34 protein-coding genes are annotated in these 45,962 nt (G+C 41.2%); 9 read left to right on the forward strand and 25 right to left on the reverse strand.

Translation table 11 applies throughout. The features are described 5' to 3' along the window. From QZZ43_RS07210 to QZZ43_RS07220, 3 genes are all read right to left on the reverse strand, one after another. Nucleotides 1-2,123, reverse strand: a 2,123-nt coding sequence (locus QZZ43_RS07210; RefSeq protein ID WP_291857476.1) for a regulator, incomplete at its 3' end; no start/stop codon positions are given. 123 nt (nt 2,124-2,246) lie between these two features. Continuing rightward, nucleotides 2,247-4,223: an OmpA family protein gene (locus QZZ43_RS07215; protein ID WP_291857478.1), complete on the reverse strand. Its 1,977-nt coding sequence runs from the start codon at nt 4,221-4,223 to the stop codon at nt 2,247-2,249. 210 nt (nt 4,224-4,433) lie between these two features. Further along, nucleotides 4,434-5,186 (reverse strand): 1-acyl-sn-glycerol-3-phosphate acyltransferase, encoded by a 753-nt coding sequence (locus QZZ43_RS07220; protein WP_291857480.1) that lies wholly within the window; start codon nt 5,184-5,186, stop codon nt 4,434-4,436. Between the two features lie 382 nt (nt 5,187-5,568). Between QZZ43_RS07220 and rplS the strand changes: the two genes are divergently transcribed. Continuing rightward, nucleotides 5,569-5,916 (forward strand): 50S ribosomal protein L19, encoded by a 348-nt coding sequence (gene rplS, locus QZZ43_RS07225; protein ID WP_291857482.1) that lies wholly within the window; start codon nt 5,569-5,571, stop codon nt 5,914-5,916. 150 nt (nt 5,917-6,066) lie between these two features. On the opposite strand, the gene QZZ43_RS07230 is transcribed toward rplS, so the two are convergent. The 3 genes from QZZ43_RS07230 to QZZ43_RS07240 form a co-directional block, all read right to left on the reverse strand. Next, nucleotides 6,067-6,975 carry an SMP-30/gluconolactonase/LRE family protein gene (locus QZZ43_RS07230; protein WP_291857483.1) on the reverse strand — a complete coding sequence of 303 codons (909 nt, stop codon included), beginning with the start codon at nt 6,973-6,975 and terminating at the stop codon, nt 6,067-6,069. Between the two features lie 421 nt (nt 6,976-7,396). After that, nucleotides 7,397-8,005, reverse strand: coding sequence for a YigZ family protein (locus tag QZZ43_RS07235; protein WP_291857485.1), 609 nt, complete (start codon nt 8,003-8,005; stop codon nt 7,397-7,399). Between the two features lie 316 nt (nt 8,006-8,321). Then, a complete protein-coding gene (locus QZZ43_RS07240) occupies nt 8,322-8,936 on the reverse strand; it encodes an NAD(P)H-dependent oxidoreductase (protein ID WP_291857487.1) in 615 nt (204 codons plus the stop codon). A gap of 635 nt (nt 8,937-9,571) precedes the next feature. Between QZZ43_RS07240 and QZZ43_RS07245 the strand changes: the two genes are divergently transcribed. Together QZZ43_RS07245 and QZZ43_RS07250 are read left to right on the forward strand one after the other, a co-directional pair. Next, nucleotides 9,572-12,511 (forward strand): DEAD/DEAH box helicase, encoded by a 2,940-nt coding sequence (locus tag QZZ43_RS07245; RefSeq protein WP_291857489.1) that lies wholly within the window; start codon nt 9,572-9,574, stop codon nt 12,509-12,511. 202 nt (nt 12,512-12,713) lie between these two features. Further along, a complete protein-coding gene (locus QZZ43_RS07250; RefSeq protein ID WP_291857491.1) occupies nt 12,714-13,424 on the forward strand; it encodes a head GIN domain-containing protein in 711 nt (236 codons plus the stop codon). Between the two features lie 105 nt (nt 13,425-13,529). Here QZZ43_RS07250 and QZZ43_RS07255 read toward each other — a convergent pair whose 3' ends face one another. The 4 genes from QZZ43_RS07255 to QZZ43_RS07270 form a co-directional block, all read right to left on the reverse strand. Continuing rightward, nucleotides 13,530-14,405: a bifunctional 5,10-methylenetetrahydrofolate dehydrogenase/5,10-methenyltetrahydrofolate cyclohydrolase gene (locus QZZ43_RS07255; RefSeq protein ID WP_291857492.1), complete on the reverse strand. Its 876-nt coding sequence runs from the start codon at nt 14,403-14,405 to the stop codon at nt 13,530-13,532. A gap of 64 nt (nt 14,406-14,469) precedes the next feature. Beyond that, entirely contained in the window at nt 14,470-15,801 is a 1,332-nt protein-coding gene (gene ffh, locus QZZ43_RS07260) for a signal recognition particle protein (RefSeq protein WP_291857493.1), read from the reverse strand. A 168-nt stretch (nt 15,802-15,969) separates the two neighbouring features. Beyond that, nucleotides 15,970-16,422, reverse strand: a complete 453-nt coding sequence (tnpA, locus tag QZZ43_RS07265; protein ID WP_291857497.1) for an IS200/IS605 family transposase — start codon at nt 16,420-16,422, stop codon at nt 15,970-15,972. Between the two features lie 322 nt (nt 16,423-16,744). Continuing rightward, complete coding sequence (locus QZZ43_RS07270) at nt 16,745-17,752, reverse strand: Gfo/Idh/MocA family oxidoreductase (RefSeq protein WP_291857499.1); 1,008 nt, start codon at nt 17,750-17,752, stop codon at nt 16,745-16,747. 323 nt (nt 17,753-18,075) lie between these two features. Between QZZ43_RS07270 and QZZ43_RS07275 the strand changes: the two genes are divergently transcribed. Continuing rightward, nucleotides 18,076-19,071: a metallophosphoesterase gene (locus QZZ43_RS07275; protein WP_291857501.1), complete on the forward strand. Its 996-nt coding sequence runs from the start codon at nt 18,076-18,078 to the stop codon at nt 19,069-19,071. A 43-nt stretch (nt 19,072-19,114) separates the two neighbouring features. Here the strand turns inward: QZZ43_RS07275 and QZZ43_RS07280 are convergent, their stop codons facing one another. Beyond that, entirely contained in the window at nt 19,115-21,493 is a 2,379-nt protein-coding gene (locus QZZ43_RS07280; RefSeq protein WP_291857503.1) for a type IA DNA topoisomerase, read from the reverse strand. A gap of 1,830 nt (nt 21,494-23,323) precedes the next feature. Here QZZ43_RS07280 and QZZ43_RS07285 point away from each other — a divergent pair. After that, nucleotides 23,324-24,853, forward strand: a complete 1,530-nt coding sequence (locus tag QZZ43_RS07285; protein WP_291857504.1) for a SulP family inorganic anion transporter — start codon at nt 23,324-23,326, stop codon at nt 24,851-24,853. 211 nt (nt 24,854-25,064) lie between these two features. Here the strand turns inward: QZZ43_RS07285 and QZZ43_RS07290 are convergent, their stop codons facing one another. After that, on the reverse strand, nt 25,065-26,681 hold the full coding sequence (locus QZZ43_RS07290) for an ABC-F family ATP-binding cassette domain-containing protein (RefSeq protein WP_291857506.1): 1,617 nt from the start codon (nt 26,679-26,681) through the stop codon (nt 25,065-25,067). Nucleotides 26,682-27,466: 785 nt separating this feature from the next. Between QZZ43_RS07290 and QZZ43_RS07295 the strand changes: the two genes are divergently transcribed. After that, nucleotides 27,467-28,327: a patatin family protein gene (locus QZZ43_RS07295; RefSeq protein WP_291857508.1), complete on the forward strand. Its 861-nt coding sequence runs from the start codon at nt 27,467-27,469 to the stop codon at nt 28,325-28,327. Nucleotides 28,328-28,373: 46 nt separating this feature from the next. Here the strand turns inward: QZZ43_RS07295 and QZZ43_RS07300 are convergent, their stop codons facing one another. The 3 genes from QZZ43_RS07300 to dcp all read right to left on the reverse strand — a co-directional run bounded on the left by QZZ43_RS07300 (nt 28,374) and on the right by dcp (nt 32,185). Continuing rightward, nucleotides 28,374-29,366: an alpha/beta hydrolase gene (locus QZZ43_RS07300; protein ID WP_291857510.1), complete on the reverse strand. Its 993-nt coding sequence runs from the start codon at nt 29,364-29,366 to the stop codon at nt 28,374-28,376. An 8-nt stretch (nt 29,367-29,374) separates the two neighbouring features. Beyond that, a complete protein-coding gene (locus QZZ43_RS07305; RefSeq protein WP_291857512.1) occupies nt 29,375-29,836 on the reverse strand; it encodes a magnesium-dependent phosphatase-1 in 462 nt (153 codons plus the stop codon). A gap of 228 nt (nt 29,837-30,064) precedes the next feature. Further along, on the reverse strand, nt 30,065-32,185 hold the full coding sequence (gene dcp, locus QZZ43_RS07310) for a peptidyl-dipeptidase Dcp (protein WP_291857514.1): 2,121 nt from the start codon (nt 32,183-32,185) through the stop codon (nt 30,065-30,067). Nucleotides 32,186-32,374: 189 nt separating this feature from the next. On the opposite strand from dcp, the gene QZZ43_RS07315 reads away from it, so the two are divergent. Then, nucleotides 32,375-33,427, forward strand: coding sequence for an FAD-binding oxidoreductase (locus tag QZZ43_RS07315; RefSeq protein ID WP_291857515.1), 1,053 nt, complete (start codon nt 32,375-32,377; stop codon nt 33,425-33,427). Between the two features lie 52 nt (nt 33,428-33,479). On the opposite strand, the gene QZZ43_RS07320 is transcribed toward QZZ43_RS07315, so the two are convergent. The 7 genes from QZZ43_RS07320 to QZZ43_RS07350 all read right to left on the reverse strand — a co-directional run bounded on the left by QZZ43_RS07320 (nt 33,480) and on the right by QZZ43_RS07350 (nt 38,324). After that, entirely contained in the window at nt 33,480-33,845 is a 366-nt protein-coding gene (locus QZZ43_RS07320; RefSeq protein WP_291857517.1) for a type II toxin-antitoxin system HicB family antitoxin, read from the reverse strand. Continuing rightward, complete coding sequence (locus QZZ43_RS07325) at nt 33,842-34,045, reverse strand: type II toxin-antitoxin system HicA family toxin (protein WP_291857536.1); 204 nt, start codon at nt 34,043-34,045, stop codon at nt 33,842-33,844. Before QZZ43_RS07325 ends, QZZ43_RS07320 begins: the two co-directional genes overlap by 4 nt. Before the next feature lie 277 nt (nt 34,046-34,322). Then, entirely contained in the window at nt 34,323-34,757 is a 435-nt protein-coding gene (locus tag QZZ43_RS07330) for a transposase (protein WP_291857519.1), read from the reverse strand. A 291-nt stretch (nt 34,758-35,048) separates the two neighbouring features. Further along, on the reverse strand, nt 35,049-36,134 hold the full coding sequence (locus QZZ43_RS07335) for a PQQ-binding-like beta-propeller repeat protein (protein ID WP_291857521.1): 1,086 nt from the start codon (nt 36,132-36,134) through the stop codon (nt 35,049-35,051). Then, nucleotides 36,124-36,606 (reverse strand): hypothetical protein, encoded by a 483-nt coding sequence (locus QZZ43_RS07340; protein WP_291857523.1) that lies wholly within the window; start codon nt 36,604-36,606, stop codon nt 36,124-36,126. Before QZZ43_RS07340 ends, QZZ43_RS07335 begins: the two co-directional genes overlap by 11 nt. Before the next feature lie 45 nt (nt 36,607-36,651). Beyond that, nucleotides 36,652-38,088 (reverse strand): hypothetical protein, encoded by a 1,437-nt coding sequence (locus QZZ43_RS07345; protein ID WP_291857525.1) that lies wholly within the window; start codon nt 38,086-38,088, stop codon nt 36,652-36,654. Nucleotides 38,089-38,189: 101 nt separating this feature from the next. Then, entirely contained in the window at nt 38,190-38,324 is a 135-nt protein-coding gene (locus tag QZZ43_RS07350; protein ID WP_291857527.1) for a hypothetical protein, read from the reverse strand. Between the two features lie 211 nt (nt 38,325-38,535). On the opposite strand from QZZ43_RS07350, the gene QZZ43_RS07355 reads away from it, so the two are divergent. Continuing rightward, the gene (locus QZZ43_RS07355) at nt 38,536-38,685 is read left to right on the forward strand and encodes a hypothetical protein (RefSeq protein ID WP_291857528.1); all 150 of its coding nucleotides are present in this window, start codon (nt 38,536-38,538) and stop codon (nt 38,683-38,685) included. Nucleotides 38,686-38,929: 244 nt separating this feature from the next. Here QZZ43_RS07355 and QZZ43_RS07360 read toward each other — a convergent pair whose 3' ends face one another. From QZZ43_RS07360 to QZZ43_RS07370, 3 genes are all read right to left on the reverse strand, one after another. Next, nucleotides 38,930-40,240 carry a TolC family protein gene (locus QZZ43_RS07360; protein ID WP_291857529.1) on the reverse strand — a complete coding sequence of 437 codons (1,311 nt, stop codon included), beginning with the start codon at nt 40,238-40,240 and terminating at the stop codon, nt 38,930-38,932. A gap of 235 nt (nt 40,241-40,475) precedes the next feature. Then, the gene (locus QZZ43_RS07365) at nt 40,476-43,643 is read right to left on the reverse strand and encodes an efflux RND transporter permease subunit (RefSeq protein ID WP_291857530.1); all 3,168 of its coding nucleotides are present in this window, start codon (nt 43,641-43,643) and stop codon (nt 40,476-40,478) included. A gap of 8 nt (nt 43,644-43,651) precedes the next feature. Beyond that, nucleotides 43,652-44,767, reverse strand: coding sequence for an HlyD family efflux transporter periplasmic adaptor subunit (locus QZZ43_RS07370; protein ID WP_291857532.1), 1,116 nt, complete (start codon nt 44,765-44,767; stop codon nt 43,652-43,654). A gap of 851 nt (nt 44,768-45,618) precedes the next feature. Here QZZ43_RS07370 and QZZ43_RS07375 point away from each other — a divergent pair. Beyond that, on the forward strand, nt 45,619-45,962 hold a 344-nt coding region (locus tag QZZ43_RS07375), incomplete at its 3' end, for an EamA family transporter (protein ID WP_291857534.1).

Below are 45,962 nucleotides of genomic sequence, written 5' to 3' on the forward strand. Positions count from 1 at the left end.
TCTGACCAACGGTTTTCAAAATCTTCCAGAATGGTTGAATATTCAACCTCGCCACTTCCAAACCAGGTAGCTGAATAAAAAACTTCAAAAGCATTGTTCTGATAATGAAACACAGGTACCTCCTGTTGATTATCGGACAAACTGTTTGAAAAGAAAGCCTGTTCCGGTTTTATCCGACTACGAAACCCCCGGATATGCACTTCAAATGGCTGATAATAATTTACATCACTATTGGCAGAATACTGCCCGAACCCATCTTCAATCCCAAAGAATACAATCTCCTCATTGAGAACGTACACTGATTCAAAACCATTTACCAGTTTGTTGTTCAAAGGAACCATCGGATTATCAATTTTCCGGTAAGTTCCATCCTCCTGAAAACGAAGAACCCCAACGCCGTTGTTTACAAAAAACCAGACATTTCCAAACCTATCCTGTTGTAATCGTACAGGATAAACTCCTTCGTTAAAGAAATTTTCAAGTTCATCTCTCACGAAAGAATCTTTTTGCGCCGGATCCAAGGTGTACAAACCATGATCAGCGGCCATTACTATCCGACCATCTATTTTGGACATACTAAAACCTTCAACGTTGTCTATCCCCTCAAAATCGTCTGATGCTTTCACCTCTGTTACACGCGTATAAGAATCATTAAACTGAAGCCGGTAAAACCCTTTTAACCCGTGAACAACCCACAAATTTCCGCTGTCATCCCATTCAATAAACCTTGAAGACTCCGGAAATCCGGTAATTCGCTGTTCGTATTCCCATTTCCCGTTTCCACTTTTTCTCAGAAGCAGGAGTCCGCCATAAGAGCCAACCATTAAGAGGTTCTCCCTCTCCGGTACGTTTCTAAATATCCAGGCTCCGTTAACAGAACCGGGAGTAATAAGGGAAGCTTCCTCACCCTCCACACGGAAAATTCCAAGGTTATGCCCTGCCAGAACTTCATTGGTGGTTTCATCTTTAAAAATTGACCAAACCTGTCCGTTGGTTCCCTTTACCATGTGAAAATCATCACGCATTTTCAGTGGGCTGGAAAACTGTTTATCCGGAATCGTATATAAAGCCTGATTGGTACCAAAATAAAAACGATCTTCCTTTTTATTCATACAGTATCCGGTCCCCAAATCGAAATATCCTTCAATAAAACTTACAGCGGAATTGTAATTGATCCGTGCAATTCCATTGTCCAATGCCGCCCAAATGTTTTTCTGACGATCCACAAAAAGATCCAGCACAGTATTATTGTTAAGCCCTTTATCCTTTCCTGCAATCATCTTAATGCTTCCTTCTGTGTCGGTAATTACCACGCCCGACTGGATAGTACCAAAGGCCAGATCGTCTCCCACCTTCTCAGCACAAAATATGTTGGCATCTTTCAGGTACTGACTGGCCGGAACATTCCACTTTCCAATTCCATTTACATCCCACCGATAAAGACCATCATCCATAGTTCCAATCACCATCACATCCTTCGATAGTGCCATAATTCCACCAATAATTTTACCACTAAAAACCTCTCCTCCGGGCACTTTATACAAAGAACCATTTCTTAACTCCATTAAGCCTTCACCATCATCATGAATCAGTAATGTTTCATTGACAAGAAAAGCCTCAGAAATGCGTGACCGGGCCATAACAATCTCCACAGACTCACCCGGACTATAAACACACAAGGCATTATGAGACTGAAAAATAAGTTGATTATTCAGATGAAAAATATTCCAGAAATCGCCCAGCTTTTCTACATTATAGGCATCAGTAAGCGAATAATAGGAGAATCCCCCCGCTGAATCATTCTCATAATAACCGAACTCATCTGTTGCCCCCAGAAATATTTTATCCTCAAAAACAAAAACAGAACGAATCGGATTGTTATTCAAATTGTCGTGGTGCTCAAGCAATCTCCATTGCGCTCCATCATACTCAATAATCCCGTTATTATTGGCAAAATAGAGCAACCCGTTGTCGGCCTGAGAAATGTTCCAGTTCTGAGTGGCACCTTCGTATTGACGACGGTTAAAATACTCTATTTCAGATATTCCATATTCCACAGGATTGGCGAATAAAACTGAAGAAAAAGAGATAATCCAAAGAAGTAGAAATATTCTGTATTTCATCCGTATAAAATTTGTTTATTAAGGTCGGATGGAACTCGCGATTTTTTTATACATGCCCTTTTGTGGCAGGTCTGAGAAATCAAAGCCCCATACTTGTTTCATAAGTTCGGTACTTGATGCTGATTAAAGAATCCGCATTTCTGTTCTGCGGTTCAGAGCTCTTCCTTTTTCAGTTTCATTTGTATCTAAAGGCTTGGAGAAACCATATCCCCGGTATTCGAGCCGGCTTTTATCAATCCCTTGACCTACCAGATAATCATAAACCGAACGAGCTCTGTTTTCTGATAAATTAAGATTGTATTCCTCACTTCCTATGTTATCGGTATGGCCCTCAAGCATAATGCGAACCTGGGAATTGTCGCTGAGAAATTCCACAACTTCCCGCAGTTCAACTTTTGAACGAGGGTCCAAACTATAAGAGTCGGTATCAAAAAATACATTTTCCAGCCGAACTGTCGCTCCCTCACGAATGGGTTTCAGACCAATATCCAGATAATAAGGCTTGTCTACCGTATGATCGCCGACAAGATTAAAGTTCCCCGAATAGAAGAGGTACCCGGGATGGTCGGCTTTAAAAGCATATTCTCCTCCTGAGGGTAATGAAACAAGAAATTCACCGGTAAAACTGCTGCCGCGAGAGGTAATTATGGTCTCTCCGGTTTCGAGACTTTTAAGGTCAAACTCAGCAGCCAGAACTTTTCCGGTTTCCGCGTCAAAAACTTTCCCTTTTACATAAAGAACCGGTTCGGGACGCAGTTCCTCAGGAAGCCCAAAACTGTAAATATCCTTTGCCCCGACAGTAGTTTCCTGTCCATCGGTAGAAAAATAAGCCTTATCACCCCGTGCAGTCACTATCAATCCAATTTCATCTTTGGCAGTATTTATCGGATATCCCAGATTAAGGGGTTCACTCCAGACCCCGGCACTGTCTTTTCTACTCAAAAACAAGTCCATCCCCCCCATTCCTAAATGCCCGTTGGAGGAAAAATACAAAGTTTTTCCGTCGTGATGCAGAAAGGGAGAATTCTCATCGCCGGGAGTATTCACAACCACTCCCAGGTTTTGTAAGTCGCCGAAATAAGGAATACCATCGTCACTGATGCCTGCAAGCGTAACTTTCCAGATATCCTTTCCACCTTCTCCGCCCCCACGGCTACTAATGAAGAACAGTGTACGCCCATCGGCCGAAAAATGTGGCTGACTTTCCCAAAAAGGAGTATTCACAGGCGCACCTATATTTACCGGAGCACTCCACCCATAATCAGTTTTTGCCGAAAAATAAATGTCACAACTTCCCTTGGAATCGCTACGGCCACAACCGGTAAAAAACATCCAGTTTCCGTCGGCCGAAAGGGTTTGAGCCCCTTCATTGCTTTCGGTATTCAAATGGCCCATCAGTAAATGTCGTTCCATCCAATTTCCGGCAGTGTCGGCATGCGACATATAAAAATCTTCCTGAAAAAAGACAGAATTCCGGGGCAACTCATCCCCTTTTTCACGATAAAGCTGGATGTCTCTGGGACGCAGCACGGTTATTACCATCGTCTGTTCATCGGCAGTTATGCTGGGCCAGTATTCATGCAACTCACTATTTACGCCTTCACCGGCACTCACCAGTTCAATGTCGTGGGGATTTTCCACCGCCTCTTTTACGAAGGTAACCTTTTCAACCATCTCATTGGCCCGTTTCACGGCATTCTCGTTGTCGCTGAGAGCCAGATAACTTTTGAAAAGTTGAAGAGAGGCTTCGTATTTTTTGGCGTTGTAAGCCGCCATTCCGGCATTGTAAAATGTTGGAACAAAAAACGTTGAGTCCACTTTCAACGCCCGGTTCAATATAGCCAGCTCTTTATTCCATTGCCTTTGTGAGTGATAAAGATCGCCCAGCAAAAGCATGGCTTCGATAAATTCGGGTTCACGATCCAGTGCTTTAAACAATAATTCTTCAGCTTCCGCAATATTTCCTGAAGCATAGGCATTCCGTCCCTCTTCATAGAACTTTACCGTGCGCTTATTATTCACACTGTAAAGACTTTGTGAAGAAGAATATCCTACTCCAAGAAGTAGAAATAAACAATATAACAAAAGAGATTTCTTCATTTTCTTAAGAATTTTTCAGAAAATAAACATGTGTCCGGTCTAAATACATCTTTATTACACGCTCAAACATACTTGAATTTAGTCCACTTCCAAGATATAAAAAAAACACTATTATCCGGATAAATATTGAGATTGTTCACTGCGTTTGCAATAACGGGAAATTACCGGATTTCCAAGGGTGATGGAATAATACTCTGAAAAATAATTATTCTACCTGGTAAATTCAATTTTGTTGCCACTTTCAATAATTCCTTTTGTAATGTTCATCAGAGTCACAGGATTATCAACATAATCGCAGGTTGTTAAGGGAGGATGGATCACCAGCGCAGCTTTTCCGGGAACAATGTTCAGAAAACCCCGTCGTTTTATCTGCCATGAATTAACAATGGTAACCGGTAGAATGGGAAGTTCCAGTTCAATTGCCAACTTAAATGCACCACGCTTAAATGGAAGCATTTCCTGAGTTCCGCTTCGAGTGCCCTCGGGAAACATTAACACCGAAGAGCCACCTGTCAGTTTTCGCTTAGCTTCTTCCAGTGAAAGAACAGACGCCCGCGGCGAAGACCGATCGATAAAAATGTGTCCTACCTTTTCGCTTGCATAGCCTATAAATGGCAATTTTCGAAGCTCTTTTTTCATAACCCACTTAAAATCGATTCCCAAATGAGCATAAAGCAAGAATATATCAAAGCCGGTTTGATGGTTCGCCACAATAACATACGACTGGTTGGGAACAACATTTTCGCGTCCATAAACTTTTGTCCTGACAGGTGTAATCCAACAAGCAATCCTGGCCCACAACATTCCCCAGAAACTACCTGCAATAGGTGAAAGTATTATTGAAAACAAAGCCGCAAGAATTGCATTAACAATAGAATTGACCAGCATCAATGGCAAATACACCGGCCACTTATATAGTTGATACAACCAAAGCCAAAAGGTAAAAGGTTTTTTCTTTGACATTAAAATCTTCTTATTAGTCACAATAGTCCGTTAAACTTTTGTAATCACTTAATGCTTAATTGTTTATGAATTGCTAGGTATTTGTCCCAACAATCAGTTTATCAATGTTATAAGATTCATCTTGAATCTTATATCAAAAAATCTAACGATCTATTAATTCAATCACACACAAAAATAGAATAATTAGCCGCAATCTTGCCTGACAGACGACAAAATCACCGAAAATGCATAAGAAACAGAACGATTCGGGAAATAAGGTGGTTAACCTATTCCATAATTGAAACAAAAACACTACTTTTGCACCCGTTCGTGTAATCTCTTACTGAACATAGAGGAGTCAGGTAATATTGCACGCAATGTTAAATCTTCAAAAGACAATACAATGGATTTGATGAAAGTTGCTGAAGAGGCATTTAAGTCAGGAAGTGAAATGCCCGAATTCAGTGCAGGAGACACAATCTCGGTTCACTACAAAATTAAAGAGGGAAATAAAGAACGTGTTCAGATTTTCCGTGGAACAGTGATTCAGATTAAAGGTACTGGTATCAATAAGCGTTTTACCGTACGTAAAATCTCCAACAACGTTGGTATTGAGCGTATTTTCCCGATGAACTCACCGTTTATCGACCAAATTGACTTAAACCGTAGAGGTAAAGTTCGTCGTAAGAGAATTTACTACTTGCGTCAGCTTACCGGTAAGAAAGCCCGTATTAAAGAGAAAAGAGTTTAATTCCTTTTTAGGAATGCAAAAATTTAAAACGCTGCCTGTTTTTTCAGGCAGCGTTTTTTTTATCAAGGAACACGATTATCATGTATTTTATCAAAGAGGTCTCAAAATTGTCCTTAAACATCACTCCAAAAGATGAGAATTGATAAATTTCTAATACCATAATTCTATCAGCGAAGAAGAGCGCCCTGGAAACTCAGTCCGGAAAGCCTCAATCGCCCCGCGATCGGCTACGGTGACATATACCATTTTCCCATCAGTTCCGCCGAAAGCCACATTTGAAGGTTTATCTCCCTTCAAAACCACCTCATGTAGCAGTTTCCCATCGGGAGACAAAATTGCGATGGTCCCTTTGCCAATTCTGGAAATATAAAGATTTCCCTTAATATCACAGCGCATTCCGTCCATACCGAAATCTTCAAACTTTTTAAACAATTGCTTATTGGCGATGGTGCCATCTTCCAGTATATCGTAAATCCAAACATTTCCTTGATTTGATTCATTGACATAAAGCCGATTTTCATCAGGCGAAACCTCTATCCCATTTGTCGTTCCCATGTCTGTCTCAAGCAAAGTAAACTTTCCCTGTTGATCAATCATCCAAACCTTTCCGGTATTATTTTCCCAGTCGGGATCACTCACATAAATCATTCCGGCAGAGGTAATAGCCAGGTCATTGGGCTGACTCATACTGTCATTATGGGCCATCACACGAATCGTTTTATCCGGAATATTGATTTGCAGAATGTTATGGTTCGTATAGTCGGCAATAAGTAAACGGTCATGTTTCCAAAGCCGGATGCCATTTCCCACGCTTCCCTCGGGCAGGTTGACAAATAATTCATGTGTACCATCCGGTTTTACCAGGCCTATTGTTCCTTTATGTTTGTAGTTGACTGCATAAAGAACACCATCAGCATCAACAGCAGGGCCTTCCGCCCAGGGCAAAAAAACCGAGTCGGGAGTAATGTCAAAACTTTCATAATTGGTCTTTTGACCAGTTACATTGATATAAAAGCCCATAACCAAAGAGGCGAGTAAAGCATATCCAATTTTTCTCATGGCATTAGTTTTTTTTTCTTTCTTTCTAATAGATCGTTAGATTTCTAGAAATTAGCTATTAGATAAATCTTATAACATTGATTTACTGAACTTTAACACAAAGACCACTCCTGCATAAAGAATTGATTCACTGGCTATTGAAAAAAGTTAACGCAACAATGCAAAGTTTTTATTATGAGCGAGTTGTGGTTTATTTTTCTGATTTTGTAATGGATTAATTATCAACTTTTTGTAAAAGTTTAACAGAGTATTGTTCTTTAGTAGTAATCAATTTAAAAAACGACTTACCACACAACTAAAAAGAACATATAAACATCACAATTAAAACAGATTACAACTTGAGTTAGAAAAAAAGACAAGGCTCTAAAACACCCCAACTGATTACAAAGGAAACACCTGAAGACCTCACCATTGAGGCCATTCACTCTTCTGAATTTACCATTTCAATACCATAGGTTTGCCGAAAACGGCTCACCAGATCGTGGTATTTCGATTCTCTAACGGAAAGTGTCAAACGGCAATCTGCCTCAAAAACCTGTTCACTCATTGTCAGCCCCTCTTCATCAACGACACGCATCACAGGATTCATCATGTCGTAAGCAAAACGAATGGTAAACGACTTGTCGATGGTATATTCAACCATTTCAGCATTATCCAGTGCATCAGCAGTTGCAGCTTTGTAAGCCTGAACCAGTCCGCCGGTTCCCAGCTTAATACCTCCAAAATAGCGCACCACCACCACAAGCACATTGGTCAGTTCGTGTGAGTGAATCTGTCCCAGAATGGGTTTGCCAGCCGTGCCGGAGGGTTCGCCATCATCGTTCATTCTAAATGTCATGCCATCCACACCCAACTCCCATGCATAACAATGATGACGGGCATCATGAAACTTCTTTTTCAAAGATTCCACATATTCATTGATTTCGTCTTCGGTTTGGACAGGCCAGGCAAACGCTATAAATTTGCTGCCTTTTTCTTTGAAGAGTCCTTCTACCGGATATTTTATGGTCTGATAACTGTCTTTTAGCATTAAAAATTATCCATTTAACAAATAAGCCGGAATTATTTATGTAAAAATAGCAAAATCCCTCTTCATTTATCAAACAGCCCTAAAAATTAAAACCCCGGCCAAGTTTTCACTCACGACCGGGGCCATTTGAATATTTTATTTGGGTTTATTCATATTGATAGATCATTAGATTTTGAAACCAAAGATTTAAGATAAACCCTAAAGTATTAATAATCTGTCAGTTATTACAAACACGCTGTGATGCTTAAGTTGTTTATTATCAATCTATTGCAAGACTTCGACGGACGTCATATTAACACAGGCTGAAAAATCCTGGTTATTTGGCTACAATATCCACGACTTCCTCATCAAGCATCACCGTTTTGTAAAATCCCAGTGCCTCTTCGATGTACTTTTCCTTCATTTCTGGCGAAGATTCGGATATACGTGGATAGAACAAATGTCCGGCCACTTCGACACCAACAAATCCAAAAACTTCCTGACCGTGGATCTGACGGAAAGCTTTCAAAATCCCTTTGTTTTCATACTCTTCAACCGAATTACCCATGGAAGTATGTAAAAAGGCTTTTTTGCCTTTCAAAAGCCCTTCTGCACCGTTTGGGGTTACTTTAAATGCAAACCCGTTGGTTAAAACACGGTCGAAATAACCTTTCAGAACGGCAGGGAAACTCCCCCACCACAGTGGATAAACCAGAGAAATAATGTCCGCTTCACCCAGAAGTTTCTGCTCCTTTGCAATATCGGCAGGCGTTTCGCCATTCTTTATCTGGGCTAAATCGGCTGATGACAATACAGGATTAAAGTCCAAATCGTATAAATTCCTTACAACGACCTTTACATCGTTGTGTTCGCTGTCCTTTTTCAGGGCATCCACCAGGGAGTTACTAAAACTTCCCTGATTGGGATGAGCACTGATTATTAAATGTTGCATAAGCTTGTCTTCCTTTTATATTCTAAACACCCTGCAAAAGTAATTGTTTGTTTTTAATTAGAACAATTCTAAATAATAAAGTTTCTGAAAAATTATTTAAAGAGAAGTATAAGGTGTATCAGACATTTTGAAACAGCCGAAAATACAGAGGATAATCACTATTCTCAACAGCAAAAAAGAAAACAGAATGAGAGAAATGTTTGGCTTGATTGCCTCCATTGTTTTAAGGAGAAATTCTTCGCAAGCTACCAATGACACTTTGCGGAATGTGACTCTTCCAGGAGTTTTGTTGTGTGGTAAAGCGACAGAACGGAACAACGACCCGCCTCTTTGTCTCTAACGGCGAATCGGAATTCGCCGCACCTAATCTGTTCCTGAATAGCCAGGTTGTCCTGCAGCCACTTTTTTTATCCAATAAAAATTACAAAAGATTAAAAATGTACAGTTTAGGCATTTTCAGTTTGTTCTTTGGGTATGTTAGTGACTGGAATCCCTTCTACTGATTAAATTACTTTTATTGTAAAAGAACCATCATGACCATTAAATTCTGAAGACTTTTTAATTTCCCCTCTCCTCTTTTCACTTCTTTTGCTAATTTTGTTGGTTTTGAAACCCGTAAAAGCACTTTAGAAAAAATGGATTCATTCATTGTAGTTTTTACCAATCGATTAAATATCGGCCTGGCTGCTACTGCTTATCATGCTGTTTTTCACAAAAACAGTCCCATTGAGTTGTTGGAGCATGTCACACCCGAACATATTGAAAAACATCCTGAAAATTACAGTGAGACAGAAAAACGGATGGTAATACTCTTGCATACCATCTCTGACAAAGAGCTGTTTAAAAAATTCAGTCGCGAAAATAGTTTACGTGATTTTAAGAACAACATACCGCCCAAACTGTTAAATGAGCGAATCCGCCCTTATATCGAAAATAAAATGTACCAGCTGGTGCAAATGCTATCCCAATCGAAAGTGGAGGCGTATTACAAGCAATCGGGCTACAGCAACCTGTATGCCACCGACAAGTTGAAAATTCCATCCACCTTCTGCAAACCGATTTTCCGGGTCGATATTGAAGGCGATGAGATGCATTACAGTCTAAAATTCAAACAGGGAGCAGAACTTTTCACTTTTCACAACAAAGAAGTGGAAATCATCTGTAATGACCCGGCCGTTTTAAAAACCGGGCAACGCATCTACTTCTTTAATAATTTTGACAGTGGCAAACTGAAGCCCTTCAAAGAAAAGGAGTACATCCACCTCAAAGGCGAAAGGGTAATCAATACCTACATGGAAAAATTCATCAGCAATGTGGTGGAACTTTTCGATGTTCGGGGCTCAGGTTTCGAGATACAAAATATTGAAGATAGCCCTACCACAGAACTTCATTTGGAGAAAAACCTCGCCCTTCAGCCCGTGCTAAGATTCAAATTTACCTATGGGCACCGCTCGGTATCGCCCAACCGAAAGACCAGTGTTTTTGTGGATTTCCTCAAGGAAAAGGGACTATACACTTTTAGACGATTTCCCAGAGATTATGAAACCGAAAACCGGGTGTTTGCATTGCTTGAAGAAAGGGGCCTCACCCCCACTGAAGATCTGTCTTTTATCCACCCTGACGACAAGGACAACAGCTCCCCCTCAGGCCCTGAGAATCTGATTGACTGGATAAGGGAAAACAAAAAACTACTAGACAGCCATCAAATTAAGCCGGTACTCAAGTTTGACGAAAATGAATTCAACATTGCTCCTGTAAAAGTTCATTTTGAAACCGGAACCGACGAAATGGATTGGTTCGACATCAAAAGCATCATTGAAGTACCACCTTTCAGAATTCCGTTTGTAAAGTTCCGGAAAAACATCCTTAACGGTGACCAACGTTACAAATTGCCAGATGGAAGCATCTTCATCATACCCAAATCGTGGTTTGCCAAATACACCGACTTGTTCAACTTCGGGCAGGCAAACGGAGACGACATTAAACTTCCCAAAACCTATTATCACTTGCTTGAGGAGCTCAAGGGAGAAGAAATTGAAGGAATCTCAACTCCAGAACTACCTCAGATGTCAGAGTATGAGGCCATTTCGCTTCCCAATGGACTAAATGCTAAACTCCGCCCTTATCAGATTGAAGGTTTTCACTGGATGGAATTTCTTAAAAAGAACAACTTTGGAGGCATCCTTGCCGACGACATGGGACTGGGAAAGACACTTCAGACTATCACTCTGCTGCTTCACACCTACAAATCTCAAAAGTCAGAAATACAGGAACCTTCGGGTGAACAATTATCCCTTTTTGGGTCACACATCGAGGGCTTCAACCGTTCAGGTCTGCCCCCATCCTTAGTAGTAATGCCCACTTCACTGGTGCACAATTGGGATAATGAAATAAAAAAATTTGCCCCCTCACTGAAAGCATATATCTATACCGGTAGCAACCGTGCCCGCTCGAAAGAGCTGTGGAAAATATTGCGGCATTACCACGTAGTCATCACCACTTATGGAATTCTACGCAATGATGTGGAATATTTTACGCAGATGCCCTGGGAATACCTGATACTGGATGAAAGTCAAAACATCAAAAACCCGGCTTCGAAAGGTTATGAGGCAGTAAGCCAGATAAAAGCAGCCCATTACCTTGCCCTCACGGGTACCCCTATCGAAAACAGTCTTACCGACCTGTGGGCACAGATGAATATTATGAACCACGGCATTCTTAAATCGCTCGGTTTTTTCAAGAAATTTTACGAAACGCCCATTTCCAAAAACGGAGATGAAGAGAAAGAGGCCCATCTGCAGAAAATCATCAATCCTTTTCTACTTCGCCGCACCAAGGAAATGGTGGCCAAGGAGCTGCCACCAATTATGGAACAGGTGTTGTATTGCGATATGTCGCCCGAGCAAAAAGAAATTTACGACAGGGAAAAATCAGGAATCCGCAACAATATGCTGGAAACTTTTCAGAATATGCGTCAGAATGAACAGGCCATTATGGCACTTCAGGCCCTCACCAAGTTGCGACAGTTGGCCAATCATCCGGCTATGACGGATCCCAATTTCAAAGGAAGCTCAGGGAAGTTCGACCAAATAATGGAATCGCTGGAAAGCATCATCTCGGAGCATCACCACGTACTGGTTTTCAGTTCTTTTGTAAAAGACCTGGAATTGCTGGAAACAGAACTGCGAAAAAGAAAGATTGCCTTCGAAAAACTGATTGGTTCCACCCAAAACCGGGATAAAGTAATTGACCGGTTTAATAAAGACGATAAGGTAAAAGTGTTTCTCATCTCGCTTAAAGCAGGAGGCGTGGGACTCAATTTGACCAAAGCCGACTATGTATTTATGCTGAACCCCTGGTGGAATCCGGCAGCAGAAGCTCAGGCCATCAACCGTGCGCACCGGATCGGTCAAACACGTAATGTATTTGTTTACCGATTCATCTCCACCGATACCATTGAAGAAAAAATTGCCCTTTTGCAGGAGAAGAAAAACAAACTGGCCGCGGCATTCGTTAATACTACGAATCCATTGAGTCAAATGAGTGCAGAAGAGATTAAGGAGTTGTTTAGTTAACCTTGGCAATAGATGCCCAATAGTGGAATATTCTCGTTTTTTAAACTGTCATGATGCTTCGGGATGAAAGCCGTTTTCATATCAGAACCTGAAAAGCATACATTTTTTTACATACCCTGCTAAATCGTAGTTCGGCACTGTTTTTGATTCGATTAATTATTCATTTAAACGAAACATTATTCAATTATAAAACTTTTTGACCATGAAGCAGTTATTAATTTTCCTGATGATAATATTTACTTCCATGAGTGTTCTAGCTCAGGAAGAAGAAACAGTACAGGTCGAAGAGGCCGAAATTATTAAGGAAACCCGTACAATCAGGGATTTCAACAAGCTAAAAGTGAGCAAAGGAATTAATGTAACGCTCATTAAAGGAGATGAACCATCGGCTGAAATCAACATCGTAAATGCTCCCTTATCGGATGTCATCATCGAGAACGACCAAAATGAACTCATCATAAAAATGAGGACACGCATATATCAGGATGTATCCGTGCAGGTGTATGTTACTTATCGCGATATACGGGAAATAACGCTGGGTTCAGGGTCTTCAATCGATAACCATGAGGTACTGCAGGGAAAAGTACTTGTTCTCAATGCAGGGCTGGACAGTGTGATAGACCTGAAACTGGATGTCACCTCAGTTGACGCTGAAGTTTCAGCAGCGCGCATTACCCTTGAGGGATACGCAAAAACACTGGAAGCAAGAGCCACGACAGGCGGTAAATTTCAGGGACAAAATTTTGAGGTAGAGAAAGCTTATGTTACAGCCAACACCGGAGGCATTATTACGGTGAAAGCCCTGGAATTGTTGGACGCCAAGGCAGGAACCGGTGGTACCATTGAATATTTGGGTGACCCGAAGAAATTGAATACCAAAGAAACTTTTGGAGGAGAAGTGGTGAAGATTTAATTTCTTTTTTAAGCGATTTGAAAATCGCCCAACACATAAAAAACCGGATGTTCTTAAAAAGAGCATCCGGTTTTTGAAATATTAAGGAGGATTCTTAAATCGGATTTACATTTGGTTTTTTGCCGCTTTGAGTGTATTGATCAACAAAGAAGCCCGGGTCATGGGACCTACACCGCCAGGTACAGGTGTAATGAAACTACATTTAGGAGAAACCTCATCAAACACCACATCTCCGGTAAGTTTGAAACCCGATTTTGTTTTGTCTGAAGGAAGGCGAGTGGTTCCCACATCAATAACCACCGCTCCGTCTTTAACCATTTCGGCCGTGACGAAGTTTGGACTTCCCAGTGCGGCAATCAAAATATCGGCCTTTTGGCAGATTTCCTTAAGATTTTTGGTACGACTATGACAAACGGTCACGGTAGCATTTCCAGGATTGCTCTTCAACGACAACAAAATGCTCATAGGGCGCCCAACAATGTTACTGCGGCCCAACACCACCACATTCTTTCCGGATGTTTCGATATTATAGCGTTTGATAAGTTCCATGATGCCCTGAGGGGTGGCCGACACAAAAGCCGGTAATCCCATGGCCATCTTTCCTACATTTTGTGGATGAAAACCATCAACATCTTTTGCCGGGTCAATGGCGAGTGTAACTTTCTCTTCGGAAATGTGCTTTGGAAGTGGCAACTGAACAATAAAACCATCCACTTCAGGATCGTTATTCAGGTCGTTAACACATTTGAGCAACTCCTCTTCTTCAACGTCATCTTCGTAGCGAATTAGTGATGATTTAAACCCCACCTCTTCACAATCCTTAATTTTGTAGGCGACATAGCTTTCACTTCCACCATCGTGGCCAACCAGTACGGCGACCAAATGAGGAACCCGTAGGCCCCCGTTTTTCATCATTTCCACCTCTTCAGCAATCTCATCTTTAATGCTGCGGGCGGTTGCTTTTCCGTCGAGTAGTTGCATAGTGTCTGGTTTTAGAACAAAAAAAGAGAAGTCGCACTGTGCGGCTTCTCTTTCTTAAAATATCTTATTTCCCCATGGGGAGATTACTCATCATTCTCGAAAGATTTTTACCCTGCGTCATCATGCGCATGGCTTTTCGTGTGTCTTCGAATTGCTTCATCAGCCGGTTGACTTCCTGAATGGAAGTGCCGCTACCTGCTGCAATCCTTTTGCGGCGACTACCATTAATCAAAGTTGGTTCCTGACGCTCCAGGGGAGTCATCGATGAAATGATGGCTTCAACACCCTTGAATGCGTCATCGTCAATGTCCACATTCTTGAGCATTTTGCCCATCCCCGGAATCATGCCAGCCAAATCCTTCAGATTACCCATCTTCTTTATTTGCTTAATCTGACTCAGGAAATCATCAAAATTGAATTGATTTTTGGCAATTTTTTTCTGAAGCCTTTGAGCTTCTTCAGAATCGTACTGTTCCTGTGCCTTCTCAACCAGCGAAACGATATCACCCATACCCAGGATACGGTCGGCCATCCGTGAAGGATGGAATACATCCAAAGCATCCATCTTCTCGCCCATACCCACAAATTTGATGGGTTTATCGACTACGCTACGGATAGAAATAGCAGCACCACCACGGGTATCACCGTCCAATTTGGTGAGCACTACCCCATCGAAGTCCAGGCGATCGTTGAACTCTTTGGCGGTATTCACAGCATCCTGACCAGTCATGGAATCCACCACAAACAATGTTTCATGGGGATTAACCGCTTTCTTAATGGCAGAGATTTCATTCATCATCTCCTCATCAATAGCCAATCGACCGGCGGTATCAATAATAACCACATCATGACCTTTAGCTTTGGCCTCTTTGATACCATCCTTTGCCAGTTGTACCGGATTGGTGTTGCCCTCTTCGGTATAAACAGGCACACCAATTTGCTCTCCCAGCACCTGAAGCTGATTTATCGCAGCAGGACGATAAACGTCACCTGCCACAAGTAAAGGATGCAAACCGCGTTTGGTTTTAATCAGGTTAGCCAGTTTTCCGGTAAAAGTCGTTTTACCAGAGCCCTGCAAACCTGAAATCAAGATAACGGCGGGATTTCCTTTCAGCTCGATATCTGTAGAAGCACCTCCCATGAGCTCTGCCAGCTCATCGTGGACAATTTTCACCATCATCTGCTGTGGCTTAACGGCAGTGAGCACGTTCTGCCCCATTGCCTTATCCTTGACAGTTTCGGTAAAAGATTTTGCTGTTTTGAAGTTCACATCGGCATCCAGCAACGCACGACGAATATCTTTAAGGGTCTCGGCCACATTAATTTCTGTGATCGTACCCTGACCTTTCAATATTTTAAACGACCGTTCCAGTCTTTCCGATAGATTCTCAAACATCCTTCTTCAGGTTTTAATTTTGCTGCAAAAGTATAAAAATATATGGGATTTTGGAATAATAAATATTAAAGATTGGTTGATATGGGGGTGGTAAATTCTTTCTATCGAAAACGGCAGTGATGACAAAATGCCTTAACCTGAAACGGCGGATCGGAATCCGCCTCACCTCTAATCCCAAACATACTTCCCATCATACTGAATATCGTAATTTTTCATAAACAACCGATATTCATCTTTAAAAGTCATTTTCTTATGACGTTCATCCTGACGTTCAATATAGCTTTTAACTACATCCAATTCTTTGGGATTCACAGAAAAAATACCATATCCATTTTGCCACGAAAAATTAGAATACTTTGCATCAATGGTTTTAACCCACCGGGAAGATTGCTTTTTTAGCTCCTCTGCCAATTTCATTTGCGTAACTTTCCTGGATAATAGACACAAAACATGAATATGGTCGTAATATCCGCCGATTTTTATGGGATAACATTCTAAACCTTTACAAATGCCCCCAATATATTCGAAAACACGAGGCCTTATTTCAGGGTCAAAAAATGGATAACGTTTCTTGGTACTATAACACAAATGAACATAAACTTTAGATAGAGACTGATGCATAAGATTTAAGTTAAGGTTAATTCAATCAAATCATTACCAAAATATATAACGAAAGAAAAAACGGAATGTTGCGATTTTTGCTTTCGCCCCTACAGGGCTTGGGATTAATGGCCATTTATCATTCACAGGACGGTGCCCTGTGCTGATTCGTTCGCCCCTACAGGCTGCATCTTTTAAGGACCCCAAACTTCTTTCCTTCACCACAGGCCAAAGGCCTGAGAGCAATAACATCGGGCAACGCCCTATGATATTAAATGAATGATGTACCAGAGAGCCCTGAAGGGGCGGAAGTGTAATCTATTTTATTAATTACCTCATGAAACTAAAAATTTTGGATCGGAATCCGCCGCACCTTATAAACTATCTTTTCCATCACCAGATTGGTGCGGGCGGCAGTGATACCCGTACTAACGCATTCTGTATCTCCACGAATGGCATCTACCACATTTTGAATCAAATTGTATTGGATATTCTCGGGGTTGATGTATGGAAATTCAATAAAATCCCGCTCTTTAAAGAGCAAAATGGGCTCATGTCCATAGGTTGAGAACTCTATGCGCCCTTTGGTACCAATGATTTCGATGACATCGCGTTGAGAGGAATTATCACTCACAAAACTCCAGGTGCCGCTGCCCAAGACACCGTTTTCGAATTCCATCTGGGCCACCACGGTGTCCTCCGCTTTGTAAAGGGAACCAAAATTCTTAGCAATTCCGGAAACCTTTTTTACCGGACCAAACAGAAAATCCAGAAAATCGAGCTGATGAGAAGCAAGGTCGTAAAAAATGCCACCTCCGGCTAAGTCGGGTTGCACCCGCCAAACAGGGTTTTCTTTGTCAGTTTCGGCAGGTAGCGGAGAGCGAATAAGCATGATATTAACCAATAAAGGACGCCCGATGGTTTCATCATCAAGAAGGGTCTTAACCTTTTTAAACCCGGGCAGTGTACGACGATAATAGGCCACAAAGAGTGGCACCCCGGTCTCTTTACTCACAGCATTCATCTCCTCACATTGCTGAAAAGTGGCTGCCATAGGTTTCTCCACATAAACAGGTTTACCGGCTTTCATTGCTTTGATGGCATACATGGAATGGCTGGAAGGTGGGGTGGCCACATACACCGCATCAACCTCTTCATCGTTAATCAGATCATCGGCATTGCTGTACCATTTGGGCACATTATGTCGATGGGCATAGTCTTTGGCCATTTCAGCATCGCGTCGCATAACTGCAACTAACTTTGAACCCTCAACCTTATTGAATGCAGGGCCGCTTTTAAATTCTGTTACATTTCCGCAACCTATTATGCCCCATTTGATTAATTTCTTCATATAATTGGAATAAAATTTTCAATCTGTTTTATTCATAAATCTTTGTTATGAGGTGTTCAAATATCAAGAAATACAATTAACCGCAAAAAAAATGTTCAGAGAATATTAAATTATTTTCCTGTCAATTTCATTTACGACAGTTGTATTTTGCAGATAGTTAGACATCGTAATAGATTATTTATTAAACAAAGTTCGACAAAGCCAATAATGCAGGTTAAGTTGATGTTATTGTCAAAAGAAATAACCACCGTTATTTGTTCAAAATCCATCACTTTTCTTTTAAAAACCATCGAACAAAAAAGAGAAGGTTTTATATTTGTCCTATGTTATCAAAGTTTTTAGAAATCACAAAAGCCTCCGTCTCATCAAAAGAAGTACAGACCTCTTTTACAGAAGGATACGACATCATCGGTGATGTTCACGGTTACGCCGGTGAATTGATTATTCTGCTAAAGCAACTGGGCTACAGGGAGATTAACGGAGTTTATATCCACAACAATCGCAAAGCAGTTTTTGTGGGCGATTTTACGTGTCGCGGACCGGAAACCCGGCGTACTGTATCCGTCGTCCGGAAAATGGTGGAAAACGAAACCGGATATGCGGTAATAGGGAATCATGAACTCAATGTTATTGGCCATTTCACCAAAAATATTGAAGGAAAAACATTCAAACCGGCAACCGGCTCGAATAAAAAAATTATGGACCGCATAAAGGAAGAGTATATTTACGAAAAAGACCAACTCAAAGACGATTTAAAATGGATTCGCAGATTACCGTTTTTCCTTGATTTTGATACTTTCAGGGTAACTCACGCCTACTGGTCGCAAGCCAACAGAGATATAATTGAGAGTCACATTACCAAAAACAAGCTCACAAAGAAGCTTTTGCAAATGATATTTGACCACGACACCCCATTTGCAGAGGCGGTTCGGCAAACCACACGGGGTATTGAAATCAATCTTCCCCACGATCTTATTATTAAAGATGACCGAAACATACGCCGCACCAATTTCCGTATTCGCTGGTGGCAGGACCCGAAAGGTAAAACATTTAAGGAGATCAGCTACGGCAACAAGTTTACTCTTCCCACTTATACGGTGCCGCCGGAAATACTTTTTCCATTTGAAGTGTATTCAGAAAAAGCCCCTCCCGTTTTTGTTGGCCATTATTGTATGTCTCCCGACCGAATGATTCCCGTGCGCAATGTTTGTTGCGTGGATAATTGTGCGGCCAGTGGTGGACAATTGGCTGCTTACCGATGGCAAAATGGTGAAGAGTTGAAAATTACAGGATTTGTGTTTCAGGGAAAGAAAGGGTAGATTTTTTAGTCAGATTCGGGGGATCGGAACTCACCGAACCTAATCACTCCAAAACCACTTGATAATTTTCATCCCAGGTAAGCCGACCCTGTTTCTCGGATCCATCAGATGTTTTAAAACCTTTTAGCACATTTGTTTTTCCGTTAAGAACAAGATCGCCTGCCTGTTTATCCGTCAGTTTCTTCTCCATAATTACAAATGGAATGATGACACGGCACCCCTCATGGTAGCGGTTACACCCCCACGCATTTTTACCTTTAATAATAACCCCGTTGCTACATTTGGGACATTTCCAGGTCGGTGTTTCGTCTTTCTCGAGGCGAAGTTGGTAATTATCGTCGAGTGAAAGGGTGCCATCCACCTTATCGCCATCTACCTCAAAACCTTTAATGACCGGAGTTTTTCCCTTTGTCAGCAGCGTTTCCACTTGTTTATCCGTCAATTTCTTATTCAGATATTCAAAAGGGATGAGTGTTTTGCAGCCTTCGCGGAAACGGGTGCATCCCCAGGCATTTTTCCCTTTAACCATTTTCCCTTCACCACAGCGGGGACAGGCGATTTTACTATCATCCGAAGCTTCACTTTTGGATTCCTTTTTTTGCGCGCTATCTTTTTCAGCAGCGGCTTTTTTCTGTTCTTCGGTAACCTCAATTTTACGGGCCGAATGGTCGTTCTTCACCACCTGCACTACGCCCGCAACCATCTCTTTCATCTCCTCCATGAAAGCCTTTACATCGTAGTTCCCATGTTCAATGTCACGGAGTTTTTTCTCCCACATACCTGTGAGTTCCACCGATTTAAGCATATCATTCTTCACACTGTCAATCAGTTGAATTCCCGTAATGGTAGGGATCAGATTTTTCCGGTTCTTTGTAATGTATCGTCGCTTAAACAATGTTTCAATAATTGCCGCCCGGGTAGAAGGCCGACCGATGCCGTTTTCCTTCATCAGGTCACGCAATTCTTCATCGTCCACCTGCTTACCCGCTGTTTCCATTGCCCGCAACAGGGTGGCTTCGGAATAAAGCTTTGGAGGCTGGGTTTCTTTTTCCTGGAGATCCGGTTCATGGGGCCCCTTCTCTCCTTTCTCAAAGTCAGGCAACACATTGTCGTCGCCCGGTTTTTTACCGGCCGAATCTTTTTTATACACTTCGCGCCAGCCCGGATCAACAATTTGTTTTCCTGAAGTTTTAAATTTCACTTTCCCCACTTTTCCTTCCACAGTGGTTGTAGAAATGGTAGCATCGGGCCAGAAAGCAGCGATAAAACGGCGGGCCACTGTATCAAAAACCATTTTCTCATTGCGACTGAGATTGGCAGGAATCTGCCCGGTAGGAATAATGGCATGGTGATCAGTAACCTTGTTGTTGTCAAATACTTTTTTAGACTTCCGGATTTTTTTATCAAGCAAAGGAGCAGTAAGTGCCTCGTAAGGTTTAAGTCCCTTCAGTGTAGAACCGATTTTGGGATAAATATCCTCACTAAGAAAGGTAGTATCCACACGCGGATAAGTGGTTGCTTTCTTTTCGTAAAGCGACTGAATCAATTTGAGGGTTTCATCGGCCGAAAAGCCAAAACGCTTGTTGCATTCGACCTGCAAGGCTGTCAGGTCGAACAACCGGGGAGGAGCTTCCTTACCTTTTTTCCGATTAAAATCCGTAATTTCAAACTCATTGCCCTTAATAATTTCCAGCGCCTTCAGCGCTTCTTCCTTTTTGAAGAATTTTCCACTGGTAGCCGAAAATACCACCTCTTTGTAGGTTGTTTTCAGTTCCCAGTAGGTTTGCGGCACAAAATTTTCAATCTCCTTGTGGCGATCCACAATAAGAGCCAGCGTAGGGGTCTGCACCCGCCCGATGGAGAGAACCTGGCCCTGCTGTCCATATTTCAGAGTATAAAGTCGTGTGGCATTGATTCCCAACAGCCAGTCGCCAATTGCCCGCATACTTCCGGCCGCATACAGCCTGTCGAATTCCTTTGCATCGCGCAATTTGGCAAACCCATCTTTTAATGCCTCTTCTGTCAAGGACGAAACCCATAACCGTTTAACAGGACAGCTGCAATTCGCCTTTTGTAAAACCCAACGCTGAATCACCTCTCCCTCCTGGCCTGCATCACCACAATTAATCACCTCGTCGGCCTTCTCTACCAACATGCTGATGGTACGAAACTGCTTCACTACCCCCTGGTTGGTCAAAAGCTTGATACCAAATTTGGCCGGCATCATTGGCAGTGAATGCAGTCGCCACCGCTTCCATTCAGGCGTATAATCGTGTGGTTCCTTAAGTGTACACAAATGCCCGAAAGTCCAGGTTACCTGAAAGTTATTCCCCTCATAATATCCGTCGCGTTGGTTCTTAGCTCCCAACACACGTGCAATTTCTCTGGCAACACTCGGTTTTTCGGCGATACAGACCTTCATAAAGTGGATGATTGTGATGATGTAGCGCGAAGATAGTGAAAATGATTTTTAAAATTTAACATTGTTGAAATCCTAAACCCCGAGACGTCATGATACATTTGTATGAGCGATACGAATTGTTCGGAGTATCGCTTTTCTTTAATTTTGCCTCAATAAAAAAATATTAGGTTTCTCCATTTTTTAAATCGTTGAGCGGAATTATTCCGCCCGGCAGTGTGCAATAATATGGGTGGAAATCAAACTCCTGCTGGCAAACTATTTAGAAAACAACAACTAATACTGAAATAATTACATCGCTTCATCTTTCAGCATCCATAACTTCAGCCAAGGTAGGACTCTGCGTTTAGGCTTTTTTTTCGGACTATTGGGTACGCCAACCACACCAATAAAACTTTTTTAACTCATAAACACTTCATTTTTCAATAAAAAAAGGATAAGTTTGTCCTAAATAAAAATAATCATCAAAATTTCGCAAACAATTATTTTCTAAACCTTAAGATTATCTAGAAATGAACGACATAGCAATAAGACTAACTATAGTAGCTTTTCTTGTATTTGCCATTAACCTTCCCTTTGGCTATTTTCGATCAAAAGTCAGAAAATTCTCTTTTAAATGGTTTTTATTCATCCATCTTCCAATCCCGTTGGTCGTATTTTTAAGAATATACAGTGATATTGGCTTCGCTTTCTACACTTATCTCATTCTTGTTGGCGCTTTCTTTTTGGGACAATTTGTCGGAAAAAAGCATATGGTAGCCATATTTAAAAACAAACAAAACAACGTTTAATCGTGCTTTTTTTTACAATAGATCGTTAGATTTTTAAATATAAGATTCAAGAGAAATTCTATAATATTGATAACCAAACTATTAGGGCAAATGCCCCAGGACTTATAAGCAGTTAAGCATTAGGCGATTACAAAAACTTAACGGACTATTGTTTTAAGCATTTAGTTTAAAACTGAGCGGTTGCAAATGCAATAAAAATTGAGAAAACAATCATTACAGCTAAAGAAGGTGCAGTGAAAAGAAATCCTCTTTTCATAATAAATTAGAAAATCAATTACCGCTTAGCCAGATTATTTATACCGAATCCCTTAAATCTTATCTTACCATTTTTTTTACAATAAAAGACCTTCGTTAAAACATCTATATTTACTGATAAACTCGAAAACAGGAAGATTTGCTCCTGTTTCCCGTAATTTGTTTACTCTTTTGCTTCTAGCTTTAATCGATTTTTCCATCCGGGAGAATCATTTTTAAACATATTTAATAAAAGACAAGAAGTTCAAAGGCCTGCTATTCTTGGTGTATGCAGGGATTTGTCCTATTTTTGCAAACTCAAAAAACATAGTAGTTCGTTAAGTTTTGAGAAGCTAGATATTAGATTTTTAGAAGTTAGTAACTTACAGGCAGAAGTATGAGAGGTAGAAGAAAAACAATCAACTTATACAATTACTTTACAGCTTTTTGAGAAAGCTTTTCCTGATAAGTAAAGACTTAACTCTTGAAGATTAATGAACTGAAAAAAAAGCAACTTAAATCTTGAGTTAAACAAAAGAGAATTCATATAAGACTGATAACCTATACTCTAATAAAATCAACCGCACATAAGCAAAAAATAGAATAAAAGACTTTTGTCAAATATTAGCCGACTATTGAGAAACAAGACTCCGTTAAACTCTTATAAACAGTTAATAATCAATCCATTACAAGACCAGGAGAACAGGACATAACTCACTCATAATAAAAACTTTGCGTCTCTGCGTTTAAGCTATTTTTAACGGACTATTGTGAGAAAGAAGTACAACCAATTTACCATTCCATACTAATGAAGCAACTCTTCGATCTATTCAATTTTTCACAAAGAATCAATTACAAAACCGAAATACTATCCGGAATAACCGTTGCGTTGGCACTTGTGCCTGAAGCCGTAGCTTTTGCAATGATTGCAGGATTATCTCCACTTACCGGGCTCTATGCAGCATTTGTGATGGGACTGGTAACCTCCATTTTTGGCGGCCGCCCCGGCATGATATCAGGTGCTACAGGAGCAGTAGCCGTGGTTATCGTCGCACTGGCACAGAGTCATGGAGTAGAATATGTTTTTGCCACTGTAGTGCTGGCAGGCCTCATTCAAATGACTGCCGGATTTCTAAAGCTCGGAAAGCTAATTCGTCTGGTACCTCACCCCGTTATTTTCGGATTTGTAAACGGGTTGGCCATCATCATTTTCATGTCTCAGCTGGCACAGTTTAAAAACCCTGATGGCGAATGGCTTACCGGCCATGCTTTATATACAATTCTTGGATTGGTTTTACTTACCATGCTCATCATTTGGGGCCTGCCAAAAATCACCAAAGCCATTCCGGCATCCCTTGCTGCCATTTTAGTGGTATTTGGCATTGTAGCATACTTCGGCATTGATACAAGAACAGTAGGTGACCTTGCTTCCATAAAAGGAGGGTTTCCCCCTTTTCACATACCGGACATCCCCTTAAGTCTTGAAACCCTTGAAATCATTTTCCCCTATGCTGCCATCGTTGCAGGAGTCGGACTTATCGAAAGTCTGCTGACACTCGATATTGTAGATGAAATTACCGAAACGCGGGGAAGTGGAAACAAAGAAGCTGTAGCCCAGGGCGTAGCCAATATGCTCTCCGGCGTTTTTTCCGGTATGGGCGGATGTGCCATGATTGGTCAGAGCCTCATTAACACCTCCAACGGTGCCAGAGCCCGCTTATCGGGGATTGTCGCGGCCATTATGCTTTTGGTATTTGTAATGTTTGGCTCCGGACTCATTGAAAAAGTCCCCATGGCAGCGCTCACAGGTCTGATGATAATGGTCTCCATTGGGACCTTTGAATGGGCTAGTCTCCGTACGTTTGGAAAAATGCCAAAATCAGATCTTCTGGTAATGGTCACAGTGACACTGGTTACCGTATTCCTGCACAATCTTGCCTTAGCAGTGATTATAGGCGTTATAATCTCTGCACTTGTATTCGCCTGGGACAATGCCAAACGCATTCGGGCACGAAAGCGCTTCGACGAAAACGGAATCAAACACTACGAGATTTACGGTCCACTTTTCTTTGGCTCCATTAGTGCCTTCAACGAGAAATTTGATATCCAGAACGATCCAGATGAAGTAATTATTGATTTTGCAGAGAGCCGGGTGGTGGATATGTCGGCCATTGAGGCCCTTAATAAAATCACCGAGCGCTACCTCAAAGTAGGGAAAAAGGTTCACCTGAAGCACCTGAGTTCTGACTGCCGCAAACTCCTCCAGAATGCAGAAGACATCATTGATGTGAATGTAATGGAGGATCCTACCTATAAGGTGATGGTGAATAAATTGTAGGAGATGCAGTTTTATTACCGCCCCAAATAGGAAGTGCGGTCTCCGAACCGCACTTTTTTTTTATAAAACCACAAGAATTCAACGCTTCCCGAAATGGGACAGTTTGAAATTCACTTCTCTTCGAAATGGGGCGGATTCGCTTCGGCTCTGCCGCTTTCGACAGAAAAATCCGTCCATCCCGTGAAACTGTGCGATTGGGAAACCGCGCCTCCTAACGATACATCTCTTCGCGGAGAGCAGCAATATTTTCGTCGGTGACGTAATCGTCATAATCCATCATTTTATCGATGGTACCATTCGGTGTAATTTCGATAATGCGATTACATACTGAATGAATGAACTCGTGATCATGCGAACTCATCAGGATATTACCTTTAAAATTGATGAGGGTATTGTTGAAAGCTTGAATGGTTTCTAAATCCAGATGGTTGGTAGGATTGTCGAGCATCATGACATTGGCATTGCGCAACATCATCCGCGAAATCATACAACGCATCTTCTCTCCTCCCGACAGCACTTTCACCTTTTTGTGAATGTCCTCGCCGGAGAAAAGCATTTTGCCAAGATAACCTCTCAGAAAATCTTCTTTGGTATCATCAGAATACAGCGCAAGCCAATCAACAAGGGAATAATCGCCCTGAAAATACTCACTGTTCTCCATGGGCAAATAAGCCGTTGTAATGGTTACTCCCCAATTAAAAGAACCGGAATCAGGCTTCAAGCGTTCATTCAGAATTTCGAACAGGGCCGTGGTAACCTGCGAACTACGTGAGAGGAAAACAATCTTATCTTCCTTTTCCACCGTAAAGTTCAGGTCGTTCAGTAACTGGGTTCCATCTTCAGCTTTCTTGCTAAGTCCTGATACCGTCAGTATGCTGTTTCCGGTTTCTCGGTCAGGTGTAAAAATGATACCCGGATATCGGCGTGTAGAAGGCTGAATCTCTTCAACGTTCAGCTTCTCCAGCATTTTACGGCGACTTGTTGCCTGTTTTGACTTAGCCACATTGGCACTGAAGCGCTGAATAAACTCCAGAAGTTCTTTCTTCTTCTCCTCTGCTTTTTTATTTTGAGATGATTGCTGACGCAGAGCCAGCTGACTACTCTGATACCAGAAAGTATAGTTTCCTGAAAAGAGCTGTACCTTACCATAGTCGATATCCACAATATGGGTACAAACAGAATCAAGGAAGTGACGGTCGTGCGATACCACCAGTAATGTATTGTCGAAATTGGCCAGATAATTCTCCAGCCAGCGAACAGTCTCCAGGTCAAGGTCGTTGGTGGGCTCATCGAGCAACAGGTTATCCGGTTTACCAAACAAGGCCTGCGCAAGCAAAACTTTCACTTTTTCCTTACCGTTCAACTCATTCATCTGTTTGTTGTGCAGACTCTCTTTGATGCCCAGACCACTCAGCAACATGGCTGCATCACTCTCGGCATTCCAACCGTCCATCTCTGCAAATTGCTCTTCCAGTTCCGACGCGCGCATACCATCCGCCTCCGAAAAGTCGGGTTTAGCATAAATAGCATTTTTCTCTTTGCTGATTTCCCAAAGCTTTTCATGTCCCATCAGCACCGTCTCCAGCACCTGATTCTGGTCAAAAGCATGGTGATCCTGACGTAATACCGACAAACGCTCTCCGGGGCCTAATTCCACATGTCCACGGGTAGAATTAAGTTCACCATTGATCAGGCGCAACAAGGTCGATTTTCCTGCTCCATTGGCACCGATTACCCCATAGCAGTTGCCTGGCGTAAACTTCACATTAACGTCCTGAAAAAGAAATTTTTTGCCAAACTGAATGGCGAGATTGGAAACTGTAATCATTGAAAAAAATTATTGGATAGAATCTGAACCATATAAGGCATATAAGATTTCTATCTCTTATTTATACATTCTGAAAAAAATCGGCACATTATACTTAGTCGGAAAAAACTGTAATTATTCACTTTACCCCTGCAATCCAAAGTTTGGTTATTCTTCCCGAATGATTGATTGCAGAGTATTTTAAAAGAAAAAAATAATCTGTCCCCTGATTTCGGGGTGCAAAGATAAGCATAAAAAGTCGCTGGGGAGTTTAACCTTTGTTAAATATACAATAGATCGTTAGATTTTTAGAAGCTGGAGGTTAGAGGTTGGAGGCAGGACTATTGTATACAATGATATTTTGAATTTTAACAAAAGCACCTCTTTTAAACATAAAGAACTAACTGAAAGTTTTTTTTGCAAAAGTTTAACGGACTATTTATGATTGAAAAACTAACGATTAATCAGGATGGAAAAACAAGCACGTCCAAATGCTGTGAATTTAGTAAAATGGACTAAATTTGCGTAAACTGTACATTCTACGGATTTTAACCCAAATTGAGCGATTCCGCTCAACGATTAAGCAAATGCAAGGCTTTCACAAAAAAAAAATGGTGAAAGCCAACATTTTCTAAATCGGGGTTAACTCTAAGTAAAGCGATACTTCGCTGAACTCCTATCGCTCAACTTAGGTTAAAAAAGAATTTTCATCTATTCTTCGGAATTATTTCATTGAATTTTAATGAAATAAGTAAAGTTTTTCGTGAGAATAAAAAAAAACCATAATCCCGAATAAATCAATACAAATGATAAAAGATACAGCATTGGTACTGGAAGGCGGAGGCTTTCGCGGAATATTCACTGCAGGCATACTGGAGGTTTTTATGGAAAACAACCTCTATTTCGAATCAGTTTACGGAGTATCTGCAGGAGCAACATATGCTGCTTCTTATATTTCCCGGCAACCAGGTCGAAATTTGGAAGTCAATGAGTTGATTAACGACAAAAGGTATTTAAGTTTTAACAATCTATTGCAGGAGAGATCGCTTTTTTCATGGGACTTTATTCTGGAAGAAATCCCCCAAAAAATCATTCCTTTCGATTATGAAACCCTTCAGAATTCAGAAAGTCAGTTTTATGTAGGAGCCAGTAATTGCCAGACCGGTGAAGCTGAGTTTTTCTTATTAAACAAAGCTGACAAACAGGAATTTAAGACCATCCTTTCGGCAAGTTGCTCTCTGCCTCTGATTGCTCCTGTGGTAAGGTACAAAAACAAACATCTTTTAGATGGGGGACTGGTCGATTCTATTCCATTTAACAAGGCCTTAAAAAATGGACAACACAGGGCTTTGGTTATCCTCACCCAACCTGAAAACTATCAGAAAAACCCACTAAAGTTCAGGTGGTTATTTAAGTGGTATTACAGAAAATATCCAAAAGTGTATGAAACGCTTTGCAAAAGAGCAGAAAGATATAATGACTCCCTTCAGCAACTAAAAAAATTGGAAAAAGAAGGTACTGTGTTTGTAATCCGACCAGAAAAACCCCTTGAAATTAAAAGAATTGAAAACAACCCGATAAAAACCAGGAAAATATTTGAAGATGGTGTAAATACAGCTAAACGAAACCTGCCCAGGCTATACCAATGGATTAATGCGGGCAGTTAAAAATAATACCAAGTCTGGATTAATTCCGGTTCCTGAAATATCGGGACTAATCCAGCTTTTCTCCGAAAAAAGCATCCACGGCCTGATAAACCCCTTCCACATCTCCTGACCGCAAATCACACCCGATAACGTGATTTCCGGCATCAGGAAAAGCCATTTTTTGCTTCAGACTGTCAGCAGTCCCCAATTGGTGGTACATATCCAACATGGCTTGTATGCTAACAACCGAATCCTGATGAACCTCATCTTTGTAATAATAGAGAAGCAAAACCGGCTGGGTCACTTTGTTAAAAACGTCAGGCACCATGGTTGTTTCAATCAGTTCCTGCAATTCTGCCACCGCTTCCAGTCCATATTCGGGATACCAGTACTTTGGATACCAGTCCCCTTTTTCATCAGAGACCATTTTGTCGCTTCCGGTAATAATCTTTGCAAGCGGCAGTCCCCAGCGGTTATTGAGAATCCAGGCATTGTCATCGTGCACCCGTACATTGGGCGAGAGTAAAATCAGTGCTTCCACATCATCGAAAAGAGAAGCCATCTTCAGTGCCAGTGTCCCTCCCGTGGACGTTCCCATCAGAATAATTTTATCCCCCAGTGCTCTGGCAATAGAAAGACTCTCCAGAGTGCTGTTCCATAACCGCTGCACAGAAAATTGGTCGAAATTTACATCGTTAGAAAGACCGTGGTCGGAAAGTCGGGTTAACAGAAGATTGTATCCATACTTCTGAGCTATACGCCGGTGCACAGGTGCACCCTCTCTGTGACTTGCACCAAATCCATGCAAATAGACAATAACATATTCCGTAGCACTTTTAAGGCTATCATCTGCCCAAATAATACGGGCTTCATTATCCGGTTTAACAGGGTAGTTCGCCTCATGCCTTTTTAAAAGACTATCAGCCACTACCGGAGACGAAGGTGTTTCAGGCACATCCGTATGGTAATTGGGTATTTCGGGTTGCGGTCCCACATACCATGTCACCAAAAAAATGGGAATCAGAAACCACCAGAATGTTTTTTTAACTGAAGTCTTCATAAGGGCATTCATTTTAAGTGAGTCTCTATCATTTGACCGGATATCCCTTCTTCAACAAAAACGGCCTGCACTCCCAGCGAACCAACATCATGAATGTTTCTCATCTCGTCATCGAAAAACACCATATTAGAAAACGGAATGCCTGTCTGTTGCTGAAGGTTATTAAAATGGGCGATTTTGCTACCGGGAAATATCTCCTTGTATTCAAAAAAATGATCGATTTCAAATAGTTTTAAAAGTTGCACAGCCCATGATGGCTCCCCGGTTCTTGAAGCCAGTGCCATTGTATAATTGTTCGACTTTAGTCGATTCAATATCCTGAGAACATCGGGATACAAAACAATTTGGCTTCCGAAAGAGTCTTCCACATGACTATTAACCCTTCGGAATGGCGGATTGGTATGGTCGCACCAGGTGCCTCCTGCATTCCAGAGGGTGAAGTCCAAATCAAAGACAAATAGTTTTTGCATTCAGCAAAATTAGAAAAAAGTAAGGGAAAAAATTGGTCAAAAAAAACCGAAGTGATTTCCAATTCACTCCGGTTTTTTATATCACTAATATCCGATAAAATTCACTTTTCTCAGATACTTTAGTGTTGTTGTTAATAGAGTCAGAACTAATTTGGAGCCATCGCTTCAACTTCTAATATCCCCGCCCAAACTTCTGCCTTCTGCCTCTCAACTATCAAACTAAGCTCCTTACAACAGTCCCCGATGCTTCAACATCGGCTCAATGTCAGGTTCGCTTCCCCGGAACTCCAGAAACATCTTATTGAAGTCTTCCGTATTTCCGCGTGAGAGAATCAACTCTCTGAAACGCTGACCGTTTTCGCGGGTTAGCCCACCATTTTCCTCAAACCAGGCATAAGCATCGTTGTCAAGCATTTCGGCCCACAAATAAGCATAGTAACTGGCCGCGTAACCATGTCCCCAAAGGTGAAGGAAATAGCTGGAACGATAACGGGGGGGAATCTGCTCCAAATTGAGGTTGATGTTATCCAGTGCCTGCTTCTCGAAAGCATCCACATCATCAATTTTGTGGTCGGGAGAGATGATGTGCCACTGCATATCCAGTCCGGCAGCTGCCAGCACCTCGGCAAGGGCATATCCCTGATTAAATTTAGAAGCTTTCACCACTTTATCGACCAACTCTTTTGGCATAGGCTCACCGGTTTCGTAATGCACCGCATAGTTGTTGAATACTTCGGGATACAAAGCCCAGTGCTCATTAATTTGAGATGGCAACTCTACAAAATCACGGGCTACGTTAGTTCCCGCAAGACTGGGATAAGTCTGCTCTGCCAGCAGACCGTGCAGGGCGTGTCCAAACTCATGGAACATGGTGGTGACATCATCATAACTGATAAGCGCAGGCTCTCCTTCGGCAGGTTTCTTAAAGTTGCAGACATTGTATATTACCGGCTTGTGACCAAGTAATTTTGACTGCCCCACAATTTCACTCATCCAGGCACCACCCGATTTATTGTCGCGTTTATAGAAATCGGTATAAAAAAGTCCGATGGCACTGCCATCTTCATTGAACAACTCGAACACGCGCATGTCGTCACTGTAAACAGGAATATCGTGACGCTCCTCGAAACGGATGCCATACAGCTTCGACGCAGTATAAAACACACCGTTTTCCAACACGCTGTTCATTTCGAAATAGGGCTTGATTTCACTCTCATCGAGGTCGTATTTGGCTTTCCGCACCATTTCGGAATAGTAGTTCCAGTCCCATGGCTTCAGCTCAAAACCGCCACCCTTTTGATCAATCACCTTCTGAATCTCTTCAGCCTCTTTTTCGGCCTTTGCCACAGTGGCAGGAACCAACTCAACCATAAAATTGTTGGCCGCTTCAGGCGTTTTTGCCATCTGGTCTTTGAGATTCCACTCAGCATAATTTTCAAACCCCATCAGTTGTGCCTGCTCAGCACGAATCAGAGCAATTCGCTTAATGATGTCACGGGTATCGTTCTCATCGCCTCGCTGCGCCCGCAAAAGAGAATGCTCAAAAAGCTTTCGGCGGGTCTCGCGGTTGTGAAGCGAAGCCAGCATCGGATGTTGCGTGGTATTGTGCAACGGTACTACATAAACCGTTTTGCCATCCTCCTCCTGTTTCAGAGCATCAATTTCACTGTCCGACAAACCATCGAGCATAGCCTTGTCTTCAACTTTTAATGCACCTTTTTTTGCGGCTGCCAATAATCGATTGGCATACTGAGCGCTGAGCAAAGCCTCTTCCTCATTAAGCTTACGCATCTTCTCCTTGGCATCAGGAGACAAATTGGCCCCTGCCAGCTCAAACTTCTGGTAGTAAACCTCCACCAACCGGTTCGATTCAGCATCAAGATTCAGTTCATCCAGTTGATTGTAAACCGTTTTGACGCGTTCAAAAAGTTTATCGTTCAGGTAAATAGCATTATTCAAACCGGCCATTTTAGGAGCCATCTCCTCCTCCACCGCCTGTAGTTCAGGATTGGTATTGGCTCCGGTCAGCATACCAAAAACCCCGTAAACACGGTTTAACGTCTGCCCGCTCTTCTCAAGTGCCACCAAAGTATTTTCAAACGTTGGCTCTTCATCGCTATTGGCAATGGCTTCAATTTCTGCCAGTTTTTCATTGATTCCGGCTTCCAGGGCCGGTTTAAAATCACTGTCTTTAATTGCCCCAAAATCGGGCGCCCCATAGGGCAACGTACTCTCTTTCATTAACGGATTATTTTTCAAAGCCTCATCCTCCTGATGAGCACTTTTGCCATTGCCACAGGCCGACATAATCGTTGCCAGTGCAATTGCTGTGATAAAATTTCGGTTCATTTTTTATTGGATTAAATTTTTGGATATTTCTTCATTTCATGCGAAACAATACCATCCCAAAGAATGAAACGCCGCACAAGAACATCACAACGAAAGTAGGATTTTTTTTTGAGTTGCATGAAGATGACAATGGAACATCCTTTCATTATCAAAACCATTTACCCGTATAAATGTTTCCTCTTTAAAAAATTGAAAACACTAATCATAGGACAAGGGCTGGCCGGAACAATATTGGCTTTTAAACTTCTTCAAAAAGGGTACTCCATTACGGTTATCGATGACAACAATCAGCAAAAGGCTTCACTTAAAGCCGGGGGAATGGTTAATCCGATTGTTTTCAGACGAATGACAAAATCATGGTTGATTGATGGTTTGTATCCTGATTTTTTGCAAACCACTCACGAATTAGAAAAGTTTTTAGGTCACCAATTCTTCTACCCAACACCGATACAAAGAATTTTAGGAGCCGGCGAAGAACTCTTTTGGACCAGAAAATACACCGAAAACGGATTAGAGAAGTATATTGATCCCCGGATCTCTCATACCCCCATTTCACCTTACATAGAAAGCCCTTATGGATATGGGACAGTTCATAATGGCGGCTGGTATGATATACAATCTTTAGTTTCGAGTTTCAGGCAATATCTGGAAACAAATGGATTACTCATTCATAAAAATATTGATATCAGCAAAGACCTAAAGACAGATAGTAACGAAGTTCGCTTCAATAACCAGACTTATCAAAAAGTTATTTTGTGCCAGGGGAGTTTTAGCAGTAACCAGCAACCATTTAACCAGATAAAATATAAACATACAAAAGGTGAAATACTGACCATTAACAGTCCGGTTTTCAACCACAAAGAAATCATCACCAAGAATCTCTTTATTTTGCCCATACATAACCAAAAATATAAAGTAGGTTCAACTTATGCATGGGAATACACCGATACGAACATCACAAATGAGGCGAAAAACGAAATAATTAAGAAACTTAAGAAGATTGGTCGTTTCCCCTATTCAATCATTAATCAGGAAGCCGGCATCAGGCCCACCACGCATGACAGACGACCAGTTATTGGATTTCTTAAAAACCAGCCAAACATTGGGATATTGAACGGCCTTGGCTCGAAAGGATTGCTTCTGGCTCCCTGGTCTGCCAATCAACTGATACAAAAAATGGAGAACAACAACTTTCAGATTCACCCGGAAGTTGATGTTGAAAGATATTACAAGGGGAAATAGGAGTTACGATTTTGGTGGTTTTTTTTGCTGACTGACAATGACGAATATCGGCTTACCGACTTGTGGGGTGCGAGATTTTCCCAGCTGTCCGAAAAACTTTTTCTCTAATAGATTCTGCAACAAAATTGTTTAATGACATTTTATTCTCCATTGCAAGTAAAGCTGCTTTCTGATGAAGCTCGGCTGAAATCCGCACATTAAAACTGCCTTTAAAAGGCTTTTCAGGTGTAACTCCTTCTTCCTCACAGTCAGACAAATAGGCATCGACAACTTCTTTAAAACCAGCTTCCAATTCACTGCCTGTTTTACCTTCATAAGATATCAGGCCATTGATACCAAGAACTTTTCCATACAACAAATCATCTTCTTTGCTGTATTCAATACTGCCTGTATATCCTTTATATTCTAAATTTTTCATAATCCTAACATCTCTTTTACTTGTTTCAACTGATACTGCTTCATAATCCCCGATGGATGGGGCTTATGAAGCATTATGGGCAATCCATCTGGATTCATAAACTTAACCCGGGAGCCCGAAGTTTTCCCTTTCCTAACTTCTCTAAATTCAAAATAGCCTAAAAGCTTGACCCTTTCATCATAATGAAAATCAGATGGCATAGTCAAAAAACGGGCTATTAACTTTTCTCTTTTAGACACAACACAAATGCAACTATATTTAGTTGCAAAATAAACAGTTTTTATTTTAAAGGATGATATATCTCCAGTTCTTTCTGTAAGTCCTCCAGAGTGTCCATTCTATAGCGTTCGGTGCTGCTTACGTATTTGTGGCCGGCCATGTATTGCACTTCTCTCAGGTTGTAATGTTTGAGCCAGCCCCCGCTCGGCGAAGTCTGTGACTTCGTCGTTTTACTCCTGTAGTCTCCGGACTACCTTTTTAAACAGTCTTTACAGGCAAACTCAAGACATCTACCTCCAAATAATTGCTTAACTCTGCGTAGTTTCGAGCAGATGAATATAAATAATCTTCAGGATTTTGAACAATTCTTGAGCGTACCGGATTGTTATGGATATAATCAATTTTCTGTGCTATAAAATCGTTAGAATATAACAATATGGCATGATTCTCATGAGTCCAAACCTGATAAGAGTTATTTCGCTTGTGTTGTGAAGCTGCTCGTAGAAATAAAGCGAGCAACCAGTCACGTCTGCTTTCGGTCGGTAAGTTTATAGCTTCAACAATTTTCTTACTTGTATATTTTTTGATATCCCTAATGCAGGCACTTAATTTTCCTTCGCTACTATTGGCAACCAGATGCACATGATTGGACATTATTACATAGGCAAATAATTGAAGGCCTTTGTTTTTCATTGCATAGTCCAAAGCTATCCAATACGATATCCCGATAAATATCCCGTGAGAAAATATCAATCCAATTTATAACCTGAAAAGTCAGGAAGTACAATCCTTTCTGATCTTTGATTTGATAACCGGTGGACATGGTGTAAAAATTTTTACCTTTAAAGATAGAAAATATTCGCTGTTTTATGACAAGATCAATCGCAACGTTCTTCGTTGTAGTTAAAAACTACAACGGTTTAAACGACGAAGTTGCAAACTTCGCCGAGCGAGGGGATTATAAAACTCAGCAGTCGTATAAAACTATTTGATTTCAAAAGTATACAAGTAAACCCCATCACTACACTTAACAAGGGCTGTGGTTTTATTTCCTTCGCCCTGTTCGGCAAAAATAAATTCAGGGTTGCAAAATTCGTATCCTAAACAACTAGTACAAAATTCATTATCAGACCATAAATAGCCTGCAAGTTTTCCGGTATTCTTATTGTAGACAAAAACTTCGGGGTCATCTTCTCCATATAGGTAACCAATCAAATAATCTCCAACTATCCCGACAAACCAAACATCACTGCTGTTATTCCATATTATTTTTCCTGTATTTTTATCAATAGCACATTGGTTGGAGGTGTAGATTCTGGATTCATCTATAAAGAACTTATTAAAATCGCCTTTTACCCTCCAAATAGCTTCACCTTTTTGAAGGTCTATGGCTATCAACTCATTTCCATTTGTTTTTAAGTATAAGTGCTCCTCATCTTCTTTTACTTCCGAGATGCTTATCGGATTTGAAGAACTTAGCTTAAAAAGTTCCTTCCCGGTCTTATTATCTATGATAAGATTGCCTACTATGCTCACCTGGTTTGCCGGATGAACAGATATATAATCTTTTTGTTTCTTCCAAAGCGTATCACCTGTTGCTGCATCAACCGAAACTAAATAATTAACTATTTTAGAAGGGTGTTCTCCAAACATAGATTTATAAATATCATTAACAGTATATTCCTTTTTTGAATACTTATTTACAATATACTCGAAGTGATATAGATTGTTTTCGTTCGTAATCTCATTAACAGATTCTAAGTCATAAACACTTCTCTTATTATTCAAATTAATATAAATACTCCCTTTGGCGATTGTTGGAGATTGATAAACTGGAATATAATCAACCGCATAAGAGGTTTTACTGTTACCCTTAACTTTTATAATATCATTAAAGCTTAACATACCGTCAGGTACTGGAGCTTCCATTTGACCTTCTGGTAATTTTAAAATTTCTGTCTTATCAATGTCGATAATTGAATGCGACTGACAAAAACCGTGATAGCTAAAAAACAATAACAACAGGCTACACAGCCCTATTATTCGTATTTTATATTTATTAATAATCATAATCACCTCCATTTTTATTTTTAAATGAGTTTAGGTAGTCTTTGATATCCTGCATTTCAACACCATGTATTGCTGTTTGATATGGTCTATCAGCATTACCTGCTTGTTTTCGCAATTCAAAATGCATAATATCTTTTGTGCTGTAATAACTTCCGCCCCACATTAATCTCATTTCTACATTGTTCAACGTAATCTTAGTTTGTATTATAGCTTTTACCATAGATCCATCAAGACTACAAAAACCATTTTCAAAGAGTGTGCCGCCCATATAGCTATTTCTTCCATCGGTCTCATCTTTCAATTTTTGTGGGAAACCTTCAATTTCAGTACCGAATATATTCTTTTTCTCATTGAATTTGGTTACAAACTGTGTTAAGTGGCTTTGATAACCCGAACTAAATGAAATAGAAGATAGATTGTTTTTTAATGTATTTATTCCGTCATTCCATGCAGTGCCCGAAGTTGTTGGCAATTCTGCAATGCTCTCTAAATAAGTGATAATTAAATTGGATTTTGTTTAATAATCGGTGATAAAGGAATATAGTTGTGTATAATTTTTGCCCATATCATAATTAATAAACAATCCCCCTTTTGAAGCATCAAATAATAGTTTTAGTTCATCTAATCCCGTTTTATACAGTTCAAAGAAATTGCTTGTAGCTTCAATATCATTTAGTAGACTCTGTTTTTGTGCTTCAAGTTCACTCTGTAAGATATTTGTATTGCTTACAATAAAGCCTCCAATTGTAGATGATGCACCTGAAACTAAATTGTTAAATTCGGTTGATTTATCAGCATTTATTAAACTGATTTTCTCTGAGTAATCTGCAATGTTTTTATATACAGTTTTTAACCCCTCTATATCGCTAATATCAAAATCATTACCTTCTATTCTTTCCAGAAAATCATCGCTTGCTTGTTTTATTTCATCTGCACCATTGCCAGAGAATACGCTATATGTTTTATTTCGCATTTTCTTTCCTGTTACAATCTGGATTAATTTATCTTGTTGCACATTTTCACTTCCCAGCCATGGGTTTTTATCCTTGTCAAAATCAAATGCAAAGCCAGTTCCGTGGTCACTAATGCTACTGCCAACAGAACTCATTCTTGCGTAATCCTGGATAAATGGAGCAAGTGAACAGTAATTATTAAATGTACTTGAGTTTTGAGACCATTTCTTACCCCTTCCTAACTCTTCTTCAAGTTTCCTTAAGAAGTATAAAAAACGGATATTAATTGAGGGTATTTCCTGTCCTAAAAAATCCCCTCTTACAAGATGCTCATTTAAATACTCTAAAGGACTTGTTTCTGTGGTGTTTACACCTAATGCTTCTAATCGTGTTTTATATTGTTCTTTTCGAGCTTTGTACCTATCCTCTGTTACATGCTGCATGTCTTCTTTATGCTCAAAGCTTTCATAATCCTTTTTCCATTTTAACACAGCCCATTCATTTTCTTTCTCTGATGCTAATTTAAAATCTACATCCTTTGTAAAAAGCCACTCTACAACATTTCCAAGAGAATAATCATATTTTATTGTTACACCTATCTTTATTGTAAATTCTGTCAGATCCTCTATTTCTGTTTCAGTCTCGCCATTATTTGATTTGCCGTTCCATTTAAAAGTATTTTTATTTTTCAATGGTAAATCTGAAGTATAAACTGTTTCTTCGTCTTTTATTATCCATAAAAATGCTTTCGTGACATCTTTATGTTCTTTCGCAATATCCTCTAGTTTGGCAATACTATATTCAATGCTTAAATCTTTCTTTCCAGGTTCAAAGTCATCATTTAACCCGTCATAAGTAATTGCAAGTTCCGTTCCTTCATCAACTAACGCCCCCTCACTCTCATCCTGCCCCCAAGCCAACACCACAAATTCCGGGTCATGAATTAAGTCCCATTGGTATTTCCACAGCTCTGTACCTTGTTCGGGAACTCCGTAATCCATCAGGTTATCGGTGGAACCCTTGGTCAGCTGACAGGTACTTTCCGGGCTAAAGGGATGACGTAGGTTAAAGGCACTCCCGAAACCAATCGGGATTGTTCACACTAACCTTCTGCCGCGTACCTTACAGAAGCTAAGTGTACACGAACATGGGCCAGCTCGTGAGCCAGAATTTCATAATTTTTCCGGTAATCTTCTCCAAAATTAAAAATAAATCCGTAATCTCCTGCCACAGGCATAAAACCAGCTTTGTCGGGGTTGGGATGATTGATAAAGAAAAGAAATTCCCTGTTTTTGTCGATTCTCCAGATTTAATTACAGACATGACTTCCAGGTAAATACACCCTTAAAACAAATAAAAAATATATTTCGGACAAATTTGTCTTGATTTTTAAATTAATTGTGCTTTTATTTGTATTGTAATCAAATCAAAGAAATAAAATTAAAAATATGGGACAACAAAACGAGCAAAGCATCGCACAGGGATACACTTATGCAGGAAAGGCAGCAGAACATCCATGTTCATGCGGAGGAAGTTGCGGCTGCAAAACCGACGATTCGCATGAGTGCAGTTGTGGCGGTGAATGTGACTGTAAGTAAACGATTTCTATCTTTGGGTTTTTGAAGGAAGTGAAGTTGCCTGAAGAGAAGCCCCGGCAGGAAAAGTTCTGCCGGGGCTTTTGCTTTTAAGTCCCCTCAAATCTCCCCAAGGCGGATTTTATGGGTTTTTAGTTCTGGGTTTTGACTTGTTCCAAGAGCTAACTTCCATGAGCTAATAACATATGCCCCTTATTGCCGTTCTCTCCATGCACTATGTTCTTTGCTCCTTACCCCATGCACGATCTTACTCATACTCCTCCACAATACCACCGGTTATGCGCACCAGGTCGGTATGTGTATCAACAAGATTGAGTACCGAACGGTAATAATTGATAGAAGTCTGAAGATACCCCATTTGAACATCGCGGAAATTGAAAGAGTTTATTGCTCCGACACGGAATTTTTCTTCCGACAACTGCATGTTTACGCGGGCTGTTTCTATATTTTCCCTGCCTACCTCAACCAACTCCTTACGAACCTGATAAGTATCAAAAAGATTGAGCAACTGGTTCTTTAACCTGTGCTTCATCTGTTCAAGGTTGGTCTGCCCGATGGCCTCTTCCATTCGGGCGATTTGAATATTCCGGTTGATGCGGTCGCCATCAAACAGGGTGAAGCTCAGCGAAAAGTTGGCATAGTAAGAAAAATAACCATCCGAAGACCCGGGAATATTACCGGCATTGTTTAGTGATTCGGGATAAACATTATGCCCCGCTCCTGCTGTAGCATTTAATGACGGATAACGGGAGCGCTGCTCCAGCACCCGTTGTTTTTCCAACAAAGTCAGGTTCAGATATTGATTCTGAATGCTTCGGTTACTGTTACCCAGCTGGGCCATCAACTCATCAAGGGCAAATTCTCCGCCTTCAAATTCCAACTCTCCGGCCAGTTTAAGGGCAGTACCTTCATCCATTCCTGCGAGATACTTCAATTCACGAATGGTACTGACCACAGCCACTTCCTGTTCCAGGTAAGCCGTCTTATCGGTCAGATATGCAGTTCGTGCCTGCAGTATTTCATAGCTTGTCGCGGCTCCCAGTTCTTGTCGGTATTCCATATAATGAAGCCGGTCTTCCGACAATAGCATCACTTCATTCAGAAGATCCAATTGCTCTTTGGCCATGAGGGCCCGATAATAGGCCATCACGACTGCCTGAATGGTATTTTCCACCACCAGTGCAAGATTACCGCCCGACAATTGCTCCAGCGTCTCTAATCGGTCTTTTCTTACGTGTGCTGAGAACCCTTTGAACAACAACCAGTTGAGCCGTACCCCATTTTGCAGACTTCCGGTTTGATTGTCGCTATCGTACCGGTCATTAAAACTGTTGTTCAGACTACTCTCCCACATCAAAGAAGGCAACATACCTGCGTTCCCGATGGTGTTGCTCAATTCTGAGATTTCAAGATCAGTGCGACTAACCCTGATATCGTAATTTTTTTGCAAGGATTCGGAAATCAGTTGCTCCAAAGTATAGCTGTTACTTTCTTCCTGTGCCACGGTGGACAAGGTAAAAAGAAAAGTAATTATCAAATATGTGGTGATTTTTTTCACAGGTTTTCTGTTTTTATAAATTCTTTTTTTTGAGGCTGTCTTAAAAGCTCCCATCGTTGTTGTTTTGCAAATATTTAAGACCTTTCAGGCTATTAATATTGAGATCATTCACTGCGTTCAGAATGACAAGAACATTAAATTTCTAACCTTCGGCTTGTTATCCGGTTGGTGCGAATTAACACTCAGTTTCGCTGCATTGCTCGCGAATAATCCGCACCTCTGGATTCTGCACCTCTTAATCTAAAGAACGATTTTTCAAAACATTAACTTTCTCCACCTCTTCGGGAGAAGGACGACGACCGTTTATCAGCCACTTCAGCAGGACTCTGATATCATTAAGAGCCATGATAACCACAGGAAAAAACATCAGAATAAACGCTGTACCGAACAAAATACCATAAGCCAGGGCCATTGCCATGGGAATCAGGAACTGCGCTTGCCGGCTGGTTTCCAAGATAATGGGATACAACCCGAGGGTTGTGGTAAGCGTTGTAAGTACAATGGGTCTAAACCTGGCCAATCCTGCTTCAAAGGCAGCATCTTTCACCGAAAATCCCTCCTCAAGTAACTGGTTGTATTTTTGGAGAAAAACCACTGCATCGTTAACAATTACGCCAGAGAGTGCCACCATTCCCCAAACACTCAACATCGACAACGGAATGCCATGGATTGCATGTCCCCAGGCAGCCCCCATCCATCCCAGTGGTATCATCATTAGAACAACAGCCCCCTGTCCGAATGATCGGAAATGAAACATAATTACAATCATAATAATTCCAAATGCCGGAAGGAAATATTTCATGATTTCGTTTTGTGACTCTGATGCATACTTTTGTTGTCCCTGATAAAAATAACTAATTCCGGGATACCTGGACTGAATCTTCGGCATTATCTCATTGCTCACTCTCTCCAGAATGGGAGGAACCGGTTCGTAAGGGTCAATAAGATCCGCATCAATGCGCATTTCACGTTTCCCGTTAAAGCGCTGAATGGCCACCGGCCCACGTTCCAGCGTGTAAGTAACCAACTCGGTCAAAGGATATTCTCCCTGGGGCGTCTTAATCTTCATATCTTCCAGCTGCCCAATTTGCTCTCTATCCCCGGGAGGATAACGCACCCATACTCTGATTTCATCTTTTCCCTGCTGTAATCGTTGCGACTGGGCGCCAAAAAATGCATTTCGCACCTGATTCATAATGGTAAACATATCCAGTCCCAGATAATAAGCTTTAGGCTTTAATTTTATTCGCACCTCCTGAGCACCGGGAGCCTCATTGTCAACCACATCAGTAAGTTCGGGTATATCCTGAAGCTCTTCCAGCAGAAAGTCCCGTGCATGATCCAACTCCTCAAGGTTATCCCCCATCAGGCTGATAGAAACTGGCTCGCCCCAGCGATTCCGTCCTGCAACGGAAAATTTGTCAGCAGCAGGTACTTCGCCAATATATTTTCTGACTCTGGTAGCAATATCAAATGCAGAGATTTCGCTGCCCTCGAGATTTCGAAGGTTAACGGCAATATGCCCGGCGTGTGAACCCGATTCATCTCCATCAAAAGAATTGCCCATCACCAGGTAGGTGTAATTTACAAAGTTGGTCGTATCGTTGTACTCCTCTTTCAGTGTATCATTTACTTCCCACACGGCCTTTTCAAAATCCATCAGATACTCGTACGTCTGTTTCTCTCCTTCACCGGGCGTAAAGGCTACATTAACATTAAAACTGTCGGGGGGAATATTTGGAAAAAAGGTTGAAGAGATAAAACCTCCTCCAAACAACCCTATGGTAATCAACAGTAAAGTGAGTGGTACGGCAAGAGCAATATGCCGGTGACGAAGAATAAAAGCGAGCGAACGACCATACAAACGATTCCGCATCCAGAGGATATATCGCTCCAGACGGTCGCGAAAACGATTCCCGAAATTGACGGCCTCTTTCTTGCGTTGCAAAATATGCGGAGACCCGATATGAGCGGGCAAAACCAGCGCGGCTTCAATCAATGAAAAAGCAAGGCTGGCAACCACCACAAAAGCCATTTCACCCATCATTTCCATATTTCCCTCAATCAACATTAGCGGGACAAACGCAATGATGGTGGTAGTTACCGATGTAATAACTGCAGGTAGGACTTCCATGGTACCATCAACAGCCGCTCTTCGGGGAGACTTCCCTTTCTCAAAATGAGAGAAAATATTCTCTGCCACCACAATTCCATCATCTACCAGAATTCCCACCACCAGAATCATCCCGAAAAGTGAAATCATATTGATGGTAACCCCATACATTCCGGCCACAAGAAACATCCCAAGGAATGAGGAGGGAATTCCCCAGGCCACCCACATAGAGAGTCTGAAACTCAGAAAGATTGCCAGTATAATAATAACCAGCAACAAACCGAAGCCACCATTTTTATACAACAAATGAAGTCTGGAGTTCAGCAGATCGAGGAAATCAAAGGTAGCAATCAACTCGGCGTCGTCATGCTTCCTGTTGAACTCCTCCGCGTAGTTGTTGACAAAAACGGAAATGGCTTCCAAATCTTCGGTAATCAGCTTATCCACTGACAAATACAACGCCCGATTTCCATTCAGCCAGGCGCCACTTGGGGTTTCAGAAAACTGCAGGAATACTTTCCCCAGATCACGAATCCGTATAAGCCTTCCATTGGGATCGGCAGTTACCACATAATCGGCTATCTCATCCGGATCAACCGTTCTTGATCGGGATCGGATGATAAGGTATTGTTCGTCGCTGCGCAACTGACCACCCGATACGTCCCTGTTATTACGTGAAATAGCATTGCTGATATCAGTATGTGTGAGGCCGTATCGCAACAGCACCTCTTCCTTTACCTCCACAGCAATTTCAAGAGACGGATAACCGCCAATATTTATCTGACTCATCAGACCACTGGCCAAGAAATCATCTTCAATTCTCTGGGCAAGTGTTTTGAGCCGCAACATATCGGCTTCCCCATACAATCCCAATCGGATGGCTGGAGTGGTGGAGCGTCGTTTATATACGATCGGCCGCTCTGCATCCACCGGCATACTGGAAATCCCATCCACGGCGTTTTTCACCTCCTGAAGCACTTCATCGATGTCGTATTCCCCCGTAGTTTCGATGCTTACGCTGGTGAAATTTTCGCGTGAAGTGGAATTAATTTCTTTTATCCCAACCAATCCTCTGATGGCCTGCTCGATACGCACCGTAATGCCTTCTTCCATCTGTTTGGGACTGGCTCCAGGATAGGAAACCGTTACATAAATATTGCGGGTCTCCCGTTCTGGAAAGAACGACTTTTTTAATTGTAAAAATCCAAAAATCCCTGATGCAACAATAACTACAATAAACAGGTTGGCATAAAAAGGATATCGAACAAATGTTTCTATCAGTCTGCGCATAACTCTTTTTATCGAAGGATTTTATAGATAGGATTACCTGTAACGTTCAACAGTGGTTCAACAACCAGTTCTTCTCCCTCATTCAGGCCTCTTAAAAAAAGCGTCTGATCATTGCGCTTCACAACTTCAATGGGCTTTTCAATCAGTCTCATTTCTTCAAGAACATACACATGATTATTATTGAACACCGCATTTCTAGGCATCTCCATCACTTCTTCTATCTTACTTCCATACAAGTGAGCCGTCAGGTACATCCCGTCGTATAGCCCGGGGTTTCCGGGTACAGAAACAAAAACACTGACTGCCTGCGATGAAGGGTTAACCACTGAACCAATACGTTTCACTTCACCTTGCCAGGATTCGGAAGAAGTCTCATTCTTAACCAAAACGGAATCGCCGAGAGAAAGAAATCTGACTTCCTCCATAACAACAGGTACCTCAAGTTCGTAAATATCGGTGCGAACAATGGTTGCCAGCTGGCTACCCGGGTTAACAACCACTCCGGGATCCTGCATGATGTTATTAAATGCACCGTTAAACGGAGCTCTGATTTGATATTTTTCCAGCCTGGCCTCATCGGCAAGAATAGAATAATAATCACTAATAATATTGCGTGAAGCCAGAAAGATACGCTCTTTTGAAGATTCCGGTTTAGGCATTTCCGGTAAGGGTTTATCAATGTCTATGTTTTCGAAAAACTGCTCCCACTGGTTGAACGCTTCCGGATAATCCATCCTCAAATCGGGAAGGATAATCGCCAGACTCTGCAGGAAACGACTTTTCCGGGCCTTAAGCCCCAGGGGGAATTCTGGGTTGACTACTTCTGCAAGTATCTGCCCCTTACGAAATTTTTGACCGTTACGAAAAGGAACATCCCCTTCAAGCAAGCGTCCGGAAACTTCGGAGCTTACCACCACTTCACTAAAAGCATGTAATCGGCCGGATGATGAAACTGCCGCCTGCAGATTTCTATATTTAACCGTTTCGGCTTTCACATAGACATCAACCTGAGGTTTAGGGGTTGGTTTAGGCTCTTTCTTTAACGAAAACAACAAAAACATTGCAACAACGCCTACTAAAATAATTCCGGCTGCTATCCCAAATATCCAAAATCTTCTTTTCATTTTCTTTTTTATCTCAAATACTCCGTTAAACTTCTACAAACAGGTGATAATTAATTCATTAAAAAACAAGGCGGACAAACCACAACTCACTCATAATAAAACTTTACGTCATTGTGCCTCTGTATTTATTTTTTTTTAACAAACTATAATATCTCTAAACTGACTAATTATTCACAGTTACAATAGACCTTTAAAAACCAAAATCGTTTAATTTGTTTCCCTCAGAAATGTTCAAAAGGAATTTCATCACTTAAACTCTGATCCCTATTATGGTTTTGTTTTAAGAAACAACGCCTCATTAAACCTGGCTCTATTTTAATTATGCGTTGATAAATTATTTCACTCACTGACAGGATATTAATACAATAATCCATAGAAATCTTTAATTTTCCCTGAGATTACTTCTCCCGATTTCGTGCCTCATCGGGATCGCAATGACGGGTTTTTATTGGTGTTGTAGTTAATGATTAAATGCCTTTCATTGCGAACGCAGTGAAGCAATCTCTGTTTTTTAACCGGACACAAGTGTCAAACCAATTGTCCGAAATTTTTATTCTAAATTGAATTAACCCTCAGCTTTACGGCTCTACTGGTTCCACAAATTAGTACCAGCTCATTTTTATTTCTCAAATGATGTACCCGCTATTTTAAACTACAGCCTTAAACTTATGCAAACGACTGACCATAAGCCATTTGCAATACGAAAAGACTTGATTACAATTCTTTAATAATAAACTTTGTGCCTTTGCGTTTCAGCGTTTAGGCTTTTTTAATAGTCTATTGAATTTTATTAGCCCCAAAATTACTTTCTTTAACGCCTCAAACAACACATAGTTCAGAAATAAATTCACATGGAGTTTATCACCTCACACCTGGGGGAACTGGCAGCTTTGGTAACAGCCATCTGCTGGACAGCCACCAGTATGGCCTTCGAATCGGCCGGAAAGAAAGTTGGGTCCCTGTCGGTCAACCTCATCCGGTTGTTAATGGCGTTGGTATTGCTTGGTATTTTTACCACCATCACTCGCGGACATTTCTGGCCCGTAGCTGCAGGGATTCATGCCTGGTTTTGGCTCAGTTTATCAGGACTGGTGGGATTTGTCATTGGCGACCTCCTGCTTTTTCAGGCTTTTGTGGTCATTGGCGCCCGGGTATCTATGCTGATAATGGCGCTCACTCCCCCCCTGGCAGCACT

It is taken from the genome of Marinilabilia sp., from assembly GCF_016278715.1.
GTDB lineage: Bacteria > Bacteroidota > Bacteroidia > Bacteroidales > Marinilabiliaceae > Marinilabilia.

Coding starts and splice junctions, on each gene's coding strand:
- QZZ43_RS07330 (WP_291857519.1), bottom strand. CDS start 34,757: ATGAAAAACAAAGGCCTTCAATTATTTGCCTATGTAATAATGTCCAAT.
- QZZ43_RS07370 (WP_291857532.1), bottom strand. CDS start 44,767: ATGAAAAGAAGATTTTGGATATTTGGGATAGCAGCCGGAATTATTTTA.
- QZZ43_RS07305 (WP_291857512.1), bottom strand. CDS start 29,836: ATGCAAAAACTATTTGTCTTTGATTTGGACTTCACCCTCTGGAATGCA.
- QZZ43_RS07320 (WP_291857517.1), bottom strand. CDS start 33,845: ATGAAAAATTTAGAATATAAAGGATATACAGGCAGTATTGAATACAGC.
- QZZ43_RS07345 (WP_291857525.1), bottom strand. CDS start 38,088: ATGGATTACGGAGTTCCCGAACAAGGTACAGAGCTGTGGAAATACCAA.
- QZZ43_RS07285 (WP_291857504.1), top strand. CDS start 23,324: ATGAAGCAACTCTTCGATCTATTCAATTTTTCACAAAGAATCAATTAC.
- dcp (WP_291857514.1), bottom strand. CDS start 32,185: ATGAACCGAAATTTTATCACAGCAATTGCACTGGCAACGATTATGTCG.
- QZZ43_RS07365 (WP_291857530.1), bottom strand. CDS start 43,643: ATGCGCAGACTGATAGAAACATTTGTTCGATATCCTTTTTATGCCAAC.
- QZZ43_RS07220 (WP_291857480.1), bottom strand. CDS start 5,186: ATGTCAAAGAAAAAACCTTTTACCTTTTGGCTTTGGTTGTATCAACTA.
- QZZ43_RS07335 (WP_291857521.1), bottom strand. CDS start 36,134: ATGATTATTAATAAATATAAAATACGAATAATAGGGCTGTGTAGCCTG.
- QZZ43_RS07270 (WP_291857499.1), bottom strand. CDS start 17,752: ATGAAGAAATTAATCAAATGGGGCATAATAGGTTGCGGAAATGTAACA.
- tnpA (WP_291857497.1), bottom strand. CDS start 16,422: ATGCATCAGTCTCTATCTAAAGTTTATGTTCATTTGTGTTATAGTACC.
- QZZ43_RS07255 (WP_291857492.1), bottom strand. CDS start 14,405: ATGCAACTACTCGACGGAAAAGCAACCGCCCGCAGCATTAAAGATGAG.
- QZZ43_RS07300 (WP_291857510.1), bottom strand. CDS start 29,366: ATGAAGACTTCAGTTAAAAAAACATTCTGGTGGTTTCTGATTCCCATT.
- QZZ43_RS07230 (WP_291857483.1), bottom strand. CDS start 6,975: ATGAGAAAAATTGGATATGCTTTACTCGCCTCTTTGGTTATGGGCTTT.
- QZZ43_RS07350 (WP_291857527.1), bottom strand. CDS start 38,324: ATGCCTGTGGCAGGAGATTACGGATTTATTTTTAATTTTGGAGAAGAT.
- rplS (WP_291857482.1), top strand. CDS start 5,569: ATGGATTTGATGAAAGTTGCTGAAGAGGCATTTAAGTCAGGAAGTGAA.
- QZZ43_RS07290 (WP_291857506.1), bottom strand. CDS start 26,681: ATGATTACAGTTTCCAATCTCGCCATTCAGTTTGGCAAAAAATTTCTT.
- QZZ43_RS07295 (WP_291857508.1), top strand. CDS start 27,467: ATGATAAAAGATACAGCATTGGTACTGGAAGGCGGAGGCTTTCGCGGA.
- QZZ43_RS07355 (WP_291857528.1), top strand. CDS start 38,536: ATGGGACAACAAAACGAGCAAAGCATCGCACAGGGATACACTTATGCA.
- QZZ43_RS07215 (WP_291857478.1), bottom strand. CDS start 4,223: ATGAAGAAATCTCTTTTGTTATATTGTTTATTTCTACTTCTTGGAGTA.
- QZZ43_RS07275 (WP_291857501.1), top strand. CDS start 18,076: ATGTTATCAAAGTTTTTAGAAATCACAAAAGCCTCCGTCTCATCAAAA.
- QZZ43_RS07240 (WP_291857487.1), bottom strand. CDS start 8,936: ATGCAACATTTAATAATCAGTGCTCATCCCAATCAGGGAAGTTTTAGT.
- QZZ43_RS07280 (WP_291857503.1), bottom strand. CDS start 21,493: ATGAAGGTCTGTATCGCCGAAAAACCGAGTGTTGCCAGAGAAATTGCA.
- QZZ43_RS07235 (WP_291857485.1), bottom strand. CDS start 8,005: ATGCTAAAAGACAGTTATCAGACCATAAAATATCCGGTAGAAGGACTC.
- ffh (WP_291857493.1), bottom strand. CDS start 15,801: ATGTTTGAGAATCTATCGGAAAGACTGGAACGGTCGTTTAAAATATTG.
- QZZ43_RS07245 (WP_291857489.1), top strand. CDS start 9,572: ATGGATTCATTCATTGTAGTTTTTACCAATCGATTAAATATCGGCCTG.
- QZZ43_RS07325 (WP_291857536.1), bottom strand. CDS start 34,045: ATGCCATCTGATTTTCATTATGATGAAAGGGTCAAGCTTTTAGGCTAT.
- QZZ43_RS07250 (WP_291857491.1), top strand. CDS start 12,714: ATGAAGCAGTTATTAATTTTCCTGATGATAATATTTACTTCCATGAGT.